Below are 47214 nucleotides of genomic sequence, written 5' to 3'. Positions count from 1 at the left end.
GCCGCCACGGGCGCCGCCGCCGGCCGGCGCGGGACCGCCGCGCCCACCACCGGCCGGGCCGCCGTACACCCCGCCCGCCGGCGCGCCGCCGTAGACACCGCCCCGCCCCCGGTCGCCCGGTGGGAGGAAGCCGTCGTCCGCCGGCCCAGGCCGGTCGTCGTCGAGGACGTCGTCCCGGTCCGGGCCGTCGTCGCCGCGGGGAGGCGCCGGCTTGCGCCGGGCCCGGAGGATGCCGAAGACACCGGCCGCCACCATCAGCGCGCCGATCACCCCCACGGCCGCGATCAGGTAGGTGATGTCACTCAGGCTCAGGCCGTCGAGCCAGGACTGGCCGGCCTTCTTCGGCGCGTCGCCCCCGCCGGCCACCGGTTTCGCGCCCTCCGTGGAGGGCGTGTAGCCGAGGATGTCGATCGGCGCGTCCTCGTCGAGCTGCCCGCCGTCGGAGACGGTGAGGAAGGTCTTGCCGTCGGGGCTGTAGCTGATCGCCTCGCCGAACGGGTCGGCGAGCGCCGTCACGCGGGGCGTGCCGCCGGTCAGGGCCGCCACGACGTTCCCCTCGGTCACGTCGTACTCGAAGGCGTCGGCGTAGGTGCGCACCACCACCCGGGAGCCGTCGGGGGACCGGGCCGCGCCGGTGATCGCCATGCGGCCCGGGGCGCCGAGCCGGTTGTCCGTGTCGGTCTCCGGCAGGCTGATCTCGCCGACCTTCTTCATCGGCACGGCCGGGCTGTCCCCGCTCTTCATCTTCTCGGCGGGCGTGAAGATCTGGGCCTTGCCGGACATCACCTTGGTGATGATCAACGGGTTGCCGTCGTCGCCGATCAGCAGCGCCTCGGCGTCGTGCCGCTTGCCCTCGGGGTAGGAGAGGCGGTGCAGCGCCGGCCGCTTCGACCCGCTGACCGGCATGCTCCACAACGCCACCCGTTCGCGCCGCTTGCTGTTGTCGCCGATGTCGGCGATCCAGAGCGTCTTGCCGTCCGGCGAGAGCGCCAGGTCCTCCGTGTCGAACGGCCCCTGTCCCGAGTAGCCGACCGGCTCCTTCGTCATCTCGCACTTGGCGTCGAGGAAGAAGACCCGCTTGCGGCTCTCCACCTCGGTGCCGTCGTTGATCACGATGTAGCCGCTCCTGGTGGCGACCAGGCCCGACAGCTCCCGCAGCCGTTCGTCGGTGACCGTGCACCGCTTCTTGCCCGGGGCGGCCGCGAGCGTGGACGCGGCCGAGGCGGGCGCCGCTGCCAGGGCGACCCCGGTACACGCCACGGTCGCCCCCAGCAAGCCGAGGGCGACCGTGACCGAAGAAACAGCGCGGCGCATTGAATCAGTGTCGCATGCCGGGCGTTTCCGACGCGTGACGCCGGGAGGGCGTCACCGCGCGCCGGCGACGGCCTGGCCCTCCTCCGCCCGGAACGGCGCCAGCTCGGCGGCGAGCGCCTCGCCGACCCGGACGTGCACGAGGGTGCCCTCCGGCAGGTGGGAGGTGCTCAGCACCTCGCCCTGGCGGTGCACCCGGGCCACCAGGTCGCCCCGGTCGTACGGCAGCACCGCGCGGACCTCCACGGCCGGGCGGGGCAGCCGCGCCTCGACGGCCTCGCGCAGCCCGTCGATCCCGCGGCCCGTGTGCGCGGAGACGAAGACCGCCTCCGGCCAGAGCCGCTTGAGCCGCAGCAGCGTCTCCTCGTCAGCCGTGTCGGTCTTGTTGACCACCAGCAGCTCGGGCAGCCGGTCGGCGCCCACCTCGGCGAGCACCTCGTGGACCGCCCGGACCTGCTCCTCCGGGTCCGGGTGGGTGCCGTCGACGACATGCACCACCAGGTCGGCCTCGGCGACCTCCTCCAGGGTCGAGCGGAACGCCTCGACGATCTGGTGGGGCAGGTGCCGGACGAACCCGACCGTGTCGGAGAGGGTGTAGAGCCGCCCGTCGGCCGTGGTGGCCTTGCGGGTGGTCGGGTCGAGGGTGGCGAAGAGCGCGTTCTCGACCAGCACGCCCGCCCCGGTCAGCCGGTTGAGCAGGCTCGACTTGCCGGCGTTGGTGTAGCCGGCGATGGCCACGGCCGGCACGGCGTTGCGGGAGCGCCGGGCGCGCTTGGTCTGGCGTACCGTCTTCATGCCCTTGATCTCCCGGCGCAGCCGGGCGATGCGGTGGCGGATCCGGCGCCGGTCGGTCTCCAGCTTCGTCTCACCGGGGCCGCGCAGACCCACGCCGCCGCCGGCGCCGCCGCCGCGACCGCTACCGCCGGTCTGCCGCGAGAGGGTCTCACCCCAACCGCGCAGGCGCGGCAGCAGGTATTCGAGCTGGGCGAGCTCGACCTGCGCCTTGCCCTCCCTGCTCTTGGCGTGCTGGGCGAAGATGTCGAGGATCAGCGCGGTGCGGTCGACCACCTTGACCTTGGTGCGCTGCTCCAGGTTGCGCAGCTGGGACGGCGACAGCTCACCGTCGCAGATCACCGTGTCGGCACCGGTGGCGAGGACGACCGCGCCGAGGTCGTCGACCTTGCCCCGGCCGACGTAGGTGGCGGGGTCGGGGCGGTTGCGCCGCTGGATCAGCCCCTCGAGCACCTGCGAGCCGGCGGTCTCCGCCAGCGCGGCCAGCTCGGTGAGGGAGTTCTCGGCGTCGCTCTGCGAGCCCTCGGTCCAGACGCCGACGAGGACCACGCGCTCCAGGCGCAGTTGGCGGTACTCGACCTCGGTGATGTCCGCGAGCTCGGTGGAGAGGCCGGGGACCCGCCGCAGCGCCTGCCGCTCCGACAGCTCGAACTCACCGGTGGTGGCGTCGAGCTCGTCGTCCTCGTAGGGAAGAAGGGTCTCCTGGTTGTGCAAGCCGGTCTCCTGTCCGTTCTGTCACGTACCGAGCAATCCTGACATGTGCCAACGCGGAACGCACCCGCTATATGCCCGCTCGAACGGGCCACAAAAGTGGGGGCGGATGCCGGAGGGGCCCGTAGGGGCGAGTAGAAATGCGGGGCGAGCCGTTCAGCGTCGACGGAGGGATCCCGTGGCCATCACCCGACTTCCAAGTGCCGGATTCTCGATCACGATTCGGATCGCCGTGCCGGCGGACGCGTCCTCGATCGGCCGGCTGACCACCTCCGTGGGTGAGGCCGGGGCGATCGTCACCGCGCTCGACGTGGTGGACTCCGACCCGACCCACGTGCTCGTCGACCTGACCTGCGACACCGCCGACGCCAGCCACGCCGACCAGGTCGTCGACGCGCTGACGGCGCTGGACGGCGTGGACGTGCGCAAGGTCTCCGACCGGACCTTCCTCCTGCACCTCGGCGGCAAGATCGAGGTCAGCTCGAAGGTGGCGCTGCGCAACCGTGACGAGCTGTCCCGGGCGTACACCCCGGGGGTGGCGCGGGTCTGCATGGCGATCGCGGAGAACCCGGCCGACGCCCGCCGCCTGACCATCAAGCGCAACACCGTGGCCGTGGTCAGCGACGGCTCGGCCGTGCTGGGCCTGGGCAACCTCGGGCCGGCGGCGTCGCTGCCGGTGATGGAGGGCAAGGCGGCGCTGTTCAAGCGCTTCGGCGGGGTGGACGCCTGGCCGGTGGTGCTCGACACCCAGGACACCGACGAGATCGTGCAGATCGTCAAGGCGATCGCCCCGGCGTACGGCGGGATCAACCTGGAGGACATCGCCGCGCCCCGCTGCTTCGAGATCGAGGCGCGGCTGCGCGAGGCGCTGGACATCCCGGTCTTCCACGACGACCAGCACGGCACCGCGATCTGCGTGCTGGCCGCGCTGACCAACGCGCTGCGCGTCGTGGGCAAGCAGCTCGCGGACGTCCGGGTCGTGGTCTCCGGCGCGGGCGCGGCCGGCACCGCGATCATGAAGCTGCTGCTGCGCCAGGGCGTCGGCGACATCATCGCGTACGACCGCCAGGGCGCCCTGCACCGCGGCCAGAGCGGGCTCAACCCGGCGTGGCAGTGGCTGGCCGAGAACACCAACAGGGAGAACTACTCCGGCGACCTGGCCGGGGCGGTACGCGGCGCGGACGTCTTCATCGGGGTGAGCGCGCCGAACCTGCTCACCGGCGACGACATCGCCACGATGGCCAAGGACTCGATCGTCTTCGCGCTGGCCAACCCGGATCCGGAGGTCGACCCGCGGGAGGCGCGCAAGCACGCCGCAGTGGTCGCCACCGGCCGCTCCGACCAGCCGAACCAGATCAACAACGTGCTCGCCTTCCCGGGCGTCTTCCGGGGCATGCTCGACGCGCACGCCGAGGAGTTCACCGAGGAGATGGCGATCGCGGCGGCCCGCGCCATCGCCGACGTGGTCGGCGAGGACAAGATCAACCCGACGGTGATCGTGCCCAGCGTCTTCGACTCCCGGGTCTCCCCGGCGGTCGCCGCGGCGGTCCGCGCCGCCGCCCAGAACCCGGCCCCGGCCCCCGCCGCCGACCCGGGCCCGGCCGACCTCCCCGAGATCGCCGCCGGAGCCAGCGCCACCCCCTGACCCCCACCCCCCACCCCCGCACCCCCCGTCGGGGTCGATCATGCAGTTGCGGTGCCCCGCAAATGGGGCACCGGAGGGCAATGTGCCCACCACAACTGCATGATCGACCGATAAGGGAGGGCGGAGGGGCGGGGCGGGTCAGGGAGCGGTGGTGAGGGTGGTGGGGTCGAGGGTGCCCGTGGCCACCAGGGTGGCCGGGCCGGCCAGCCAGCAGGAGTCCTCGGTCACCGTGACCGACAGGCGTCCGCCGGGGACGTCCACCGCCAGCACGCCGGTGTCCCGGCCGGCGTCGCGCAGGGCCACCGCGGCCACCGCGCAGGCACCCGTGCCGCAGGAGAGCGTCTCGGCGGAGCCGCGCTCGTGGACCCGCATGAGCACGTGGCCGTCGGTGCCGTCGACCGGCTCGCCCGGCGCCGTGAACTCCACGTTCACGCCGGCCGGGAAGACCGCCGGGTCGACGTCGGGGGCCCGGGTGAGGTCGAGCGCGGTCAGCTCCAGCCCGGCCGGCAGCGCGCAGACCAGGTGCGGGTTGCCCACGTCGACCGCCGTGCCGGGCAGGGTCAGCCCGCCGAGGGTGGCGGTCGCGGTGTCGTACAGCCGGGGGCGGCGCATCTCGACGGCGACGGCGTCGGCCGTGACCAGCGCGCGCACGACGCCGGCCCGGGTGACCACCGGCAGCGCCCCCTCCTCCGGCTCGGCCAGCCCGGAGGCGACCAGGTAGCGGACGAAGACCCGGGCGCCGTTGCCGCACATCTCCGCGAACGACCCGTCGGCGTTCCAGTAGTCCATGAACCACTCGGCCTCGCCGGACGCCCCGGCGCCCTCCGGATGCGCCGCGGCCCGGACCACCCGCAGCACGCCGTCGCCGCCGAGCCCGCGTCGCCGGTCGCAGAGGGCCGCGACCAGCCCGGGTGTCAGGTCGAGCCGGTTGTCCGGATCGGGCAGGATGACGAAGTCGTTGCCGGTGCCGTGGCCCTTGGTGAACTGCACGCCCCCATCATCGCGCAGCGGCGGGGAGCAGGCGCAGGGCGGCCGGGATCAGGTCCGGCGCGGACGAGTCCAGCCAGTGGATCCGCGGGTCGCGGCGGAACCAGGAGCGCTGCCGCCGCACGAAGCGCCGGGTGGCCCGCACGGTCTCGTCGTGCGCCTCGGCCTCGGTCAGCTCACCGGCGAGGAAGCGCAGCACCTGCTGGTAGCCGAGCGCGCGGCTGGCCGTACGCCCCTCGGGCAGGCCACGCCCGACCAGGCCCCGGGTCTCGGCGACCAGGCCGTCGGCCCACATCCGGTCCACCCGCAGCGCGATCCGCTCGTCCAGCAGCGCGGTGTCCAGGTCCACCCCGAGCTGCACCGAGGGGTAGTACGGGGTCGGGTCGGGCAGCGAGGCGGTGAACGGCGCCCCGGTCAGCTCGATGACCTCCAGGGCGCGGACGATCCGCCGGCCGTTGCCGGGCAGGATCCCCGCCGCGGCGGCCGGGTCGGCCTCGCGCAGCCGGGCGTACAGGGGCGCGGGGCCGACCTCGGCCAGCTCCCGTTCCAGCCGCTCGCGCACCGCCGGGTCGGTGCCGGGGAACTCGAATTGCTCCAGCACCGCCCGCACGTAGAGGCCGGAGCCGCCGACCAGCAGCGGCACCCGGCCCCGGGCCAGGATGTCGTCGACGGCGGCGCGGGCCAGCCGCTGGTACTCCGCGACGCTCGCCGGCTCGGTGACGTCCCAGATGTCCAGCAGGTGGTGCGGCACCCCCTCGCGCTCGGCCGGGGTGAGCTTGGCGGTGCCGACGTCCATGCCCCGGTAGAGCTGCATCGAGTCGGCGTTGACGACCTCGCCGTCGAGGGCGTGCGCGAGGGCGATGCTCAGCGCCGACTTGCCGGCCGCCGTCGGCCCGACCACGGCGACGACCGTCCCGGCCGACGGACGGTCGGTCACGCCGGCGCCCAGGACGACACGAGGTAGGCGACGCCGTAGGGCGCCGAGTAGTGGCGCAGCTCGCCGCGCCAGTCGCCGCCCGTCGCGCGGACCGCGCCGGCCAGCACCTGCCAGGGCGCGCGGCCGGCGGCCTTCAGCTGCGCCGACAGGACCGGGTCCAGGTCGAGCAGGGCCTCGGCGTCCGCGTCGGCCAGGGCGCGGGCGACCCCGTCGTCGTACGCCTCGGCGCGCGGGTCGTCGTAGCCGGGCGACTTCGGGCCGCGGCAGGCCGACCCGTCCCCCGTCACCAGCAGCGCGGTACGCGGCTCCGTCGCCGCGCCGAGCGCCGCCCCCAGCTCGGCGCACTGCACCGGGGACGCGTCGGTCGCGACGGAACGGGCCAGCCGGGGCAGCTCGGTGCGGGAGCGCCCGACCAGCCACGCGCCGATGGTCAGGCTCAGCGGCAGCCGCTCGCCGCCGGCGCAGTTCACCTTCCACAGCCGCACGTCCCGGTCGAGGCCGAAGTGGCGCAGCGAGCCGCGGTCGGCCGCGTTGAAGCGGGTGGTCTCCGGCCCGCCGCCGACCAGGACGATCACCTCGGGCCGGGCGGCGAGCAGGCCGGCGACCGCGGCGTCGCAGGCGGCACGGAGCTCGTCCAGCTCGGGCGCGGCGGCGCCGGCCAGCTCGGGGACGATCAGCGGCGGGTGGGGGCAGACGGCGGCGGCGACCAGAGGCACCCGGCAACGGTATCGGCACGACGGCGCCCGGCGTCCCGCACCCGCCCGACGACGGCCGCCGCGTCGGGGCGCGCCGTACGGTACGCCGTACGCCGGATTCCGACACTCCTCCCAGGAAGCCTGTCCGCGGGCGCTAGGACACCGTATGGTCACGGTCGGCGATAGGCGCTCGACGGGAACGGGGTCGCACCTGTGACAATGCCGGGGGAAACTTTGCTGCGCCGTGGCGGCGATCGCGGGACTGCTCCCCGACGCCGGGAGAACGAGGATGGGCACATGAGCGACTGGACTGCCTTCGGACGGGTGGACGCGGACGGCACCGTGTACGTCAAGACCGCCGACGGCGAGCGGGTGGTCGGATCCTGGCAGGCGGGAGCGCCCGAGGAGGGGCTGGCCCACTTCGCCCGCCGCTTCGACGACCTGGTGACCGAGGTCAACCTGACGGAGGCCCGGCTCAACTCGGGTGCCGCCGACGCCGGCCATTCACTGACCACCATCCGGCGGATCCGCGCGTCGCTGGCCGAGGCGCACGTCGTCGGCGACATCGACGCCCTGGCCGCCCGGCTGGACCGGCTCGCCACGGTCGCCGAGGAGAAGGCCGGCGAGGCCAAGGCCGCCCGGGAGGCCGCCCGCGGCGAGGCGCTCGCCCGCAAGCAGGCCCTCGTGGAGGAGGCGGAGAAGCTGGCCGCCGAGTCGACCGGCTGGAAGACCGCCGGGGACCGGCTCAAGGAGATCCTCGACGAGTGGAAGACCATCCGCGGGGTCGACAAGAAGACCGACGGCGAGCTGTGGAAGCGCTTCGCCGCCGCGCGGGACGGCTTCACCCGCCGCCGGGGCGCCCACTTCGCCTCCCTCGACGCGCAGCGCAAGCAGGCGCAGACGGTCAAGGAGGAGCTTGTCGCCGAGGCCGAGAAGCTCAAGGAGTCCACCGACTGGGCGGCCACCGCCAACCAGCTCAAGGACCTGATGAACCAGTGGAAGGCCGCCCCCCGCGCCTCCAAGGAGGCGGAGCAGAAGCTCTGGGAACGGTTCCGCGCCGCGCAGGACGAGTTCTTCACCCGGCGCAGCGAGGTCTTCTCGGCCCGCGACAACGAGCAGCGGGGCAACCTGGAGCGCAAGCAGGCGCTGCTCGCCGAAGCCGAGGCGCTGGACGTCGACGGCGACCCGAAGGGCGCGCAGGCCAAGCTGCGGGAGATCCAGGCCCAGTGGCACGAGGCCGGCCGGGTGCCCCGTGAGGCGGCGGCCGGGCTGGAGCGCCGGCTGCGCGCGATCGACGAGAAGGTCCGCGAGGTGATGGACTCCGCGTGGCGGCGCACCACCAAGGAGGACAACCCCCTGCTCGCCCAGATGCGGGCGCAGGTCGCCGAGGCCGAGGAGCGGCTGGCCCGGGCCCAGGCGGCCGGGGACGCCCGGCGGGTCAGGGAGGCCGAGCAGGCGCTGGCCTCCAAGCGGCAGTTCCTCCAGCTCGCCGAGCAGGCCGGCTGAGCCGGACGAGCCACCACGACGGCCACCGAGCCACCTCGGGCCGAGCCACCACGGAAGCCCCCGGTCCGCCACGGACCGGGGGCTTCCGGCTGTCCGCCCGGGACCGTCCGCCCGGGCACGGGGCGGTTGACGCATCGAGGCGCGCTGATCAGAATGAGCGGCGGAGCCAGGTCCGGCACCGGTGCGAGGGCACCGAGGGCGCACACCGCGTCGTCGGGGAACGCCGGTGGTCCCCGCGAGCGGCCGCATCCCGCGTGGCACGTCCCGTCGCACCCTGTCCGCGTACTCCTTCAGGGAGCGTGACGGCCGTCGCCCGGTTCCCGCCCGCGCCACCTGGGGTGGCGGCGGGCAGTTCGAACACGCTGCGCGTCCCGTACTCGAACGACGCGTTGAAGCCGGGCGCCACGGCCAGCGGCATCAACGACTTCGTCAACCCGGACCTGGTCGGGCTCTCCCCGCTACAGATCCTCGACAAGGTCATCGACTACGCCGGCGGCAAGGGGATGCGGGTCATCCTGGACCGGCACCGGCCGACCTCGGCTGGTCAGTCCGCGCTCTGGTACACCCCGACGGTCTCCGAGGCGACCTGGATCGACGACTGGAAGATGCTCGCCCGGCGGTACGCCGGCAACACCACCGTGATCGGGGCGGACCTGCACAACGAGCCGCACGCCGAGGGGACCAACCCGGCGGCCACGGGCGCGTGCTGGGGCTGCGGCGATCCGGCCCCGGGACTGGCGGCTGGCCGCCGAGCGGGCCGGCAACGCGATCCTCTCGGTGCAGCCGAACTGGCTGATCTTCGTGGAGGGCGTGAGCTGCCCCAGCGGCGGCCTCTCCAACGTCTGGGACAACGACCCGGGCAACGACGAGGACTGCGGCTGGTGGGGCGGCAACCTCACGAAGGCCAAGGACTTCCCGGTCCGCCTCGACGTGCCGAACCGGCTGGTCTACTCGCCGCACGAGTACGCCACCTCGGTCTTCGAGCAGGCCTGGTTCAAGAGCCCGGACTTCCCGGGCAACCTGCCGGGCATCTGGGACAAGTACTGGGGCTACCTGCACAGGCAGAACATCGCGCCGATCATGCTGGGCGAGTTCGGCAGCACCCTGGCCGATCCCCGGGACAAGGTGTGGCTGGAGAAGCTGATGGCCTACACCGGCACCGGGGTCGACGGGATGTCCTTCACCTACTGGTCGTGGAACCCGAACTCCGGCGACACCGGGGGCATCGCGCTCGACGACTGGACCAGCATCAACACCACCAAGCAGGCCATCCTCCAGCCGTACCTGATCCCGCCGGTCGGCGGCGGGGGCGGCCCCACGGGCACGCCGACGGCGACGCCGACCTCGTCGCCGCCGCCCACCGGGGGCTGCACCGCCGCGTACCGGCAGGCCAACGCGTGGCAGGGCGGCTTCCAGGGGGATTTGACGGTGACGAACACGGGCACCGCGACGGTCGACCCGTGGCGGGTCACCTGGAGCTGGCCGGCCGGGGTGACCCTGGCCAGCGGCTGGAACGCCACGGTGACCCAGTCCGGCGCGACGGTGACGGCGGCGGCCCCGACCTGGGCGGCGGCGCTGGCGCCGGGCGCATCGGTGACCGTCGGCTTCACCGCCAACGGCCCGTCCACCGCGCCGGGCACGGTGCGGCTCGACGGCGTCGCCTGCTGAGCCACCCTCCGATCGGCGGTCGTCCCTGCCTCGGGGACGGCCGCCAATCCTCGTGCGGGCCGGGGCCTTTACATCGATGGGGGTCTGTGTTTATATCAGGAAAGCGCTTACCTGATCGCTCGGCAGCGCCAGCACGGGAGCCGCAACTTCGCGCAGCCAGTCCGCACCTCCGGGGCCGCAACCCGCCGTCCCCGCCGACCAGACGCCACCGGGCACGGCGTCGCAGGGTCGGCCCGCGGTCCGCGAGCCCGCCACCACCGAAGGGAAGCACCATGCGTACGTCCCGACGTCGCACCATCCTGCTCACCGCCGCCGCCAGCGCCGCGCTGCTCGCCGCGGGGGCGCTGACCGCCGCCACCGCACCCGCCTCGGCCGCCCCCACCGGGCTGGTCGGCTGGGCCACCCAGAACGGCGGCACCACCGGCGGCAGTGGCAACCCCGTCACCGTGACCACCGCCTCCGCCCTGACCAGCGCGGTCGGCTCCAGCAGCGCGGCGGTGATCCGGGTCTCCGGCACCATCTCCTGCTCCGGCATGCTGCGGGTCCGGTCCCACAAGACCATCCTCGGCAACCCCGGCGCGACCATCTCCGGCTGCGGCTTCAACATCAGCGGCGACCGCAACGTCATCATCCGGAACCTGACCTTCCGGAACTGGAACGACGACGCGATCAACGTGCAGGAGTCGGCCACCAACGTCTGGATCGACCACAACAGCTTCACCAACGGCTACGACGGCGCGGTCGACATCAAGCGCGGCTCGGACTTCATCACCGTGTCGTGGAACCGGGTCTACGACCACGACAAGTCGATGCTGCTCGGGCACAGCGACAGCAACGCCAGCCAGGACAGCGGCCACCTGCGGGTGACCTACCACCACAACTGGTTCGACGAGAGCAGCCAGCGCCACCCCCGGGTCCGCTTCGGCAACCCGGTCCACGTGTTCAACAACTACTACGACAGCAACAGCGGCTACGGCGTCGCGTCCACCGAGAACGCCGGGGTGCTGGTCGAGGGCAACTACTTCGAGAACGTCGAGGACCCGTACCACCTCGGCGAGGGCGACTCCGGCCCCGGCACGCTGGTGGCCCGGAACAACCACTTCGTCAACTCCGGCAGCGGCCAGGCCGGCGGCAGCGTCCGGAGCATCCCGTACTCGTACAGCATGGACGCCGCGAGCAGCGTGAAGTCCATCGTGACCGCCGGCGCGGGCGCGGGTCGGATCTCCGTCTGACGGCCTGAGCGCACCGGCCGGGGTCCGCGTGCGGGCCCCGGCCGGTCGCGGGTCAGTGCGCGGCGCAGCCGGTCGTCGGCGCGGGCGCCACGGCCGGCACGCCGATCGTGGGCAGCCCGAGCAGCACCCCCGGCGTACGCGGGGCGCGCCCCGCCTCGGCGGCGTCGCCGGCCCGCGTGCGCCGGTGCGACAGCGGCTCGCCGTCGGCGTTGAGGTGGTGCGGGGCGGCGTAGGTGATGGTGGTGTGCACGATGTCGCCCGGGCGGATCCGTCCCGCCGGGGAACCCTCCTCGCCGGGCCGGCCGTCCGCGCCGGTGGCGAAGTGGACCAGGCGGCCGTCGCGGGCGCGGCCGGACATCCGGCCCGTGCGCTCGTCCTTGCGCCCCTCGCCGACGGCGACCAGCACCTCGACGGTCTCCCCCACGAGCTTCCTGTTCTCCGCCCAGGTGATCTCCTCCACGCAGGCGATCAGCCGCTCGTAGCGCTCCTGCACGACCTGCTTGGGCAGCTGGCCGTCCATCGTGGCGGCCGGCGTGCCGGGGCGCTTCGAGTATTGGAAGGTGAACGCGGAGGAGAAGCGGGCCTCGCGGACCACGTCGAGGGTGCGCGCGAAGTCGGCCTCGGTCTCGCCGGGGAAGCCGACGATGATGTCGGTGGTGATCGCCGCGTCCGGCATCGCCGCCCGGACCTTGGAGATGATGCCGAGGTAGCGGTCGGCCCGGTACGAGCGGCGCATGGCCCGCAGCACGTCGTCGGAACCGGACTGGAGCGGCATGTGCAGCGAGTGGCAGACGTTGGGCGTCTCGGCCATCGCGGCGATCACGTCGTCGGTGAAGTCCTTCGGGTGCGGGCTGGTGAACCGGACCCGCTCCAGCCCCTCGATGTCGCCGCAGGCGCGCAGCAGCTTGCCGAAGGCGAGCCGGTCGCCGAACTCGACGCCGTAGGAGTTCACGTTCTGCCCGAGCAGGGTCACCTCCAGCACGCCCTCGTCGACGAGCGCGCGGACCTCGGAGAGGATGTCGCCGGGGCGGCGGTCCTTCTCCTTGCCCCGCAGGGAGGGCACGATGCAGAACGTGCAGGTGTTGTTGCAGCCGACGGAGATCGACACCCAGCCGGCGTACGTGGACTCGCGCCGGGTGGGCAGCGTCGAGGGGAAGACGTCGAGGGACTCGAGAATCTCCACCTCGGCCGCCGTGTTGTGCCGGGCCCGCTCCAGCAGCACCGGCAGCGACCCGATGTTGTGCGTGCCGAACACCACGTCGACCCAGGGCGCCTTGCGGACGATCTCGCCCCGGTCCTTCTGGGCCAGGCAGCCGCCCACGGCGATCTGCATCCCGGGGTGCCTGGCCTTGACGGGGCGCAGGTGACCGAGGTTGCCGTAGAGCCGGTTGTCGGCGTTCTCCCGGACGGCGCAGGTGTTGAACACCACCACGTCCGGGTTGTCGTCGGCTTCGGCGGCGCGCACGTAGCCCGCCTGCTCCAGCAGGCCGGAGATGCGCTCGGAGTCGTGCACGTTCATCTGGCAGCCGTAGGTGCGCACCTGATAGGTGCGCGGGCTGCTCGCCGCTGCGGTAGTCATGACCCGGACAGCGTATCCGCCGACCACCGACCGAACTCAACGAGGAGCAGCCGTGTGCCGGAGCATCAAGACCCTGCGTGAGCCGTACGCCGCCGAGGTGACCCCGGCCGACGTCGACGCGGCGGCGTTGCAGTACGTCCGCAAGATCTCGGGTTTCCGCAAGCCCGCCGCCCACAACGCCGCCGCCTTCGACGCGGCCGTCGCCGCGGTCGCCGCGGCCACCGCGACCCTGCTCGCCCAGCTGGAGGTACGCGGCGGCCGCTCCGCCGGCCCGGCGAGCTGACCCCGCCGCCGGGCCGGTGGGCGGACCTCACCCCGCCGGACCCGGCGCGTCGGGCGGGGTCAGGCGGCGGCGAGCGCCGGGAGCACCGAGTCCGGTGCCCAGCGCGAGCGGTGGCACTGCGACCAGCCGCGACAGCGGGGATCCGCGTCGGTGCACAGGCGCTGGTCGGCCAGCAACTCGCCGTCGTCGGTCTCCCGCACGTCGAAGTGCACCGGCCGGATCGTGCCGTCGGGCGCGACGAGCAGGTGCCGCCCGGCGTCGAGCGTGTCGTCGCGCAGCAGGCAGTTGCGGTCCAGCAGCCGCGCCAGCGCGGCGATGCTGCCGTGCTCGGAGAGGCGCTCGGGCACCCCGTAACAGTCCACGATCGTGGCGAACTCCCCCGGCGCCTGCCAGACGTCGCAGATCACCGCGTACGTCGGCAGGCGGGCGGGGTCCGCCGCCGCCAGGGGCATCACCACCCGGCCGAGCGCCTCGGCCAGTGCCGGGTAGACCTCCACCGGCCGTACCTGCTCGATTCTCCAGTTCCACAGCTCGGTCATGCCGCCTCCTCGCTGTGCTCGTCCCACCGGCCTCCGGATCGGGCCTTAATGACGATGGTGGGGTGCATATGACCTCAGCCGGGGGCAAGTTACCGGTCTGTGACCATTCCGGGCAAAATTTCCTCGAGCGCCATTGCTCCGAGTAGCGGAAAGGTGACAGTTTATCGGGTACGGTGGCCGGCCCGGCGCGCCACCACGCCGGTCGGGTTGCCCCTCAGCGCACGACCACCCGGTGCTCCCCCAGCGGCAGCAGCTCGCCGACCACGGTGGCGCCGGGCAGCTCGCCGGCGACCAGCAGGCCGCCCGAGGTCTGCGCGTCGGCCAGCAGCAGCCGCTCGTCCTCGGCCACCCGGCCGAAGTCGGTCCACGGCGTCACCCACTCCAGGTTGCGCCGGCTGCCGCCGCTGACGTGCCCGTCGCGCACCGCCTCCCGCGCCCCGGCCAGGTAGGGCACCCGGGCCGCGTCGATCGCCACCGTCAGCCGGCTCGCCCGGGCCAGCTTGGACGCGTGCCCGAGCAGGCCGAAGCCGGTCACGTCGGTGCCGCAGCGGACGCCGGCCGCCACCGCGGCCCGCGCCGCGTCGCGGTTGAGGGTGGTCATCGCGGCGACCGCCTCGGGGAAGCTCTCGCCGGTGGCCTTGTGCCGGGTGTTGAGCACCCCCACGCCGAGCGGCTTGGTCAGCGACAGCGGCAGGCCCGCCCGGCCGGCGTCCAGGGTGATCAGCTCCTCCGGCCGGACCACCCCGGTGACGGCCAGCCCGTACTTGGGGCCCTCGTCGTCGACGCTGTGCCCGCCGGCGAGGTGGCAGCCGGCGTCGCGGGCCACGTCCTGCCCGCCGCGCAGCACCTCCCGGGCCAGCTCCAGCGGCAGCACGCCGCGCGGCCAGCAGAGCAGGTTGAGCGCGACGAGAGGGGTGCCGCCCATGGCGTACACGTCGGAGAGGGCGTTGGTGGCGGCGATGCGCCCCCAGTCGTACGCGTCGTCGACGACGGGGGTGAAGAAGTCGGCGGTGGTGACCAGGCCGGTGCGCTCGTCGAGCCGGACCACCGCGGCGTCGTCGCCGTGGTCGAGCCCGACGAGCAGCTCGGCGGTGCCGGTGGCCGGGCCGAGCCCGGCGACCATGGTCTCCAGTTCCCCCGGGGGGATCTTGCACGCGCAGCCGCCACCCCGGGCGTACCGGGTCAGCCGTACCGGTTCGGTCATCCCCACATGATCTCCGGGCCGCCCCGGCCCCGCCACACCGGCCGTCCGGATCGCGGTCAGAATCGGACTCTTGACCCCGATCCCAACTGGTGTTATCGCTCCGTGACCAACTGAGTTGCGTACCGCCACATCCCCCCGCCTACAGTTGCCCAACCGGGGGTCACCCGACCCCGCGCGACGACAGGGACGGTGAACGACGTGACGACGGGCGAACCGCTCATCGTGCTGGACTCGGTCAACAAGTGGTTCGGGCCGCTGCACGTGCTGGACGACGTCTCACTGTCGGTCGGACGCGGCGAGGTGGTCGTGGTGATCGGCCCGTCGGGCTCCGGCAAGTCGACGCTGTGCCGCACCATCAACCGCCTCGAACCGATCAGCTCCGGCACGATCACCTTCGACGGGCAGCCACTGCCGGCGGAGGGCAAGGCGCTGGCGAAGCTGCGCAGCGAGGTCGGCATGGTGTTCCAGTCGTTCAACCTCTTCGCGCACAAGACGATCCTCGAGAACGTCACCCTGGGGCCGGTCAAGGTCCGCAAGGAGAAGCCGGCGGCGGCGCGCGAGCGCGGCCTGGCCCTGCTGGACCGGGTGGGCATCGCCAACCAGGCCGACAAGTTCCCGGCCCAGCTCTCCGGCGGCCAGCAGCAGCGGGTCGCGATCGCCCGGGCGCTGGCGATGCAGCCCAAGGCGATGCTCTTCGACGAGCCGACCAGCGCGCTGGACCCGGAGATGGTCGGCGAGGTGCTGGACGTGATGACGTCGCTGGCCCGCGAGGGCATGACCATGGTCGTGGTGACCCACGAGATGGGCTTCGCCCGGCACGCGGCGAACCGCGTCATCTTCATGGCCGACGGGCAGCTGGTCGAGGACGCGCCGCCGGCCGAGTTCTTCGCCAACCCGCGCAGCGAGCGGGCCAAGGACTTCCTCTCCAAGATCCTCACGCACTAGGCGTCCGTACCTGGAGCGCGCCGTCCCCCGGCGGGTTCCGTCGAAGAAGGAGATCAACATGCGTATCACGCGCGTAGCGGCGCTCGCGGCGGCCGCCACCCTGGCGCTCGGCATGACCGCCTGTGGTGGCGACGACGCCGAGAAGGGCACCGGCGCCGGCAGCAAGTCCTTCGCCGCCGGCAGCACGATGGAGCGCCTCAACAAGGCCCAGGCCATCAAGATCGGCACGAAGTTCGACCAGCCCGGCTTCGGCCAGAAGGGCCTGTCGGGCAAGCCGGAGGGCTTCGACGTCGAGGTCGCGAAGATCATCGTCAAGGAGCTCGGCATCCCCGAGGACAAGATCGAGTGGGTCGAGGCCCCCTCGAAGGTCCGCGAGGACGTGATCGTGAACGGCACCGTCGACCTGGTCGCCGCCACCTACACGATCAACGACAAGCGCAAGGAGCGCATCGCGTTCGCCGGGCCGTACTACGAGGCCGGCCAGAACATCATGGTGAAGAAGGACGACAGCACCATCACCGGCCCGGACTCGTTCAAGGACGGCGCCAAGAAGGTCTGCTCGGTCACCGGCTCCACGCCGGCCGAGGAGATCAAGAAGTACGTCAAGGACGTCGCCACCCAGCTGGTGCTCTTCGACACCTACGACAAGTGCCGCGACGCCCTCAAGGGCGGCCAGGTCGACGCCGTCACCACGGACAACGTGATCCTGCTCGGCTACATCGCCAAGGACGAGGCGTCGTTCAAGCTGGCCGGCGACAACTTCACCAAGGAGCCGTACGGCCTCGGGGTGAAGAAGGAGGACACCGACTTCCGCAACTTCGTCAACGACACGCTGGAGAAGGCGTTCGCTGACGGCAGCTGGAAGAAGGCCTGGGACGAGACCGCCGGCAAGTTCGGTGCCGAGCTCGGCTCCGCGCCGACCGTCAACCGCTACTGAGCTGATCCGTTGATCTGGAGGGTGGGGAGGAAGACCGGCCCGTGAGTGTGCTCATCGACAAGTTCGACGTCTTCGCGGGTGGTTTCTGGCTCACCCTCCAGATCTGCGTACTCGCTGCGGTCGGCGCCCTGATCCTGGGCGCCGTCCTGGCGGTGCTGCGGATCTCCCCGGTGCCGCCGCTGCGGGCGGTCGGCACCGGCTACGTCAACGTCTTCCGCAACATGCCGCTGACCGTGGTGATGTTCTTCGCCGCGTTCGGCCTGCCGGCGCTCGGCTCCAACGCGGACTTCCTGCGCGTCCCCGGCCTGGACGCGGTGTTCAGCCGGCTCGACACCGATCTGCCGTACTTCCGCTTCGCGCTGATCGCACTGGTGCTCTACACCGCGGCGTTCGTCTGCGAGGCGCTGCGCTCCGGCGTGAACGCCGTGCCCGCCGGCCAGGCGGAGGCCGCCCGGTCGCTGGGCCTGACCTTCGGCCAGAACCTGCGCTACGTGGTGCTGCCGCAGTCCTGGAAGGCCTCGGTGGTGCCGCTCGGGTCGGTGATCATCGCGATGATCAAGAACTCGGCCCTGGTCGGCTTCTTCGGCGTGGTCGGCGACCTCTCGCAGACCGCCGACCAGCTCACCTCGGCCGAGGGCTACGCCTTCGTCCCCGTCGCCATCGGCATCTCGATCGGATACCTGATCATGACCGTCCCCCTCGGCGCACTCCTCGACCGGATCGAGAAGCGGCAGGCGGTGGCCCGGTGAGCCAGCAGAGCGTCCTCTACGACGTACCCGGCCCCCGGCAGCGCCGGCTCACCCTGGTCGGCAGCGTGGTGGCGACGGTGCTGCTGCTCGTCGCCGCGTACTTCCTGATCTACCGCCCGCTGGACGACAAGGGCCAGTTCTCGATGGAGCTCTGGGGGCCGCTGATCGACCCCTCCAACGAGAACTTCTCACTGGTGTGGGACCGGATCGCCCTCGGCTTCAAGAACACGCTGACCGCCGCCGCCCTGGCGATCGTCTCCTCGCTGGTCGTCGGCACCCTGCTCGCGGTGCTGCGGATCCAGCTCAAGAGCCTGACCCGGCGCCGGTTCACCGGGCTCGCCACGCCGCTGGCGTACCTGCTGCGCGGGCTGAGCCTGTTCCTGTCGGCGGTCACCCGGGTCTGCGTCGAGGTGTTCCGGGGCCTGCCCGTGGTCATCACGATCTTCTTCGTGGCCCGCGGCTTCCCCGAGTTCGGCGTCTCGTTCGACACGCTGTGGTACCTGGTCATCGGCCTGACCATCTACAACTCGGTGGTGATCGCCGAGATCCTCCGCTCCGGCATGGAGGGGCTGCCCGGCGGGCAGGCCGAGGCGGCGGCCGCGATCGGCCTCTCCCCGGCGCAGACCACCCGGATGATCCTGCTGCCGCAGGCGTTCCGGATCATGCTGCCGGCGCTGATCAGCCAGCTCGTCGTGGTGCTCAAGGACACCTCGCTGGGCTTCATCATCAGCTACGAGGAGACCCTGAACATCGGCAAGCAGATCATCGGCGTGCTGGACAACCCCATCCAGGTCTACGTCGTGATCGCGGTGCTGTTCATCCTGGTGAACTACTCGCTGTCGAAGCTGGCCCAGTACGTCCAGCGCCGGCTCTCCCGCGGTCGCAAGACCGCCGGCACCCCGGCCCAGAACCCGCCCCCGGCCGCGCTCACCGCGCAGGCCGAGGGCACCGGCGGCGCCTGATCCCCCGACCGACGACGAAGGGCCGGCCCGATATCGGGCCGGCCCTTCGCGTTGCGCCGTCAGCAGGCGGCCCCGGTGCCGTCCGTGGACAGCCTCGGATCCGACGAGCCCGCCGCGCTGACAGGGGCGGGCCGGACGGTACGGCCCGTCGCTCGTGCGGGCGGTAGGCGCGGCTGACGGGCCGCGTCGCGGCTCGGTGGACCTCACCGAGCCCTCACCGCACCGCCCGGTCAGCGGGCGATCTCGGTGACCCGGGACTCGCGGACCACGGTCACCCGGATCTGCCCCGGATAGGTCAGCTCCTCCTCGATCTGCTTGGCCACGTCCCGGGCCAGCACGGCCGCGCCGATGTCGTCCACGTCGTCCGGCTTGACCATCACCCGGATCTCCCGGCCCGCCTGCATGGCGAAGACCTTTTCCACGCCGAGCTTGCCGGCCGCGATCTCCTCGATCCGCTCCAGCCGCTTGACGTACGCCTCCAGGCTCTCCCGCCGGGCCCCCGGCCGACCGCCCGAGCAGGCGTCGGACGCCTGGGTGAGGACGGCCTCGATGGTCTGCGGCGGCACCTCGTTGTGGTGCGCCTCGATGGCGTGGACGACGTCCTCGCTCTCGCCGTACTTGCGGGCCAGGTCGGCGCCGATGATGGCGTGGCTGCCCTCCACCTCGTGGGTGAGCGCCTTGCCGATGTCGTGCAGGAACGCCGAACGCTTGATGAGCGGCACGTCCAGCCGCAACTCGGCGGCCATGATGCCGGCGATGTGCGCGGTCTCCACCAGGTGCTTGAGCACGTTCTGCCCGTACGACGTCCGGTAGCGCAGCCGGCCGAGCAGGGTGACCAGCTCCGGGTGGATCTCGGTGATGCCGACCTCGACGAGGGCGTCCTCGGCGGCCCGCTGGCAGAGCTCCTCCACCTCGTGCCGGGCCAGGTCGTAGACCTCCTCGATGCGGTGCGGGTGGATCCGCCCGTCCAGGACCAGCTTCTCCAGGGTCAGCCGGCCGACCTCCCGGCGCACCGGGTCGAAGCAGGAGAGCAGCACCGCCTCGGGGGTGTCGTCGATGATCAGGTTGACTCCGGTGACCGATTCGAAGGCGCGGATGTTGCGGCCCTCCCGGCCGATGATCCGCCCCTTCATCTCGTCCCCGGGCAGGTGCAGGACGCTGACCACGCTCTCCGCGGTCTGCTCGCTGGCGACCCGCTGGATGGCGTCCACGACGATGTGCCGGGCGCGCTGCTCGGCGGTGCCACGGGCGTCGGACTCGATGTCCCGCACCAGCAGCGCGGCCTCCCGCTTGGCCTGGACCTCGATCGCCTCGATCAGCTCCGCCCGGGCCGCGTCGGCGGTGAGGCCGGCGACCCGCTCCAGCTCGCGGCGCCGCTGCTCCTCCGCCTCGGCCAGCTCGGCCTCGCGCTGGGCGAGCGCGGCCTCGCGGGCCGACAGGGCCGCGCTGGCGGCGGTGAGCTGCCGCTCCCGCTCGGCGAGCCGCTCGACCTCCTCGGTGTGCAGCCGCTCGCGCTCGTCCATCCGGGCCGCCCGCCGCTCCACCTCGGCGGCCTGCTCCCGCGTGGTGGCCGCGAGCACCGCGACCTCCCGCTCGCCGCTGCGCCGGGCGGTGGCCCGCAGCTGCTCCGCGTCGGCCTCGGCCTGCTTGTGGGCCCGTTCCAGGACGGTGTCGGCCTCCGCCCGGGCGTCGTCGAGCACCCGGCGGGCCTCCGCCCGGGCCGCCTTCGCCTCGGCCTTCGCGGCGGCCGCCTCGGCGCGCGCCGCCGCGGCGGCCGACTTCGCCACGTCGATCGTGCTGTTGGCCTCGTCGGCGGCGGTGCGCAGGGCCGCGAGGGACTGCTCCTGCCGGTCCTTCTCGGCGATGAAGGCGGGGTCCTCGGGCGCCGGCGCCGCATTGAACCGACGCAGCGCCCGTACGCCGAACAGCACCGCCCCGAGCACGACCACGGTCAGGACCAGCACCACGGCGAGGATCACGACGTCGAACCCGCTCATGCCGGCGCCCCGGCCCGCCCGATGCCCACGGGCCCGCGCCCGATGCCCACCGGCCCCTGCCCGGCGACCGGCGCGCTCATGTCGGCACCCCGGTGGAACTGCGCCGCCTCGCCATGGCCGCCTCCCCTGAACGTCGGGACCGCAGCGACCGTGCCGATGGGCACGCACCCTGCGGCTGTGGACGCCCGACCGGAGCGACTGGCCGTGGGGTAGCTTCCGTCGGCGGTGCCCACGCGGGGGCATCGCCGACGGCCGGGTGCAGTTGTCGCGCCAGCGCCGGACCGGCCAGTCCGAACTGCCGCCAATGACCGATCGGATCGGTCAAAGTGATGCTGTTCCGTTACGCGATCTATGTTGTGCGCTTAGCCTGCGCTTGGTCGGGCAAGTTGAGCCTGTATGGCGAGGCTAGGTCTCCCGGGGGGCTCTGGTCAAGAACTCATGATCAAACCCCCCGAACGGAGAGAAGTTGCCGCGTCACGCACCGCTGATGCCTGCCCGGACACCGGGGGACAAAACGGCAGCGGATCCGGTCGCCCCACACGTCAGCCCTGCTCAGCCCGACCCCTGCGGACGCACCCGCCCCGGCCGTCCGCCCGGCGGGCTGTGACGCAACCGTCGGCCCAGGGGGCGCCACCGGAGCCCAGCAGGCAGCCGCGCGTGCGTTCCCGCCTTGATCGTCTGTTGCCGAACCGGTGGTTCGGGGCGTCCGGGACCGGTTCCCCGCCAACCGATCAGGAGCACCAGCCGGGGCGGCGTGGCCGGCGCACGGTACAGGCGCCGGGCGAGGCCGGCACGCCGTGAGGGCCGGAGCGGGGCAGCGGGCGAGGCCGGCACGCCGCGGGAGGGCCGGGCGGGTCAGCGGGCGCCTGCGGCCAGCGCCGCCGTCACCAGTGCGGCGTTGTCGGGCGCGGTCGAGCCGTCGGGCAGCGACAGCGTGTCCTCCAGCCCGACGCGGCTGTGCAGCCCCCGGCGCACCGCCTCGGCCAGCACCGCCCAGGTCGCCGGCCCCTCGGCGTGCAGCAGGATCGGCGGGCCTCCGGCCGCAGGGGGCGGCAGCGCCGCCAGCATCGCGGCGGCGTCCGCCAGCGCCACCGCCGGGTCCTCGGCCATGCACTCGATCAGGATCCGCCCGGCCGGCACCCGCCAGCGCGCGTACGCCCCGACCGCGTCGACCGTCCAGAGCCCCGCTTCGACCATGACGCCCCGCTCGTGCAGCGCCGCCGCCACGGCCTCCGCACCCGGCTCGTGCGCGTTGACCGAGGCGAAGTCGGGCAGCACCCGCCAGGCCCGGACGGCGGCCACCCGGGCGGCCGGCTCCGGCGCGATCCAGGCCCCGGTGCTCACCCCGACCGGCAGCCCCGGCCGGGCGGCCCGGATCGCGTCGAGCGCGGCGGCGACCACCGACGGGTGCAGGGACTCCCGGCCGACGGCGTCCCGGGGGTGCACGTGCACCGCGCCGGCACCGCGCCCCGCGCAGCGGGCCGCGTCGGCCGCCAGCTCGGCCGGGGTGACCGGCACCGCCGGATGCTCGGCACGCCCCCGGGCCCCGTTGAGACACGCCTTCAGCATGGAGGCCTCCCTCCGGCCCGCTTCAGCATCGCAGCCTCCCCTCTGGCCCGCTTCAGCATGGAGGTCTCCCGCAGCCAGCCTCGGCGGACCACGTCACGACGCGCCTCCGGTGCCGAGTCCCGCTGCGGTCGGGTGCGCAGAGCCCCGACCGATCGGGCCGCCCCGCTCACCCGAGGGAGCGGGTGTCCCGGTCCAGCTCGCCCTCGGCGTCGGCGAGCGCGTCGGCGTCGATCTGCTCGGCGAACTCGGCCGCCTCTGCGCTCTGCGCGGCGAGCGCGTCCTTCACCGCCCGGATCGCCACGCCCGGCGGGTAGCCCTTGCGGGCCAGCATGGCCACCAGCCGCCGGAAGACCGCGTCCGGCTCGCCCCGGGCGGTGCGCAGCTTGCGCTCGACCAGGGCGCGGGCGGTATCGGCCTCGGTCTCCTCGTCGAGCTCGCCCAGCGCCTCGCTCGCGACCTCGCCGTCCACCCCGCGCTGGCGCAGTTCGTTGGCGAGGGCCCGGCGGGCCAGGCCCCGGCCGGAGTGCCGGCTGGCCACCCAGGCCCGGGCGAACGCGGCGTCGTCGATGATGCCGACCTCGTCGTAGCGGTCGAGCACCCCCGCCGAGACCTCGTCGGAGATGCCCCGCTTCGCCAGCGCCCCGGCCAGCTCGGCCCGGGTGCGGGGCCGGACGGCGAGCTGGCGCAGGCAGATCTCCCGCGCCAGCTCGGCCTCGTCGCGCGGTGGGGCCGGGGGCGCCTCGGGGTCGGTGTCGTCGGTCCGGCCGCGCCGGGCCCGGCGCGGCCGGGGCGCGCTGTCGTCACCCGTGCGGGCGGGGCTGGCATCCCAGCCCCGCCCGGTGCGGGCGCGTCGTCCTGCCACGGGTCAGGGACCGGTCAGAAGTCGACCGGCGGCAGCTCCGGGCCACCGGCGGCGTCGCCCGCGCCGACCCCGACGCCGAGCTTCTCCAGGATCTTCTTCTCGATCTCCGCGGCGACGTCCGGGTTCTCCCGGAGGAACTCGCGGGCCTTCTCCTTGCCCTGACCCAGCTGGTCGCCGTCGTAGGTGTACCAGGCGCCGGACTTGCGGATGATCGCCTGCTCGACGCCGACGTCGATCAGCGAGCCCTCGCGGGAGATGCCCTTGCCGTACATGATGTCGAACTCGGCCTGCTTGAACGGCGCGGCGACCTTGTTCTTCACGACCTTGACCCGGGTGCGGTTACCGACCACGTCGGTGCCGTCCTTGAGGCTCTCGATGCGGCGCACGTCGAGCCGGACCGAGGCGTAGAACTTCAGCGCCCGGCCACCCGTGGTGGTCTCGGGGCTGCCGAACATCACGCCGATCTTCTCGCGGAGCTGGTTGATGAAGATCGCCGTGGTGCCCGTGTTGTTGAGCACACCGGTGATCTTCCGCAGCGCCTGGCTCATCAGCCGGGCCTGGAGACCCACGTGGCTGTCGCCCATCTCGCCCTCGATCTCGGCGCGCGGCACCAGCGCGGCCACCGAGTCGATGACGATGATGTCGATCGCGCCGGAGCGGACCAGCATGTCCGTGATCTCCAGTGCCTGCTCGCCGGTGTCCGGCTGGGAGACCAGCAGGGCGTCGGTGTCGACACCGAGGGCCTTGGCGTATTCCGGGTCGAGCGCGTGCTCGGCGTCGACGAAGGCGGCGATGCCGCCGGCCCGCTGGGCGTTGGCCACCGCGTGCAGGGCCACCGTGGTCTTACCGCTGGACTCCGGACCGTAGATCTCGACGACCCGGCCCCGGGGCAGACCGCCCACGCCGAGCGCCACGTCGAGCGCGATCGAACCCGTGGGGATCACCGAGGTCTGGACGACCGGCCGCTCCCCCAGCCGCATCACCGAACCCTTGCCGAACTGCTTGTCGATCTGAGCGAGAGCAAGGTCGAGTGCCTTCTCCCGGTCGGGCCCTGCGGCCATGTTTGCCACCCCTGCCTTCGCCGGCGTCTTTCCTGAGCTTCGCGTCACGCGGACACGCTAGGCGCTGGGTCCGACAGAAAACCAGCCGACCGGCCGTGAGCTGTGGACGAGCACCCCGCTGTGGACAATAGCCGAACAGGTGTACGAGGCGACAAGCGACACGCGGAAGCCGCGAACCGGCTGCTCAGCGTAGTCGCGCGGGCACCCGGTCGGGATAGGCGGCGCAGACCGCGCGCCACACCACGTGGGTCTGCTCACCCGACGCCAGGGCCTGTTCGATGGTGCGCCCACCGAGCTGCGAGAGCACCTGGTCGCGGGCGATGCTGGCCGCGTAGCCGGGGCCGAACGCCTCCTCCAACCGGGACCAGAAGTCGGTCAGCCGCACGTGATCAGTCCTCCTCGTCCGGTGCCCCCACCGGCACCGGCCGCAACGCTAGCGTCACCAGGGGCAGCACCGCGACCGCCGCGAGTCCGGTCAGCACCGGATAACCTGCCGCCTCCACGACAAACCCGCTCACCGCCCCGGCGGCGGCGCCGGCCAGCCCCATGGTCAGGTCGGAGAGGCCCTGGACGCTCGGCCGGATCCCCACCGGCACCGACTCCGACAGCAGCGTCGAGCCCGCGACCATGGTCCCCGACCAGCCCAGGCCGAGCAGGAACAACCCGGCCGAGAGCCGGGCCGTGTGGTGCCCGGCCGTGCCGGCGACCGCGCACGCCGCGAGCAGCAGCCCGACGCCGCCGAGGATCACCGCCCGGCGGCCGACCCGGTCGGTGAGCCAACCCGCCACCGGGGCGAGGGCGTACATGCCGGCGATGTGCAGGCTCAGCACGAGACCGACCACCCGCAGCACGTCGGCGTCGTCGTGCCACTCGTGCAGGCGTACCGGGGTCATCACCATCACCGCGACCATGACCAGGTGGCCGACCGCCACCGCCACGATGCCGAGCCGGGCGGCCGGCCGCGCGCGTACCACCGTCCAGGCGGCCCGCATGCCCGCGGCGCGCCGGGCGGTCGACGGCGGCGCGACGACGGGGGTCGCCGTGGCGCCGGCCGGGCCGGCGGCCGCCAGCCGGCGCGCCGTGAGCAGCGGGTCCGGCCGCAGCAGCGCCAGGATCGCCCCGGCGGCCAGCACGAGCGCGACGGCGCTGAACGCGAACGGGCCGGCCAGCGTCGGCAGCCCCCAGCCGCTGGTGGTGCGGTCGGCGAGCGAGGCGAAGTTCGGCGCGGCGACCGCGCCGATGGTGGTGGCCCAGACGATCAGCGAGAGCTGGCGGCCCCGGCGCGCCGGGACCGCCAGGTCGACCGCCGTGTAGCGGGCCTGGAGGTTGGCCGCGTTGCCGCCGCCGAACAGGAGCATGCCGAGGAAGAGCAGCGGCACCCAGCGGGTCACCGCGGCGAGGACCACCAGAGCGCCGCCGGCCGCGCCGGTCAGGTACGCCACGACCAGGCCGGGCCGCCGGCCACGGACGGTCATGATCCGGGTGACCGGCACGGCGAGCAACGCCCCGCCGACCACGGCGGCGCTGCTGACCAGGCCCGCGACGGCGGTGCCGGCGATGTCGGAGGCGAGCAGCGCCCCGACGGCGACGCCGATGGTCACCCCGATCCCGCCGATGATCTGGGTGACGAAGAGCAGCCGCAGGGTACGCCGCTGGATGGGCGCGACGTCGGGCGCGGCGAGCGGCGCGGCGAGGTCGGTGGCCATGGCGGCTCCTTCGAGGTAAGGGGCGAGGTGCCGTTCCATCCTTGCGCACCCGCCCCGCCGCCGGGCAGTCGGTCGGGCTAGAGCCCGAGGCCGCGGCCGATGATCTCCTTCATGATCTCGGTGGTGCCGCCGTAGATCGTCTGCACCCGCCCGTCCAGCCAGGCCTTCGCCACCGGGTACTCCAGCATGTAGCCGTAGCCGCCGTGCAGCTGCACGCAGCGGTCGGCGACCCTGTTCTGCAACTCGGTGGTCCACCACTTCGCCTTGGCCGCGTCGGTGACCGAGAGCCGGCCGGCGCCGTACTCCGCGACGCAGTGGTTGACGAAGGTGCGGGCGATGGTGACCTCGGTGTCCAGCTCGGCCAGCAGGAAGCGGTTGTGCTGGAACGCGCCGATCGGCCGGCCGAACGCCTGCCGGGAGCGGGCGTGGTCGAGGGTGAGGGCGAGCAGCCGCTCGGCGGCGGCCACCGCCGCGACCGCGATGCTGAGCCGTTCCCGGGGCAGGTTGGCCATCAGGTGGTAGAAGCCGTGGTTCTCGGTGCCGATCAGGTTCTCCGCCGGCACCCGGCAGTCGTCGAAGAACAGCTCGGCGGTGTCGTTGGCCTTGAGCCCGACCTTGGCCAGCCGCCGGCCCCGGGAGAAGCCGGGGGTGCCGCTCTCCACCGCGATCAGGCTCACCCCGTGCGCGCCCTGGTCCGGCGCGGTACGCACGACCACGACCACCAGGTCGGCCAGTTCCCCGTTGGTGATGAAGGTCTTCTGGCCGTTGAGCACCCAGCTGTCGCCGTCCCGGACCGCGCCGGTGCGGATCCCGGCCAGGTCGGAGCCGGCCCCGGGCTCGCTCATCGCGATCGCGGTGACCAGGTCGCCGGAGCAGAACCCGGGCAGCCAACGCTTGCGCTGCTCGTCCGTGGTCAGCTCGGTCAGGTACGGCGCCACCACGTCGTTGTGCAGGCCGAAGCCGAGCCCGGTGCAGCCGGCGGCGATGATCTCCTCGTCCAGCACGGCGTTGAACCGGAAGTCGCGCTGCCCGCCGCCGCCGTACTCCGTGTCGATGTCCATGCCCAGCAGGCCGGCGGCCCCGGCCCGGCGCCACACCTCGCGGTCGACGATCCCGTCGGCCTCCCAGCGCTCGTGGTGGGGCACCGCCTCGCGGGTCAGGAACTCGCGGCACAGCTCGCGGAACTCCTCGTGGTCGCGCTCGTAGAGATGCTGCTCCATGGCGGCAAGTGTGGCACCGCTCACCCGCCCTGCCCAGCGTCCGACGGGCCGGAAGCGGCGGCTCAGCCTGCGAGGGCCCGGGCGGCCACGGTGAGGTCGGCGACCAGCCCCTCGTACGCCTTGTCCTGGTCGTCCGCGCGCAGCACGGCGGACGGGTGGATGGTGGCCAGCAGCCGCGCCGGCGGCGCGTCGGCGACGCCGCCGCGCGCGTCCACCGGCACCCGCCGGAAGTCCTCCGGGTGCTGGGCCGACTCCGGCCAGGGCAGCAGTTCGCCCCGCTGCCGGGTGACCCGGAACGTCGGGCCGAGCAGGGCCTTGGCGGCGGTGGCGCCGAGCACCACCACGACCTCCGGGCGCAGCTGGGCGAACTCGGCCACCAGCCAGGGCCGGCAGGCCGTGATGTGCACCCGGTCCGGGGTCTGGTGGATCCGCCGCTTGCCGCGCTGCTCGAAGCGGAAGTGCTTCACGGCGTTGGTGAGGTAGATGTGGCCGGGGTCGAGCCCGGCGTCGTCGACCGCCCGGCGCAGCAGCCGGCCGGCGGGGCCGACGAACGGCAGGCCCTTCTGGTCCTCCATGTCGCCGGGCTGCTCGCCGACGAAGACCACCCGCGCGCCGGCGTCGCCGCGGCCGAAGACCGTCTGCGACGCGTCGCGGTAGAGCTCGCAGCCCTGGCAGCCGGTGGCGGCGGCACGCAGGTCGTCGAGGGTGTCGGCCCGCGGCGGGATGAACCGCTGCGCGCCCGGCGCGGTCTCGGTCTGCTCGGCCATGGCGACTGTTCTACCCCGCGCGGGAGGGAACACGCGCGGGGACCCGCCGCGACGGGACAAGCGGGCCCCGGACCGCCGGGAAGTGGCGGAGCCAGGCGCCCGCGACGGGCCCGGCTGGCTCACGCGGCGAAGCCCCCGGGCGGGGTGGGCCGGACCGCCCGGGCCACCGCCTCGGCCAGGTCCGGGATCTCCGCCTCGTCCAGCGAGCTGACGGTGATCCGCAGCGCCGGCGGGCCGGCGATGCGGTGCAGTGCGCCGGGGGCGACCGCCCAGCCGGCGTCGCGCAGCGCGGTCAGCACGCTGGTCTCGTCGTCGACCGGCAGCCAGACGTTGATGCCGCTGCGCCCGTGGGCGGCCAGGCCGTGGCGGGCGAGCGCGCCGATCAGCCCCACGCGCCGCCGCTCGTAGCTGCCGGCGGCCCGGTCCACCAACTCGGCCACGGCGGGGTCGCGCCAGAGCGCCAGGACCAGTCGTTGCAGCACGGTGGAGACCCAGCCGGCGCCGACCCGCGCCCGGCCGGCCACCCGGGCCACCGTGGTCTCGTCACCGACCAGCACGGCCAGCCGCAGGTCCGGGCCGAACGGCTTGCTCACCGAGCGGACGAAGGCCCACGTCGGGGTCGCCCCGGCGAGCGGGTGCAGCGGTACGCGGGCCAGCTCGGCGGCGTGGTCGTCCTCGATCAGCAGCAGGTCGGACCGCCCGGCGAGCAGGGCGCGCAGCTCCCCGGCCCGCTCGGCGGAGACCGCCGCGCCGGTGGGGTTCTGGGCTCGGCTCGTCACGATCAGCGCCCGCGCGCCGGCGGCGAGCGCGGCGGCGACCCCGCCGACGAGCGGGCCGTCGTCGTCGACCGGCACGCCGATCGGCCGCAGCCCGAGCGCGGCGACCAGGTCGAGCAGGTTGGCCCAGCCCGGGTCCTCGAGGGCGACCGCGTCCCCGGGGCGCAGGTGCGCGCCGAGCAGGCGCTCGATGCCGTCCAGCGCGCCGCCGGTGACGGTCAGCTCCGTCGCCGGCACGCCGTCGGCGGCCAGCCGCTCGCGGGCCGCCTCGGCCAGCTCGGGCAGCACCCCGGCCGCGGGGTAGCCGACCGGCGGCCCCGCGGCGGCGGCCAGGCCGGCCAGGTGCTGCCCGAGGGGTGGCAGCAGCCGCACGTCCGGCTCGCCCCGGGAGAGGTCACGCAGGCCGGGTGCGGTCGGCGGGCGCAGCGCGGAGCGGCGGGCCGCCACCGGCGGGCGGGGACGGACCCGGGTGCCGTGCCGGCCGGCGGTGACCACCAGGCCCCGCTGACGCAGCTCCTGGTAGGCCCGGGCCGCGGTGGCCGGGCTCACCGCGAGCTGGGCGGCGAGCTCCCGCACCGGCGGCAGCGCGTCGCCGGGGGCGAGGGCGGCGCAGCGGATGCCCGATTCGATGCTGGCCGAAATCTCGGCGGCCGTCGTACCGACGACCTGATAGCGTGCTGACACAAATCAGGGATTGTACTAGAACAAAGGTCGAGCCATGTACGCACCCACCGACCGGACCACCGCCAGCCGCTCCCGGGACCGGATGAGCTACGACGAGGCCGCCGCGCACGCCGTCCTCGACGAGGCGTACGACTGTGCGCTCGGGTTCACCGTCGACGGCGAGCCCCGGGTGCTGCCCACCCTGCACGTGCGCGTCGGCGACACCCTCTACCTGCACGGCTCCACCGGCAGCCGGCCACTGCTCGCCGCCCGGGGCGACGGGCTGCCGGTCTGCGTGGCGGTCACCCTGCTCGACGGCCTCGTCTACGGCCGCTCGCAGTTCCACCACAGCGCCAACTACCGCTCGGTGGTCGCGCACGGCACCGCCCGCCTGGTCACCGACGAGCGGGAGAAGCTGCGGATGCTGACCGCCCTGGTGGAGAAGGCCGCGGCCGGGCGCAGCGCCGACAGCCGGCCCCCGTCGCGCCGGGAGCTGGCCGAGACGGCCGTGCTGGCCCTGCCGCTGCGCGAGGTGTCGGTCCGCGCCCGCACCGGCGGCGTACGCGACGAGGAGGCCGACCTCGCCCTGCCGCACTGGGCCGGCGTGGTGCCGCTGCGGCTGACCGCCGGGCCGCCCGAACCCGACGCCGGGGTGGCCGTGCCGGTGCCGGCGTACCTGCGGCCGGAGACGTCGCCGTGGCTCGACCCGGCGGTGCTGCGCGGGGAGCACGTGCTGCTGGAACCGCTCGACCTCGCGCACGCCGACGAGCTGCACGCCGCGACCGCCGACCCGGAGGTCTGGCGGCACCTGGGCAGCCCGCTGCCGGCCGGCCCGGCCGGCACCGCCGAGCAGGTCGCCGCCGCGCTGGCCGCGCACCGGCGGGGCGAGCGGGTGCCGTGGGTGCAGCGCTGCGCGGTGACCGGCGCGGTGGTCGGCACCACCTCCTTCTACGAGGTGGACCCGGAGCGCCGGGCGGTGGCGATCGGCTACACCTACCTGGGCCGCCCCTGGTGGCGCACCGGGATCAACACGGAGGCGAAGCTGCTGCTGCTCACCCGCGCCTTCGAGGAGCTGGGCGCGGTGCGGGTAGTCTGGCACACCGACATCCGCAACGAGCGTTCGCAGCGGGCCATCGAACGCCTCGGCGCGTCCCGCGAGGGGGTGCTGCGCCGGCACCGGCTCCGCCCGGACGGCTCCTGGCGGGACACCGTGCAGTATTCGATGACCGTCGACGAGTGGCCGAACGCACAGGTCACGCTCCGGGAAAGGCTTCGCCGGGCGGCACCCGTGGCCTCATGATGGCGGGCGTGCTGGGCATCACCGACATCTGGACGTACGTGCTGGGCACCGTGGCGATCGTTCTGCTGCCCGGGCCCAACTCCCTCTTCGTGCTCTCCACCGCCGCGCAGCGGGGCGTGGCGGCCGGCTACCGGGCGGCCGGCGGGGTCTTCGTCGGCGACGGGGTGCTGATGTTCCTCTCCGCCGCCGGCGTGGCGTCGCTGGTCCAGGCGTACCCGCCGCTCTTCCTGGTGATCAAGTACGCCGGCGCCGCGTACCTCGGCTATGTGGGGTTGACGATGCTGCGCGGCGCGTGGCGCCGCTGGCGGACGCGCAACGACCCGGACACCCCGCGGCTCATCGACGCCGCGCGGCCGGCGGCGATGCGCAGCCCGTTCCGCAAGGCGCTGGTGATCAGCCTGCTCAACCCGAAGGCGATCCTCTTCTTCGTCTCGTTCTTCATCCAGTTCGTGGACCCGGGCTACGCCTGGCCGGCGCTGTCGTTCCTGCTGCTCGGGCTGATCGCCCAGGTCACCAGCGTGCTCTACCTGACCGCGCTGATCTTCACAGGCACGTTCCTGGCGGCCCAGTTCCGCCGGCGCCACCGCCTGGCGGCCGGCGCCACCACGGGCGTCGCCGCGCTCTTCCTCGGCTTCAGCCTCAAACTGGCCACCGCCACCGCCTGACCCCGGCCGGGTCAGGTGCCGTCGCCGCCGCCGGAGCCGCCGGAGCCGCCGATGCCGGCTCCGCCGGCGGTGCCGCCCAGCCCGAAGCCCGGGTGGATCGGCTCGTCCGGCGGGCGGCTGACGTGCGCCGACCCGGAGAGGGTCGCGGACCAGTCGGCGTGCGCCGCGGCGGCGGCGTGCCGGTTGATCGCCGCACGCAGCCAGGCGTCCACGATCGCGACCCAGTCCCGCTGGTCGGCGCCGGTGTGCCAGACCCGGAACCGGCTGATGCTCTGGTGGGTGATCCCGGCCAGGGCCAGCCGCCGGTCCATCCAGAGGATCACCTCCAGGCCGGCCGGGTCGGCGATGAAGATCAGCTCCAGCTCGGTGATCGGCCCGGCGTAGAGCGGCGCCACCCAGTAGCCCAGCCGCTGGTGCAGCGGCAGGGTCTGCGCCACCCCGGGCAGCCGCCCGTCGACCAGGCCGGCCTGGCGCATGCTGAAGCCGAGCGTGTCGAGCGCCGCCAGGACGTGCGCCTGGGTCGGCAGCGGATGCACGAAGACCGGCACCATGGCGCCCTGGTCGAGCCGGGGCTCGACGGCCACCTCCGTACGCAGTCCCATCCGCAGGCTGAGCAGGGGTACTCCGCCGAACACGGTCACCGGGGTCTCCCACGGCAGCGGGAACTCGAACGGGATCGACCGGCCCCGCCCGGCCCGCAGCACGAAACCGTCGGCCACCGTCGCCTGGTGGAACTGCACCAGGCGACGGGGCGCGTCCGGATCGTCCGGCTCGGCCGTGGTGACCAGGCCGAGCCGGACGTGCAGGACGGGTACGTCGGTGGAGCCGGCGATGACGGTGACCCGCCCCGGCAGGCGCAACCCGGGGCGGGTGCTCGGGTTGGCCAGGGCCGTCCGCACCGACAGGCCGGTCCAGCCGGACTCGGGTGACACTCCCGTCAACCGCACGGCACTCCCCCGTCCGCCACCGGGCCGGGCCCGCTCAGCCGCCCGCGAGCCCCGCCGGCCGGGACCGCGGCGACCGCCGCGGACCTCGCACGCGGGGCCACCCCCACGGTCGCGGACCTCCCGCGGGAGGGGCACCCTCCATGGTCGCGGACCTCGCGCGTGGCCGCCCCGACTTCCGCGAAGAGCGGCCACCTATCCGATTTCATCTCATACGTCGCCCGCGCGGCACCGGGTCGGTCTCGTCGTCGAACTCGCCGATGACCTCCTCCAGCAGGTCCTCCAGCGCGACGAACCCGATCGGCCGGGTCGGCCCGCCGCCGTTGCGCACCAGCGCGAGCTGGGACTGCCGGGCCCGCATCTCCGCCACGGCCTCGGAGACCGAGGCCGAGGCCGGCAGGGTGAGGGCGTTGGTCATCAGGTCGGCGGCGGTGACCGTGCGGCCCCGGGTGGTGGCGCGCACCGCCTCCCGGACGTGGACCAGGCCGCAGACGTCGCCGTGGGCGTCCAGCACCGCCAGCCGCGACCGGCCGCTGTCCCGGCTGACCTGCTCGATCCGGTCGGCCCCGTCGTCGCGGCGCACCGTCACCATCTGGTGGAACGGCTCCATCACCTGGGCCACCGTGGTGCCCTGCAACTCCAGCATGCTGGTCAGCATCTGGTGCTGCTCGGCGCCGAGCAGGCCGTGCTCGCGGGACTGCTCCAGCAGCATGCGCAGCTCGTCCGGGCCGTGCACCTGGGCGAGCTGGTCCTGCGGGTTGACCTTGACCAGCCGCAGCATCGCGTTGGCCAGCGCGTTCATCACCGACAGCACCGGCCGGGCGACCCGCGCGAAGGCGCGGAACGGCAACGCCAGCAGCACCGCCGAGCGCTCCGCGTCGGTGATCGCCCAGGACTTCGGCGCCATCTCCCCGACCACCAGGTGCAGGAACGTGACGACGCTGAGCGCGAAGACCAGCGCGACCACGTGGCTCGCGGCGTCCGGCAGCCCGACCGCGTGCAGCAGCGGGCTCAGCAGGTGCTCGATCGCCGGTTCGGCGAGCGCGCCCAGGCCCAGGGTGCAGAGGGTGATGCCGAGCTGCGCGCCGGCGAGCATCAGCGACAGCTCGCGTACGCCGTCCAGCGCCGCCCGGGCGGCCCGGCCGCCACCGGCGGCCGCGTGTTCCAGCCGGTAACGCTTGCTGGCCACCAGGGCGAACTCGGCGGCCACGAAGAAGCCGTTCAACGCCAGCAGGATCACCGACGTGAAGAGTGCGATGCCGGGGCTCACGCGGACACCTCCCCCGGCTCGGCGATCCGCAGCCGGACGGAGTCGGCCACGTGCCGGTCGACGGCCAGCACCTCGACCAGGGCGCGCGGCTCGTCCGCGCCGTCCTCGCCGTCGGCCGGCAGGCTGATCTCCAGCCGGTCACCGACCTCGGGGACCCGCCCCAGCTCCCGCATGACCAGGCCGGAGAGCGTGTCGTACTCCGGGGCCTCGGGCAGCGAGATGCCGGTGCTGTCGGCGACCTCGTCGATGCGCCAGCGGGCCGGCACCACCCAGGAGCCGTCCTCCTGCCGGGCCGGGGCCCGCTCCGGCGGGTCGTCCTCGTCCCGGATCGGGCCGACGAGTTCCTCGGCGATGTCCTCCAGCGTGATCACGCCGGCGAAGCCGCCGTACTCGTCGACCACGCAGGCGAGCTGCCGGTGGCCGGAGCGCAGCCGGTCCAGCACCGTCGGCAGCGGCAGCGTCTCCGGCACCAGGAGCGGGGGTCCGGCGACCGCGCTGACCGGGGTGGTCGCGCGCCGCTCCGGGGGTACGCCGAGCACGTCGGCGATGCCGACGACGCCGACCAGGTCGTCGACGCCCTCGGTGCCGCGCACGGGGAAGCGGGACTTGCCGGTGTCCAGCAGCTCGACCACCCGGCTGAGCGGTTCGTGCGCGCGTACGGTGTGCACGTCGACGCGCGGCACCATCGCCTCGCCGGCGGTCAGCTCGCGGAAGTCGAGCCCCCGGTCGAGCAGCGTGGACATCTCGGCGGTCAGGTGCCCCTCCTGGCGGGACTCGGCGATGATCTGCTCCAGGTCCTGCGGGGTGGCGCCGCTGGGCAGCTCCTCGATCGGCTCGATGCCGACGCGGCGGAGCAGCCGGACCGCGGCCCGGTCGAAGAGCTTGATCAGCGGACCGGCGACCTTGAGGTACATCAGGGTGGAGCTGCTCAGGGCCTTCGCGAGGGGCTCGGGCCGGGCGATGGCGAGGTTCTTCGGGGCCAGCTCGCCCAGGACCATCTGCACCACGGTGGCGATGGTCAGGGCCAGGGCGACCGAGAGCGGCAGGCTGACGGCCGTGGAGACGCCGGCCACCCCGAGCAGCTCGGCCAGCCCGGCGCCGAGGAACGGCTCGGCGACGTAACCGACCAGCAGGGCGGTGACGGTGATGCCGAGCTGCGCGCCCGAGAGCATGAACGACAGCCGCCCGGTCACCTCCAGCGCCCGGGCGGCGGCCTTGTCGCCGTCGTCGGCCAGCTGCTTGAGCCGGCCCCGGTCCACGGCGACGTAGCCGAACTCCTGAGCCACGAAGTAACCCGTGGCGACGGTGAGAACGATGATGAGAAGAAGACCAACGACGATCAACACGGGTCGCTCAGGGCTCCCGGGGACGTCGGGGTCGGGGTACGCCGGGCACGACCCGGCTGGCTACTGCTGCCCTCCTGGGCAGAAGAGTCGATCATGCGGCCCATTTTATCGGGATCGGCTGGATATCCGCTGAAGGTGTGCGGAAGGCCCTCCGGCGTCCGGGGCCGCCGGGTCGGCGGAGGGCCTCCGGGGCGTCAGCTCTGGGTGATCCGCACGTCGTCCACGGCCGCTTCCACGAGGCTGGCGCCGCTGGCGGGCGGTCAGCGGTCGGCGAGTTCGTCGGCGTCGAGCAGCGCCGGGTCCACCCGCCCGGTGCGGTACGCGGCCCGGCCGATCATCTGGGCCGCCACCGGGGCAGTGGCCAGCTGGAAGACCCCGACCAGCGCCACCATGCCCAGGTCGGCCGGGGCGCGCAGCCGCAGCGCCAGGCCGAGCAGCAGGAGCAGCACCCCGAGCACCTGCGGCTTGGTCGCGGCGTGCATCCGGTCCAGCGTGCTCGGGAAGCGCAGCACCCCGATCCCGGCGGCGAGGCTCAGCAGGGCGCCGACCACCAGGCAGCCGCCGCCCAGCCAGTCGGCCAGGGTGCCCCACATCAGGCCTCCCCGTCCTCGCGGACGGCGAAGCGGACCAGCGACACCGAGCCGACGAAGCCGAGCATGGACAGCACCACCAGCACCGGCAGCGTGGTGGCGTGGCGGTTCACCGCGGCCTCCGCGCCGACCGCGCCCAGCATGGTGGCCAGCAGCATGTCGGCCGCGACCACCCGATCGATCAGCGACGGCCCCCGGTAGAGCCGGATCAGGGCCAGCAGCGCGGTCACCGAGAACAGGGCGGTGAGGGTGACGGCGAGGAACGTGGTCACGGGTCAGGGTCCCCTCTCGACGGGATCGGCGCTCACCCGGCGGACCTCGGCGACGGAGCCGACCGCGCGGACGAGCCGCCGCTCGACCGCGAGGATCCGCTGCCGGCTGCCGCTGAGGTCCCGCGGGCCGTGGGTGTCGAACACGTGCACGTAGAGGGCTCCGACGTCCCGGTCCACCTCGAGGATCAGCGTGCCCGGCACCAGCGAGATCGCCTCGGCGGTGAGCGCCAGGTTCAGGTCGGTGCGGATCCGCAGGCGGACCGCAATGATGGCGCTCCGGGGCTGGTAGCCGGGCTGCACCGCGACCCGGGCGACGTGCGCGCTGGCGCTGACCAGCTCGCCGACGAAGCGCAGCGCGAAGACCAGCAGCGGCCCGGGGCGCAGCCGGCCGCCGAAGCTCACCGGCGGCAGCGGGAAGAACAGCAGCACGGCGCCGGCCACCAGCGCCCCGCCCGTTAGGTTGCCCCAGGAGAAGTCCCCCCAGAGCAGGCTCCAGACCAGCACCAGCCAGCCGAAGGCGATCAACTGGTCGCGCCGCCGCCCCCGCCCGCGCGGCGGCGCCTGCGGGGCCGGGGTCACGGGGCACCGGCCGGCAGCACGGAACGGATGTACGGGGTGCGCTCGCGCAGGTCGGCCGCCGCGTCGGCGGTGACGTCGAACAGCGGCCCGGCGACGACGGTCAGCGCCAGCCCCAGCCCGACCAGCGCGATCGTCGCGCCGACCATCAGCGCGGGCAGGCGGACGACCGGCTCGGTGGCGGCGAGCTGGGGAGCGCGCCAGAAGGCGATGTTCCACACCCGCGAGGCCACGTAGAGGGTGAGCAGGCTCGTCACCGTCCCCGCCGCGACCAGCACGCCGGGCAGCGGCTCGCCGGCCGCGACGCCGGCCTGGAGCAGGCCGAGCTTGCCGAGGAACCCGGAGAAGGGCGGCACGCCGGCGAGGTTCATGGCCGGGACGAAGAAGAGGACGCCGAGCAGCGGGGCCGCCCGGGCCAGCCCGCCGATGCGGCGCAGGTCGGTGCTGCCGGCCCGCTCCTCGACCAGCCCGGCGACCAGGAACAGCGTGGTCTGGATGGTGATGTGGTGCACCACGTAGAAGATCGCGCCGGAGAGCCCGGCCACGGTGCTCAGCCCCACTCCGAAGATCATGTAGCCGATGTGGCTGACCAGGGTGAACGAGAAGAGCCGCTTCATGTCGGACTGGGCCACCGCGCCGAGGATGCCGACCACCATGGTCAGCCCGGCCACCACCATCAGCGGCCCGGCGAGCCGCCCGCCGGGGAAGAGCAGCGTCTCGGTGCGGATGATCGCGTACACGCCGACCTTGGTGAGCAGGCCGGCGAAGACCGCCGTGACGGGGGCCGGCGCCGTCGGGTAGCTGTCCGGCAACCAGGCCGAGAGCGGGAAGACCGCCGCCTTGACCCCGAAGGCGAGCAGCAGCATCAGCTGCAGGGTCAGCCGTACGCCGTCGGGCAGCGCGTCCAGCCGGTGCGCCAGCTGGGCCATGTTCAGGGTGCCGGTGGCCGCGTACACCAGCCCCACCGAGGCGAGGAAGATCATCGAGCTGAGGATGCTGACGACCACGTACGTCGAGCCGGTGCGGATCCGGGTCTCGGTGCCGCCGAGGGTGATCAGCACGAAGCTCGCGGCCAGCAGGATCTCGAAGCCGACGAAGAGGTTGAACAGGTCGCCGGCGAGGAACGCGTTCGTCACGCCGGCGGTCAGCACCAGGTAGGTGGGGTGGTAGATGGTCACCGGGGCGGTCTCGCCGACGTCCCCCTGCCCCTGGCCGACGGAGTAGAGCAGCACGCACAGGGTCACCGCCGAGGAGACCACCAGCATCAGCGCGGCGAGTTGGTCCGCGACCAGCACGATGCCCACCGGCGCCGGCCACCCGCCGACCTGGACCACCACCGGCCCGTGCCGGTACGCCTGCACCAGCAGCACCGCCGCCACCGTCAGCGTGGCCACCAGGCAGCTCACGCTGACGACCCGTTGCAGCCCCGGCCACCGGGCCAGCAGCAGGGTCAGCGCCGCGCCCAGCAGCGGCACCACCACGGGCAGCGGCACGAGCCGGTTCATCGGGCGCCCCGTCCCGCGTACCCGGTCATCCGGGGCCGTCCCCGCGCCGGAACCGGCCCGGCGGCTCCGGGTCGACCTGCTCGGGGTCGGCGTCCGGGCCCTCACCCCCGAAGTCGGCGGCGGCCGGCTCGTTGCGCTCGGCTGCCTGCCTGACCTGCCGGTCCTCGATGTCGTCGGGCACCTCGTCGTCGCCGGTCAGATACCAGCTGCGGTAGCTCACCGCCAGCAGGAACGCGGTCAGCCCGAAGGTGATCACGATGGCGGTGAGGATCATGGCCTGCGGCAGCGCGTCGCTCAACGTGCCGGCGGGCGCCGTGCCGACCAGCGGGGCGCTCCCCGCGCGGCCGCCCAGCAGGATGAGCGCGTTGACCCCGTTGCCGAGCAGGATGACACCGAGCAGGATCCGGGTCAGGCTGCGTTCCAGCAGCAGGGTGACCCCGCAGCCGACCAGCACCCCGGCGGCGACGACCAGCATCAGGGTCGGTCCCGCAGCGCCCGTCCTCACGTCCGCTCCCCCTGCCGGTCGACCCGCAGCCCGCCGCCGGACTCGCCGGCCGCCTCGATGTGCCGGTCCACCTCGGCGCCGAGGCTGCGCAGGATGTCCAGCACCAGCCCGACCACCACCAGGTAGACGCCGACGTCGAAGAAGAGGGACGTGACCAGGTAGAACTCGCCGATCACCGGCAGCCACAGGTCGATCCGGGCGCTCTGGAGCACCGACCCGCCCGCGAACAGGGCGACGGCCCCGGTGCCGATCGAGACGAGGAGGCCGGCGCCGAGCACCGTGCCCGCGCCGACCGGGGCGGCCTCGGCCAGCTCGTAGCGGCCGCCGGCCAGGTAGCGCACGGCCAGCGCCAGGCCCGCCACGAGGCCGCCGGCGAAGCCGCCGCCCGGCGCGTTGTGGCCGGAGAAGAGCAGGAACAGGGAGAAGACCACCACCGTGTGGAAGACCAGCCGGGTCACCACCTCCAGCACGATCGAGCGCTGCCGCTCGTGCAGGGTCGCCCCGCCGCGCAGCCAGACCCGGTGCCCCGGCCGCTGCACCCGGCTCGGCGGCTCCGGGCGGCGGGGGCGGGGTCCGGTCCGGGACCGCTGGAAGACCAGGCTGGCCACGCCGGTCGCGGCCACCACCAGCACCGACAGCTCGCCCATGGTGTCCCAGGCCCGGATGTCGACCAGGGTCACGTTGACCACGTTGCGGCCGTACCCCTGGGTGACGGCGAGGTCGGGGAACGCGTCGGAGATGGTGGGCGCCCGCCGGGCCGAGGCGGCGGTGAGGGCCAGCCCGCCGACCACCACGCCGACGGCCAGCCCGATCGCCCGGCGCACCCACCGCCGGCGTTTCGGGCGGGCCGAGAACCGCTCCGGCAGCCGGCGCAGCACCAGCACGAACACCGCGATGGTGGCGGTCTCGACGAGGAACTGGGTCAGCGCCAGGTCCGGCGCGCCGTAGACCACGAAGAGCATCGCGGTGCCGTAGCCCGTCATGCCGACCAGCAGCATCGCCGTCAGCCGCCGGCGGGCGCCGACCGCGAGCACCGCCGCGACGGTGACGATCGCCACCACCAGGACCTGCAACGGGCTGTCCCAGAGGGCGATCCGGTCCTGCCACGGACGGGTGGCCAGCATCGCCCCGCCGGGCACCACGGTGAGCACGAGCAGGATGACGCCGAGGTACTGCGGCAGCGAGCCGCGCTGGGTGGCGCCGGTGACCTCGATGGCGAGCCGGTCGAAGCGGCGGGTGAACCACTCGTACCCCTGGTTGCCGCTGACCGGGACGTGCAGCCGGGCCAGCACCGGGGCGAGCGGCCCACGCAGCGCGAACAGCGCCGCGCCGCCGGCCACGGCCAGCGCGGAGAGGCCGAGCGCGGGGCTGAGGCCGTGCCACAGCGCCAGGTCCTTGCCGACGACGCCGAACAGCTCGGCGTACGGGCGGAGCATGCCGTCGAGGATCCCGGCGGCCGGGCCGGCGACCAGCCCGACGGCGGCCAGCACGGCCGGCGGGGCGAGCATCGACGCGGGGACCCGCCCGAGGACGGTCGGTTCCACGCCCGGTCGGGTGGCGAACGCGCCCCAGACGAACCGGGCGCTGTAGGCGACGGTGAGCGCGGTGCCGGCCACCAGCACGGCGACGACGGCGGGCCGGTCGGTGAAGGCGGCCAGCACGGCCTCCTTGGCGACGAAGCCGACCAGCGGTGGCAGCCCGGCCATCGACGCGGCGGCGAGCACCGTCACGGTGACGAGCAGCGGGGCCCGGCGCCCCAGCCCGGACAGTTCCCGCAGGTCGCGCGTGCCGGCGCCGTGGTCGATGATGCCGACGACGAGGAAGAGCGGCGCCTTGAACAGGGCGTGGGCCAGCAGCATCGCCACCCCGGCCAGCGCGGTGTCCGGGGTGCCCGCCCCGACCGCCACCGCGATGAGGCCGAGCTGGCTGACGGTGCCGTACGCCAGCAGCAGTTTCAGGTCGGTCTGCCGCAGCGCGGCCCAGCCGCCGGTCAGCATGGTGGCCAGCCCGGCGACCACGACCACCGGCCGCCACGGCCCCGTGCTCGCCAGCGCCGGGGCGAGCAGCCCGATCAGGTAGACGCCCGCCTTCACCATCGCGGCGGCGTGCAGGTACGCGCTCACCGGCGTGGGGGCCGCCATCGCCACCGGCAGCCACGAGCTGAACGGCAGCAGCGCCGACTTGGACAGCGCCCCGGCGAGGATCAGCCCGACCGCCGTGACGAGGTACGCCCCGCCCGGCAGCGGGGCGGCGGCGATCTCCGACCAGCGGTAGGTGCCGGCGCTTTCGCCGAGCATGATGAACCCCACCAGCATCGCCAGCCCGCCGAGCGTGGTCACGGTCAGCGCCTGCGCCGCCGCCCACCGGCTGGAGCGCCGCTCGGCGCTGTGCCCGATCAGCAGGTACGAGAAGATCGTGGTGAGTTCCCAGCAGACGTAGAGCAGTAGCAGGTCGTCGGCGAGGACCAGGCCGAGCATCGCCCCCGCGAAGGCCACCAGCACGGCCGCGAACCGGGCCACGCCGATGGACTCCCGGCCGAAGTAGTGCGCGCTGTAGACCAGCACCAGCGCGCCGACGCCGCCGACGAGCAGGGTCATCAGCCAGGACAGGGTGGTCAGCCGCAGTGCCAGGTCGACGCCGAGCTGACCGATCCACGGGTACGTCTCGACCACCGCGCCGCCGTCGCGGACGGCGGGGGTGCGGGCCAGCGCCCACCCGAACGCGGCCGCCGGCGCCAGCGCCAGCGGATAGCAGGCGCGGGGACCCCACCACCGGACGAGCAGGGGCGCGACGAGCGCCGCCACGAAGTGGAGGATCAGCAGTACGAGCACCCGCGCTCCCGGTCGAGGTGGCTGCGGCGCGCGCCGGAGGTGGGACGGCACCTAGGTGCGATCACACGCCAGTTCGTCGCCCGGCGGGCGGTTTTGCGCGAATTCGTCCCTGTTGCCGGGCGCGGCCGGTCAGCGAACGGCGGCGGAGCCGGCGGTCAGCGAACGGCGCCGGAGGCGGGGCGGTCAGCAGCACGGCGACGGGGCCAGCGGTCAGTGAACGGCGAACGGCGGCGGGGCGTGCGATCAGCGAACGGCGGCGGGCGGGCGGCCTGCCCGACGGCGGCCGCAGGGCGGCGGTCAGCCGACGGCGACGTCGGCGGTGACCGTGGCGGTGGCGGTGGCCGTGGGGGCGACGGGCTCCCGGGCGGGGCGTTCGCGACGGGGCTCCACCAGCAGGTCGGGACGGCCGAGCTGGACCACGACCTTGTTGACCACCCGCTGGGCGGCGGCGAGGGAGCGCACCGGTAGCAGCCGGCCCCGGCTCTCCCGCCGCAGCACGAAGTAGTGCACCGCGGCGCGGACCTGGCCCCGGTCGGCCGCGCTGGCCTGCGCGGTGGAGACGACCAGCTCGCGCAGCGCGGCGGCGAGCCGCTCGGCCAGCTCCAGCTCCGGGCCGGACAGGCCGGTGCGGACGGCGGCGAGGTGACTGTCGACCTTGCGGATGAGCACGTCGGTGCCGGGCTCGAAGCTCCGCTGCTCGACGGCCAATCCGATCCCCTCCACCCCCAGGCTGACGCTCCGGGTGAAGTTACTTTATGTTGTGGGATACAAGCAAGCAGTTAAGTAAGACTTAACGGATTGACCGCGCAAACATCGCGTATGAGCCGGAGCAGGGCACTCCGCCCCTGCCGGAGGCCTGGATGTCGCACCGCCGGGGCAGGATGGATGGCGTGACGGAGGCGATGGCGGGTTTCGGCGCGGCCACCCGGGAGTGGTTCGGCGCCGCCTTCGCCGCGCCCACCGCCGCCCAGACCGGCGCCTGGGGTTCCGTCTCCGCCGGGCGCAACGCGTTGGTGGTGGCCCCCACCGGTTCGGGCAAGACGCTGGCCGCGTTCCTCTGGTCGCTCGACCGGCTGGCCCGCGAGCCGGCCTCGGCCGACCCTCGGCACCGGTGCCGGGTGCTCTACGTCAGCCCCCTCAAGGCGCTCGCGGTCGACGTCGAGCGCAACCTGCGCACCCCGCTCACGGGCATCCGGCAGGCCGCCACCCGCCTCGGCGTCGCCCCACCGGACATCACCGTGGGGATGCGCACCGGCGACACCCCCGCCGACGAGCGGCGGGCCTTCGCCCGCACCCCGCCCGACATCCTCATCACCACACCCGAGTCGCTGTTCCTGCTGCTCACCTCCGCCGCCCGCGACTCCCTGCGCGGCGTCGAGACGGTGATCGTCGACGAGGTGCACGCGGTCGCCGGCACCAAGCGCGGGGCCCACCTCGCGCTCTCCCTGGAACGCCTCGACGAGCTGCTGCCCGCCCCGGCGCAGCGGATCGGCCTCTCCGCCACCGTCCGGCCGGTCGACGCGTGCGCCCGTTTCCTCGGCGGCGCCCGCCCCGTCGACGTGGTCGCGCCACCCACCGCCAAGACGATCGAGGTCAGCGTCCAGGTCCCGGTGGAGGACATGACCCGCCTCGACGAGCAGGAGCCGCCGGAGGACGACCTCGGCGGTCTCGGCGGGCGGCGGGCGTCCATCTGGCCCGCGCTGGAGGAACGCGTCTTCTCCCTGGTCAGGGCGCACCGCTCGACCATCGTCTTCACCAACTCCCGGCGTTCCGCCGAGCGCCTCTGCGCCCGGCTGAACGAGCTGGCCGGGCAGGAGCTGGCCGCCGACGCGCTGGCCGCCCCGCCCGCGCGGCCCGACGGTGCGCTGGCCGCACCACCCGCAGGTCCCGGCGACGCGGGGGCCGAGTTCGCGGGACGCGGCGCCGAGGCCGAGGCCGGGCCCACGCCGGGCGGCGCGGGCGAGTGGGGCGGGCCCGTGGGGCCGGTGCGCGTCGGCCGCCCGCCGGCGGAGCTGATGGCGCAGGCCGGCGCGGCGGCCGGGGCGCCGCCGGTGATCGCCCGCGCCCACCACGGCAGCGTCTCCCGGGAGGAGCGCAAGCACATCGAGGAGGCGCTCAAGTCCGGCCAGCTGCCCGCCGTGGTGGCGACCTCCAGCCTGGAGCTGGGCATCGACATGGGCGCCGTCGACCTGGTGGTGCAGATCGAGGCGCCGCCCAGCGTGGCGGCCGGGCTGCAACGGGTGGGCCGGGCCGGGCACCAGGTCGGCGCGGTCTCCCGCGGGGTGGTCTTCCCCAAGCACCGGGGCGACCTGCTGTCGTGCACGGTGGTGGCCGAGCGGATGGCCGAGGGCGCCATCGAGGAGCTGCACCACCCGCGCAACCCCCTCGACGTGCTGGCCCAGCAGATCGTCGCCATGGTGGCGCTGGAGCCGTGGCGCGTCGGCGACCTGGCCGTGCTGGTGCGCCGGGCGGCGCCCTTCGCCGAGCTGCCCGACTCGGCGCTGCACGCGGTGCTCGACATGCTCTCCGGCCGCTACCCGTCGACCGCGTTCGCCGAGCTGCGGCCCCGGCTGGTCTGGGACCGCGCCACCGACACGCTCACCGGCCGGCCCGGCGCGCAGCGCCTCGCGGTGACCAGCGGTGGCACGATCCCCGACCGGGGCCTCTTCGGCGTCTTCCTCGCGGGGGCGGAGCGGGCCGCCCGGGTCGGCGAGCTGGACGAGGAGATGGTCTACGAGTCCCGCGTCGGCGACGTCTTCCTGCTCGGCTCGTCGTCCTGGCGGATCGAGGAGATCACCCCCGACCGGGTGCTGGTCTCCCCGGCACCGGGGCAGGCGGCGAAGATGCCGTTCTGGAAGGGCGACCAGCTCGGCCGACCCGTCGAGCTGGGCCGGGCCATCGGCGCCCGGGTGCGGGCCCTGCTCAAGCAGGACGACGAGACGGCGGTCGCCGCGCTGCGGGCCGGTGGCCTGGACGACTGGGCCGCCGGCAACCTGATGGCCTACCTGCGCGAACAGCGGGCCGCCACCCGGTCCCTGCCCGACGACCGCACGGTGGTGGTCGAACGGTTCCGCGACGAGCTGGGCGACTGGCGGCTGGCCGTGCACAGCGTGCTCGGCGCCCGGGTCAACGGGCCGTGGGCGCTGGCCATCGGCCGCCGGCTCGCCGAGCGCTACGGCGTGGACGCCCAGGTGATGCCGTCCGACGACGGCATCGTGGTCCGCCTGCCGGACACGGCGGACGAGCCACCCGGCGCCGACGTCGTGGTCTTCGAGCCGGAGGAGATCGCCCAGCTCGTCGAGGAGTCGGTCGGCACGTCCGCGCTCTTCGCGTCCCGGTTCCGCGAGTGCGCCGCCCGGTCGCTGCTGTTGCCCCGGCGCGACCCGCGCCGCCGCCAGCCGCTGTGGCAGCAGCGGCAACGCGCCGCCCAGCTGCTCGACGTCGCCCGCGAGTACGCCGACTTCCCGGTCACCCTGGAGGCCGCCCGGGAGTGTCTCCAGGACGTCTTCGACCAGCCCGCGCTGGCCCAGCTGATGCGCGACCTGGCCGCCCGCAAGGTGCGCCTGGTCGAGGTGGAGACCCCCCAGCCGTCGCCGTTCGCCCGGTCGCTGCTCTTCGGCTACGTCGGTGCCTTCCTCTACGAGGGCGACGCTCCGCTGGCCGAGCGCCGGGCCGCCGCGCTGGCGCTGGACTCGACCCTGCTGGGCGAACTGCTCGGCCGGGTCGACCTGCGGGAGCTGCTCGACCCCGCCGTGCTGGCCGAGACCGAGCGGCAGCTGCGCTGGCTGACCGAGCAGCGCCGCCCGCGCGACGCGGAGGACGTGGTCGAGCTGCTCCGCGTGGTCGGCGACCTCTCCGAGGCGGAGCTGGCCGAGCGGGGCGCCTCCCCCGGGTGGCTGACCGAGCTGGCGGCGGCCCGCCGGGTGCTGCGGGTGCGCGTCGCCGGCGAGGAGCGCTGGGTGGGCATCGAGGACGCGGCCCGGCTGCGCGACGCCCTCGGCGTGGCCCTGCCGGTCGGGGTGGCCGAGGCCTACCTCGCCCTGGTCGCCGATCCGCTCGGCGACCTGGTCGCCCGCTACGCGCGTACGCACGGGCCGTTCGCCGCCGCCACCTGCGCGGCCCGCTTCGGGCTCGGCGTCTTCGTGGTCGAGCAGGCGCTGCGCCGGCTCGCCGCCACCGGTCGGGTCGTCGCCGGCGAGTTCACCCCCGACACGGTCGGCAGCCAGTGGTGCGACGCGGAGGTGCTGCGGCTGCTGCGGCGCCGGTCCCTGGCCGCGCTGCGCCGGGAGATCGAGCCGGTGCCGCCGCGCGCGCTGGCCGCGTTCCTGCCCCGCTGGCAGCAGGTGGGCTCGTCGGCGCGGGGGGTCGAGGCGCTGGCCGCCGCCGTGGAGCAGTTGCAGGGGGCGGCGGTGCCGGCGTCGGCGCTGGAACGGCTGGTGCTGCCCGGCCGGGTCGCCGACTACTCCCCCGCCCAGCTCGACGAGCTCTGTGCCAGCGGCGAGGTGCTCTGGGCCGGCTCCGGGGCGATCTCCGGCGGCGACGGCTGGGTCACCCTGGCGTACGCGGACGTCGCCCCCCTGCTGCTTCCCCCGCCCGACGAGGCGCTCACCCGCACCCCGCTGCACGACGCGGTCCTGGACGCGCTCGGCGACGGGCAGGCGCTGTTCTTCCGGTCGCTCTCCGACCGGGTCGGCTCGACCGACGACGCCGCGCTGACCGCCGTCGTGTGGGACCTGGTGTGGGCCGGTCACCTCACCAACGACACCCTCGCCCCGTTGCGCGCGGCGCTCGGCGGCGGCGGGGCGCACAAGTCCCGGGCCACCGCGCCGCGCACCCGTTACCGGCGCCCCGGGCGGGTGGCCCTGCCGACGCGTGGCGGCCCGCCGACCGTCGCCGGCCGCTGGTCCCGCCTGCCGGACCGCGACACCGACCCGACCCGCCGCGCCGCGGCCCTCGCCGACGTGTTGCTCGAACGGCACGGTGTGGTGACCCGGGGCGCGGTGATGGCCGAGCAGGTGGTCGGCGGCTTCGCCGCGGTCTATCCGGTGCTCTCCGCGCTGGAGGAGCGCGGCGCGGCCCGGCGGGGCTACTTCGTGGAGGGACTGGGCGCGGCGCAGTTCGCCGTGCCGGGCGCGGTGGACCGGATCCGGGCGCTGGCGGACCCCACCGACGGCGGGCGGGGGCGCGGCGGGCCCACCCTGGTGCTCGCCGCGACGGATCCGGCCAACCCGTACGGCGCGGCGTTGCCCTGGCCGGAGCGGGTGGTCGACTCGGGCGACGGGGCCGCCCCGGCGACCGGGCACCGGGCGGGGCGCAAGGCCGGCGCCGTGGTGGTGCTGGTCGCCGGCGACCTGGTGCTCTACGTCGAACGCGGCGGGCGGACGATCCTCTCCTTCACCGACGACACCGACCTGCTGGCGGCGGCCGGCAAGGCGCTCGCCGACGCGGTCCACTCCGGCGCCCTGGGCGCGATGTCGGTGGAGCGGGCCGACGGCGAGGCGGTGCGCTCCTCGCCACTGCGCGACGCCCTCACCGCCGCCGGCTTCCGCGCCACCCCGCGCGGCCTGCGCCTACGCGGCTGAGTCGCACCGGCACGACCGACCCGACCCACCACCGCCAGTCCCCGGGCGGGGCCGCCGACGCGGGCGGGTGCGGTTCAGCGCGGGGATCCGGCCCGGACGGTCAGCGCAGGCTGGTGAGGACCTTCTCGTACCTGGCGCGGTCGGCCGCGGGGGTCTTCGCCTCCAGGTAGTTGAGCACCACCGTGCCCCGCCGGAACGACTGGCCGCCCCACGTCTCGGCGATCTCGCTGGCGCTGGTCTCGTCGGGGAAGACGTAGACCGTGACGGCGTCGGTCGCGACCAGCTCGGAGCAGCCCAGGCCGAGCCCGTCCGGGCCGCAGTCGACCGACCGGTCCCGGGGGTTGGGCACCTTCAGCCCGGCGGCCTTGAACGCGTCCACGACCTGCCGGGCGCCGGGCGTCCCGGTCGGCTTGACCGGGAGCTTCACCGGCGGCGGGCTGGCGGGGCGGCGCTCGGGCGCCCCGCCGGCGCTCGGACCGGCCGGGCCCGCCCCGGTCGGCCGGGCGGCCGGCGGCGTCGCCGTTG

General features: G+C 74.2%; 40 protein-coding genes and 1 pseudogene. 13 read left to right on the top strand and 28 right to left on the bottom strand.

From position 1 onward, the window contains the following. Together AB0G08_RS24125 and hflX are read right to left on the bottom strand one after the other, a co-directional pair. Positions 1–1314 (bottom strand): hypothetical protein (locus tag AB0G08_RS24125; protein ID WP_358091707.1); only part of this gene is annotated, 1314 nt, incomplete at its 3' end. A 51-nt stretch (positions 1315–1365) separates the two neighbouring features. Next, on the bottom strand, positions 1366–2817 hold the full coding sequence (hflX, locus tag AB0G08_RS24120) for a GTPase HflX (protein WP_358091705.1): 1452 nt from the start codon (positions 2815–2817) through the stop codon (positions 1366–1368). Positions 2818–2992: 175 nt separating this feature from the next. On the opposite strand from hflX, the gene AB0G08_RS24115 reads away from it, so the two are divergent. Beyond that, positions 2993–4459, top strand: a complete 1467-nt coding sequence (locus AB0G08_RS24115; RefSeq protein WP_358091703.1) for an NAD-dependent malic enzyme — start codon at positions 2993–2995, stop codon at positions 4457–4459. Positions 4460–4597: 138 nt separating this feature from the next. Here the strand turns inward: AB0G08_RS24115 and dapF are convergent, their stop codons facing one another. Genes dapF through AB0G08_RS24100 form a run of 3 tightly spaced genes read right to left on the bottom strand, consistent with a single transcriptional unit; the run spans position 4598 to position 7099 of the window. Further along, entirely contained in the window at positions 4598–5449 is an 852-nt protein-coding gene (gene dapF / locus AB0G08_RS24110) for a diaminopimelate epimerase (protein ID WP_358091701.1), read from the bottom strand. 7 nt (positions 5450–5456) lie between these two features. Then, positions 5457–6383, bottom strand: coding sequence for a tRNA (adenosine(37)-N6)-dimethylallyltransferase MiaA (gene miaA, locus AB0G08_RS24105; protein ID WP_358091699.1), 927 nt, complete (start codon positions 6381–6383; stop codon positions 5457–5459). Continuing rightward, on the bottom strand, positions 6380–7099 hold the full coding sequence (locus AB0G08_RS24100; RefSeq protein WP_358091697.1) for a hypothetical protein: 720 nt from the start codon (positions 7097–7099) through the stop codon (positions 6380–6382). Before AB0G08_RS24100 ends, miaA begins: the two co-directional genes overlap by 4 nt. Before the next feature lie 276 nt (positions 7100–7375). Here AB0G08_RS24100 and AB0G08_RS24095 point away from each other — a divergent pair, with 276 nt between their 5' ends. The 4 genes and pseudogenes from AB0G08_RS24095 (at position 7376) to AB0G08_RS24080 (ending at position 11484) form a co-directional block, all read left to right on the top strand. Beyond that, positions 7376–8584: a DUF349 domain-containing protein gene (locus AB0G08_RS24095; RefSeq protein WP_358091695.1), complete on the top strand. Its 1209-nt coding sequence runs from the start codon at positions 7376–7378 to the stop codon at positions 8582–8584. A gap of 254 nt (positions 8585–8838) precedes the next feature. Then, positions 8839–9210 (top strand): annotated as a pseudogene (locus tag AB0G08_RS24090) (cellulase family glycosylhydrolase); the annotation flags it as partial. A gap of 151 nt (positions 9211–9361) precedes the next feature. Continuing rightward, on the top strand, positions 9362–10252 hold the full coding sequence (locus tag AB0G08_RS24085; RefSeq protein WP_358091693.1) for a cellulose binding domain-containing protein: 891 nt from the start codon (positions 9362–9364) through the stop codon (positions 10250–10252). Between the two features lie 272 nt (positions 10253–10524). After that, a complete protein-coding gene (locus AB0G08_RS24080; RefSeq protein WP_358091713.1) occupies positions 10525–11484 on the top strand; it encodes a right-handed parallel beta-helix repeat-containing protein in 960 nt (319 codons plus the stop codon). Between the two features lie 52 nt (positions 11485–11536). On the opposite strand, the gene miaB is transcribed toward AB0G08_RS24080, so the two are convergent. Then, positions 11537–13063, bottom strand: coding sequence for a tRNA (N6-isopentenyl adenosine(37)-C2)-methylthiotransferase MiaB (gene miaB / locus AB0G08_RS24075; protein ID WP_358091691.1), 1527 nt, complete (start codon positions 13061–13063; stop codon positions 11537–11539). Between the two features lie 52 nt (positions 13064–13115). Between miaB and AB0G08_RS24070 the strand changes: the two genes are divergently transcribed. After that, positions 13116–13346 carry a DUF2277 family protein gene (locus AB0G08_RS24070; RefSeq protein WP_358091689.1) on the top strand — a complete coding sequence of 77 codons (231 nt, stop codon included), beginning with the start codon at positions 13116–13118 and terminating at the stop codon, positions 13344–13346. A 59-nt stretch (positions 13347–13405) separates the two neighbouring features. Here the strand turns inward: AB0G08_RS24070 and AB0G08_RS24065 are convergent, their stop codons facing one another. Next, entirely contained in the window at positions 13406–13885 is a 480-nt protein-coding gene (locus AB0G08_RS24065; protein WP_357880658.1) for a hypothetical protein, read from the bottom strand. 214 nt (positions 13886–14099) lie between these two features. Next, positions 14100–15089 carry a selenide, water dikinase SelD gene (gene selD, locus AB0G08_RS24060; protein ID WP_358091687.1) on the bottom strand — a complete coding sequence of 330 codons (990 nt, stop codon included), beginning with the start codon at positions 15087–15089 and terminating at the stop codon, positions 14100–14102. 189 nt (positions 15090–15278) lie between these two features. Here selD and AB0G08_RS24055 point away from each other — a divergent pair, with 189 nt between their 5' ends. The 4 genes from AB0G08_RS24055 to AB0G08_RS24040 are packed head-to-tail and all read left to right on the top strand — an operon-like array spanning position 15279 to position 18682. Continuing rightward, the gene (locus AB0G08_RS24055) at positions 15279–16034 is read left to right on the top strand and encodes an amino acid ABC transporter ATP-binding protein (protein ID WP_091620503.1); all 756 of its coding nucleotides are present in this window, start codon (positions 15279–15281) and stop codon (positions 16032–16034) included. A 58-nt stretch (positions 16035–16092) separates the two neighbouring features. Next, positions 16093–16971, top strand: a complete 879-nt coding sequence (locus AB0G08_RS24050) for a glutamate ABC transporter substrate-binding protein (RefSeq protein WP_358091685.1) — start codon at positions 16093–16095, stop codon at positions 16969–16971. A gap of 41 nt (positions 16972–17012) precedes the next feature. After that, the gene (locus tag AB0G08_RS24045) at positions 17013–17720 is read left to right on the top strand and encodes an amino acid ABC transporter permease (protein ID WP_358091683.1); all 708 of its coding nucleotides are present in this window, start codon (positions 17013–17015) and stop codon (positions 17718–17720) included. Then, a complete protein-coding gene (locus tag AB0G08_RS24040) occupies positions 17717–18682 on the top strand; it encodes an amino acid ABC transporter permease (RefSeq protein ID WP_358091681.1) in 966 nt (321 codons plus the stop codon). Before AB0G08_RS24045 ends, AB0G08_RS24040 begins: the two co-directional genes overlap by 4 nt. Positions 18683–18912: 230 nt before the next feature. Here AB0G08_RS24040 and rny read toward each other — a convergent pair whose 3' ends face one another. The 9 genes from rny to AB0G08_RS23995 form a co-directional block, all read right to left on the bottom strand. Beyond that, positions 18913–20679, bottom strand: coding sequence for a ribonuclease Y (gene rny / locus AB0G08_RS24035; protein WP_358091679.1), 1767 nt, complete (start codon positions 20677–20679; stop codon positions 18913–18915). Between the two features lie 855 nt (positions 20680–21534). Next, positions 21535–22248, bottom strand: coding sequence for a 3-keto-5-aminohexanoate cleavage protein (locus AB0G08_RS24030; RefSeq protein WP_358091677.1), 714 nt, complete (start codon positions 22246–22248; stop codon positions 21535–21537). A 166-nt stretch (positions 22249–22414) separates the two neighbouring features. After that, complete coding sequence (locus AB0G08_RS24025) at positions 22415–23110, bottom strand: regulatory protein RecX (RefSeq protein ID WP_358091675.1); 696 nt, start codon at positions 23108–23110, stop codon at positions 22415–22417. Positions 23111–23124: 14 nt separating this feature from the next. Next, complete coding sequence (recA, locus tag AB0G08_RS24020; RefSeq protein WP_089001435.1) at positions 23125–24171, bottom strand: recombinase RecA; 1047 nt, start codon at positions 24169–24171, stop codon at positions 23125–23127. Between the two features lie 184 nt (positions 24172–24355). Then, on the bottom strand, positions 24356–24556 hold the full coding sequence (locus AB0G08_RS24015) for a DUF3046 domain-containing protein (RefSeq protein ID WP_357883307.1): 201 nt from the start codon (positions 24554–24556) through the stop codon (positions 24356–24358). 4 nt (positions 24557–24560) lie between these two features. Next, positions 24561–25877, bottom strand: coding sequence for an MFS transporter (locus tag AB0G08_RS24010; protein WP_358091673.1), 1317 nt, complete (start codon positions 25875–25877; stop codon positions 24561–24563). A 77-nt stretch (positions 25878–25954) separates the two neighbouring features. Continuing rightward, entirely contained in the window at positions 25955–27097 is a 1143-nt protein-coding gene (locus tag AB0G08_RS24005; RefSeq protein WP_358091671.1) for an acyl-CoA dehydrogenase family protein, read from the bottom strand. 62 nt (positions 27098–27159) lie between these two features. Then, a complete protein-coding gene (locus AB0G08_RS24000) occupies positions 27160–27864 on the bottom strand; it encodes a UdgX family uracil-DNA binding protein (protein WP_358091669.1) in 705 nt (234 codons plus the stop codon). Between the two features lie 119 nt (positions 27865–27983). Continuing rightward, on the bottom strand, positions 27984–29324 hold the full coding sequence (locus AB0G08_RS23995) for an aminotransferase class I/II-fold pyridoxal phosphate-dependent enzyme (RefSeq protein ID WP_358091667.1): 1341 nt from the start codon (positions 29322–29324) through the stop codon (positions 27984–27986). Positions 29325–29358: 34 nt separating this feature from the next. On the opposite strand from AB0G08_RS23995, the gene AB0G08_RS23990 reads away from it, so the two are divergent. After that, the gene (locus tag AB0G08_RS23990; protein WP_358091665.1) at positions 29359–30603 is read left to right on the top strand and encodes a bifunctional pyridoxamine 5'-phosphate oxidase family protein/GNAT family N-acetyltransferase; all 1245 of its coding nucleotides are present in this window, start codon (positions 29359–29361) and stop codon (positions 30601–30603) included. After that, complete coding sequence (gene leuE, locus AB0G08_RS23985; RefSeq protein WP_358091663.1) at positions 30600–31268, top strand: leucine efflux protein LeuE; 669 nt, start codon at positions 30600–30602, stop codon at positions 31266–31268. The genes AB0G08_RS23990 and leuE overlap by 4 nt, the downstream gene beginning before the upstream one ends. Positions 31269–31279: 11 nt before the next feature. Here the strand turns inward: leuE and AB0G08_RS23980 are convergent, their stop codons facing one another. The 10 genes from AB0G08_RS23980 to AB0G08_RS23935 all read right to left on the bottom strand — a co-directional run bounded on the left by AB0G08_RS23980 (position 31280) and on the right by AB0G08_RS23935 (position 41830). Continuing rightward, positions 31280–32215, bottom strand: a complete 936-nt coding sequence (locus tag AB0G08_RS23980; RefSeq protein WP_358091661.1) for a sporulation protein — start codon at positions 32213–32215, stop codon at positions 31280–31282. A gap of 202 nt (positions 32216–32417) precedes the next feature. Beyond that, on the bottom strand, positions 32418–33482 hold the full coding sequence (locus AB0G08_RS23975) for a hemolysin family protein (RefSeq protein ID WP_358091659.1): 1065 nt from the start codon (positions 33480–33482) through the stop codon (positions 32418–32420). Further along, positions 33479–34828 (bottom strand): hemolysin family protein, encoded by a 1350-nt coding sequence (locus AB0G08_RS23970; RefSeq protein WP_357880035.1) that lies wholly within the window; start codon positions 34826–34828, stop codon positions 33479–33481. Before AB0G08_RS23970 ends, AB0G08_RS23975 begins: the two co-directional genes overlap by 4 nt. Positions 34829–35088: 260 nt before the next feature. Then, positions 35089–35421 carry a monovalent cation/H(+) antiporter subunit G gene (gene mnhG, locus AB0G08_RS23965; protein WP_358091657.1) on the bottom strand — a complete coding sequence of 111 codons (333 nt, stop codon included), beginning with the start codon at positions 35419–35421 and terminating at the stop codon, positions 35089–35091. Further along, positions 35421–35690, bottom strand: coding sequence for a monovalent cation/H+ antiporter complex subunit F (locus AB0G08_RS23960; protein ID WP_358091655.1), 270 nt, complete (start codon positions 35688–35690; stop codon positions 35421–35423). The genes mnhG and AB0G08_RS23960 overlap by 1 nt, the downstream gene beginning before the upstream one ends. A gap of 3 nt (positions 35691–35693) precedes the next feature. After that, entirely contained in the window at positions 35694–36269 is a 576-nt protein-coding gene (locus AB0G08_RS23955) for a Na+/H+ antiporter subunit E (protein ID WP_358091653.1), read from the bottom strand. Next, on the bottom strand, positions 36266–37771 hold the full coding sequence (locus AB0G08_RS23950) for a Na+/H+ antiporter subunit D (RefSeq protein WP_358091651.1): 1506 nt from the start codon (positions 37769–37771) through the stop codon (positions 36266–36268). Before AB0G08_RS23950 ends, AB0G08_RS23955 begins: the two co-directional genes overlap by 4 nt. Before the next feature lie 25 nt (positions 37772–37796). Next, positions 37797–38246: a Na(+)/H(+) antiporter subunit C gene (locus AB0G08_RS23945; RefSeq protein WP_358091711.1), complete on the bottom strand. Its 450-nt coding sequence runs from the start codon at positions 38244–38246 to the stop codon at positions 37797–37799. A gap of 26 nt (positions 38247–38272) precedes the next feature. Beyond that, on the bottom strand, positions 38273–41107 hold the full coding sequence (locus AB0G08_RS23940) for a Na+/H+ antiporter subunit A (protein ID WP_358091649.1): 2835 nt from the start codon (positions 41105–41107) through the stop codon (positions 38273–38275). Between the two features lie 297 nt (positions 41108–41404). Beyond that, positions 41405–41830: a hypothetical protein gene (locus AB0G08_RS23935; RefSeq protein ID WP_358091647.1), complete on the bottom strand. Its 426-nt coding sequence runs from the start codon at positions 41828–41830 to the stop codon at positions 41405–41407. A 179-nt stretch (positions 41831–42009) separates the two neighbouring features. On the opposite strand from AB0G08_RS23935, the gene AB0G08_RS23930 reads away from it, so the two are divergent. Next, positions 42010–46689, top strand: coding sequence for a DEAD/DEAH box helicase (locus tag AB0G08_RS23930; RefSeq protein WP_358091709.1), 4680 nt, complete (start codon positions 42010–42012; stop codon positions 46687–46689). Between the two features lie 100 nt (positions 46690–46789). Here AB0G08_RS23930 and AB0G08_RS23925 read toward each other — a convergent pair. Continuing rightward, positions 46790–47214 (bottom strand): hypothetical protein (locus AB0G08_RS23925; RefSeq protein ID WP_358091645.1); only part of this gene is annotated, 425 nt, incomplete at its 5' end.

The organism is Micromonospora sp. NPDC023644, assembly GCF_040640115.1.
GTDB lineage: Bacteria > Actinomycetota > Actinomycetes > Mycobacteriales > Micromonosporaceae > Micromonospora.
This window is presented reverse-complemented; position numbering and strand designations above follow the sequence as displayed.

Excerpts from the sequence above, each read along its gene's own strand:
- AB0G08_RS24095 (WP_358091695.1), top strand. The coding sequence starts at position 7,376 with ATGAGCGACTGGACTGCCTTCGGACGGGTGGACGCGGACGGCACCGTG.
- AB0G08_RS24080 (WP_358091713.1), top strand. The coding sequence starts at position 10,525 with ATGCGTACGTCCCGACGTCGCACCATCCTGCTCACCGCCGCCGCCAGC.
- miaB (WP_358091691.1), bottom strand. The coding sequence starts at position 13,063 with ATGACTACCGCAGCGGCGAGCAGCCCGCGCACCTATCAGGTGCGCACC.
- AB0G08_RS24065 (WP_357880658.1), bottom strand. The coding sequence starts at position 13,885 with ATGACCGAGCTGTGGAACTGGAGAATCGAGCAGGTACGGCCGGTGGAG.
- selD (WP_358091687.1), bottom strand. The coding sequence starts at position 15,089 with ATGACCGAACCGGTACGGCTGACCCGGTACGCCCGGGGTGGCGGCTGC.
- AB0G08_RS24050 (WP_358091685.1), top strand. The coding sequence starts at position 16,093 with ATGCGTATCACGCGCGTAGCGGCGCTCGCGGCGGCCGCCACCCTGGCG.
- rny (WP_358091679.1), bottom strand. The coding sequence starts at position 20,679 with ATGAGCGGGTTCGACGTCGTGATCCTCGCCGTGGTGCTGGTCCTGACC.
- AB0G08_RS24030 (WP_358091677.1), bottom strand. The coding sequence starts at position 22,248 with ATGCTGAAGGCGTGTCTCAACGGGGCCCGGGGGCGTGCCGAGCATCCG.
- recA (WP_089001435.1), bottom strand. The coding sequence starts at position 24,171 with ATGGCCGCAGGGCCCGACCGGGAGAAGGCACTCGACCTTGCTCTCGCT.
- AB0G08_RS24010 (WP_358091673.1), bottom strand. The coding sequence starts at position 25,877 with ATGGCCACCGACCTCGCCGCGCCGCTCGCCGCGCCCGACGTCGCGCCC.
- AB0G08_RS24005 (WP_358091671.1), bottom strand. The coding sequence starts at position 27,097 with ATGGAGCAGCATCTCTACGAGCGCGACCACGAGGAGTTCCGCGAGCTG.
- AB0G08_RS24000 (WP_358091669.1), bottom strand. The coding sequence starts at position 27,864 with ATGGCCGAGCAGACCGAGACCGCGCCGGGCGCGCAGCGGTTCATCCCG.
- AB0G08_RS23990 (WP_358091665.1), top strand. The coding sequence starts at position 29,359 with ATGTACGCACCCACCGACCGGACCACCGCCAGCCGCTCCCGGGACCGG.
- leuE (WP_358091663.1), top strand. The coding sequence starts at position 30,600 with ATGATGGCGGGCGTGCTGGGCATCACCGACATCTGGACGTACGTGCTG.
- mnhG (WP_358091657.1), bottom strand. The coding sequence starts at position 35,421 with ATGTGGGGCACCCTGGCCGACTGGCTGGGCGGCGGCTGCCTGGTGGTC.
- AB0G08_RS23950 (WP_358091651.1), bottom strand. The coding sequence starts at position 37,771 with ATGAACCGGCTCGTGCCGCTGCCCGTGGTGGTGCCGCTGCTGGGCGCG.
- AB0G08_RS23945 (WP_358091711.1), bottom strand. The coding sequence starts at position 38,246 with ATGCTGGTCGTCGCCGCCGGGGTGCTGGTCGGCTGCGGGGTCACCCTG.
- AB0G08_RS23930 (WP_358091709.1), top strand. The coding sequence starts at position 42,010 with ATGGCGGGTTTCGGCGCGGCCACCCGGGAGTGGTTCGGCGCCGCCTTC.